This window comes from Soonwooa buanensis, from assembly GCF_900167905.1.
GTDB classification, from domain to species: domain Bacteria; phylum Bacteroidota; class Bacteroidia; order Flavobacteriales; family Weeksellaceae; genus Soonwooa; species Soonwooa buanensis.
Window position 1 is genome coordinate 57,672 of record NZ_FUYZ01000006.1, and the last position, 57,671, is coordinate 115,342.

General features: G+C 33.9%; 54 protein-coding genes, 1 other RNA gene and 1 pseudogene (2 of these 56 cut by a window edge). 41 read left to right on the forward strand and 15 right to left on the reverse strand.

Annotated features, from left to right (window positions below; translation table 11 throughout):
- The 19 genes from B5X62_RS09550 to B5X62_RS09645 form a co-directional block, all read left to right on the forward strand.
- Window positions 1–881 carry the 3' portion of a hypothetical protein gene (locus B5X62_RS09550; protein WP_079667207.1) on the forward strand. 460 nt of this gene lie to the left of the window's left edge, so 881 of the gene's 1,341 nt are visible here — the last part of the coding sequence; the start codon falls outside the window, past its left edge; its stop codon occupies window positions 879–881.
- Between the two features lie 1,086 nt (window positions 882–1,967).
- On the forward strand, window positions 1,968–3,209 hold the full coding sequence (locus B5X62_RS09560; protein ID WP_079667209.1) for a tyrosine-type recombinase/integrase: 1,242 nt from the start codon (window positions 1,968–1,970) through the stop codon (window positions 3,207–3,209).
- A 15-nt stretch (window positions 3,210–3,224) separates the two neighbouring features.
- The gene (locus tag B5X62_RS09565; RefSeq protein WP_079667210.1) at window positions 3,225–3,959 is read left to right on the forward strand and encodes a hypothetical protein; all 735 of its coding nucleotides are present in this window, start codon (window positions 3,225–3,227) and stop codon (window positions 3,957–3,959) included.
- Window positions 3,960–4,046: 87 nt separating this feature from the next.
- Window positions 4,047–5,297 carry a hypothetical protein gene (locus B5X62_RS09570; protein WP_079667211.1) on the forward strand — a complete coding sequence of 417 codons (1,251 nt, stop codon included), beginning with the start codon at window positions 4,047–4,049 and terminating at the stop codon, window positions 5,295–5,297.
- 208 nt (window positions 5,298–5,505) lie between these two features.
- Window positions 5,506–5,784: a helix-turn-helix domain-containing protein gene (locus B5X62_RS09575; RefSeq protein ID WP_002976362.1), complete on the forward strand. Its 279-nt coding sequence runs from the start codon at window positions 5,506–5,508 to the stop codon at window positions 5,782–5,784.
- Between the two features lie 70 nt (window positions 5,785–5,854).
- The gene (locus tag B5X62_RS09580) at window positions 5,855–7,093 is read left to right on the forward strand and encodes a primase-helicase family protein (RefSeq protein WP_079667212.1); all 1,239 of its coding nucleotides are present in this window, start codon (window positions 5,855–5,857) and stop codon (window positions 7,091–7,093) included.
- A 266-nt stretch (window positions 7,094–7,359) separates the two neighbouring features.
- Window positions 7,360–8,238 carry a toprim domain-containing protein gene (locus B5X62_RS09585; RefSeq protein ID WP_079667213.1) on the forward strand — a complete coding sequence of 293 codons (879 nt, stop codon included), beginning with the start codon at window positions 7,360–7,362 and terminating at the stop codon, window positions 8,236–8,238.
- 146 nt (window positions 8,239–8,384) lie between these two features.
- Entirely contained in the window at window positions 8,385–9,476 is a 1,092-nt protein-coding gene (locus B5X62_RS09590) for a relaxase/mobilization nuclease domain-containing protein (RefSeq protein WP_079667214.1), read from the forward strand.
- A 22-nt stretch (window positions 9,477–9,498) separates the two neighbouring features.
- Window positions 9,499–10,110 carry a hypothetical protein gene (locus tag B5X62_RS09595; protein ID WP_079667215.1) on the forward strand — a complete coding sequence of 204 codons (612 nt, stop codon included), beginning with the start codon at window positions 9,499–9,501 and terminating at the stop codon, window positions 10,108–10,110.
- A gap of 190 nt (window positions 10,111–10,300) precedes the next feature.
- Complete coding sequence (locus B5X62_RS09600) at window positions 10,301–10,627, forward strand: ArsR/SmtB family transcription factor (protein ID WP_002981116.1); 327 nt, start codon at window positions 10,301–10,303, stop codon at window positions 10,625–10,627.
- Between the two features lie 56 nt (window positions 10,628–10,683).
- On the forward strand, window positions 10,684–11,157 hold the full coding sequence (locus tag B5X62_RS09605; protein WP_079667216.1) for a DUF6428 family protein: 474 nt from the start codon (window positions 10,684–10,686) through the stop codon (window positions 11,155–11,157).
- Window positions 11,158–11,167: 10 nt separating this feature from the next.
- Complete coding sequence (locus tag B5X62_RS09610; RefSeq protein WP_079667217.1) at window positions 11,168–11,659, forward strand: GNAT family N-acetyltransferase; 492 nt, start codon at window positions 11,168–11,170, stop codon at window positions 11,657–11,659.
- Between the two features lie 26 nt (window positions 11,660–11,685).
- On the forward strand, window positions 11,686–12,459 hold the full coding sequence (locus B5X62_RS09615; protein WP_079667218.1) for a metallophosphoesterase family protein: 774 nt from the start codon (window positions 11,686–11,688) through the stop codon (window positions 12,457–12,459).
- A gap of 17 nt (window positions 12,460–12,476) precedes the next feature.
- Window positions 12,477–12,854, forward strand: coding sequence for a glycine cleavage system protein GcvH (gene gcvH / locus B5X62_RS09620; protein ID WP_079667219.1), 378 nt, complete (start codon window positions 12,477–12,479; stop codon window positions 12,852–12,854).
- A 3-nt stretch (window positions 12,855–12,857) separates the two neighbouring features.
- The gene (arsB, locus tag B5X62_RS09625) at window positions 12,858–13,895 is read left to right on the forward strand and encodes an ACR3 family arsenite efflux transporter (protein ID WP_079667220.1); all 1,038 of its coding nucleotides are present in this window, start codon (window positions 12,858–12,860) and stop codon (window positions 13,893–13,895) included.
- A gap of 275 nt (window positions 13,896–14,170) precedes the next feature.
- Complete coding sequence (locus B5X62_RS15735; RefSeq protein ID WP_317041903.1) at window positions 14,171–14,536, forward strand: DUF6660 family protein; 366 nt, start codon at window positions 14,171–14,173, stop codon at window positions 14,534–14,536.
- A gap of 159 nt (window positions 14,537–14,695) precedes the next feature.
- The gene (locus tag B5X62_RS09635) at window positions 14,696–19,060 is read left to right on the forward strand and encodes a CusA/CzcA family heavy metal efflux RND transporter (protein WP_079667221.1); all 4,365 of its coding nucleotides are present in this window, start codon (window positions 14,696–14,698) and stop codon (window positions 19,058–19,060) included.
- Between the two features lies 1 nt (window position 19,061).
- Window positions 19,062–20,312 (forward strand): efflux RND transporter periplasmic adaptor subunit, encoded by a 1,251-nt coding sequence (locus tag B5X62_RS09640; RefSeq protein WP_079667222.1) that lies wholly within the window; start codon window positions 19,062–19,064, stop codon window positions 20,310–20,312.
- An 11-nt stretch (window positions 20,313–20,323) separates the two neighbouring features.
- Window positions 20,324–22,378, forward strand: coding sequence for a heavy metal translocating P-type ATPase (locus tag B5X62_RS09645; RefSeq protein WP_079667223.1), 2,055 nt, complete (start codon window positions 20,324–20,326; stop codon window positions 22,376–22,378).
- Window positions 22,379–22,667: 289 nt separating this feature from the next.
- Here the strand turns inward: B5X62_RS09645 and B5X62_RS09650 are convergent, their stop codons facing one another.
- Both B5X62_RS09650 and B5X62_RS09655 read right to left on the reverse strand, forming a co-directional pair.
- Window positions 22,668–23,762 carry a hypothetical protein gene (locus B5X62_RS09650; protein ID WP_079667224.1) on the reverse strand — a complete coding sequence of 365 codons (1,095 nt, stop codon included), beginning with the start codon at window positions 23,760–23,762 and terminating at the stop codon, window positions 22,668–22,670.
- 1 nt (window position 23,763) lies between these two features.
- The gene (locus tag B5X62_RS09655) at window positions 23,764–24,579 is read right to left on the reverse strand and encodes an RNA polymerase sigma factor (RefSeq protein ID WP_079667225.1); all 816 of its coding nucleotides are present in this window, start codon (window positions 24,577–24,579) and stop codon (window positions 23,764–23,766) included.
- 381 nt (window positions 24,580–24,960) lie between these two features.
- Between B5X62_RS09655 and B5X62_RS15760 the strand changes: the two genes are divergently transcribed.
- Window positions 24,961–25,194: a helix-turn-helix domain-containing protein gene (locus B5X62_RS15760; protein ID WP_079667226.1), complete on the forward strand. Its 234-nt coding sequence runs from the start codon at window positions 24,961–24,963 to the stop codon at window positions 25,192–25,194.
- Between the two features lie 293 nt (window positions 25,195–25,487).
- On the opposite strand, the gene B5X62_RS09665 is transcribed toward B5X62_RS15760, so the two are convergent.
- The 6 genes from B5X62_RS09665 to ssrA all read right to left on the reverse strand — a co-directional run bounded on the left by B5X62_RS09665 (window position 25,488) and on the right by ssrA (window position 31,777).
- Window positions 25,488–28,031: a multicopper oxidase domain-containing protein gene (locus tag B5X62_RS09665; RefSeq protein WP_144038349.1), complete on the reverse strand. Its 2,544-nt coding sequence runs from the start codon at window positions 28,029–28,031 to the stop codon at window positions 25,488–25,490.
- Window positions 28,032–28,110: 79 nt separating this feature from the next.
- On the reverse strand, window positions 28,111–28,581 hold the full coding sequence (locus tag B5X62_RS09670) for a heme-binding domain-containing protein (protein ID WP_079667227.1): 471 nt from the start codon (window positions 28,579–28,581) through the stop codon (window positions 28,111–28,113).
- A gap of 1 nt (window position 28,582) precedes the next feature.
- Window positions 28,583–29,245, reverse strand: a complete 663-nt coding sequence (locus B5X62_RS09675; RefSeq protein WP_079667228.1) for a DUF3347 domain-containing protein — start codon at window positions 29,243–29,245, stop codon at window positions 28,583–28,585.
- Between the two features lie 35 nt (window positions 29,246–29,280).
- Complete coding sequence (locus B5X62_RS09680) at window positions 29,281–29,796, reverse strand: DUF305 domain-containing protein (protein ID WP_079667229.1); 516 nt, start codon at window positions 29,794–29,796, stop codon at window positions 29,281–29,283.
- 12 nt (window positions 29,797–29,808) lie between these two features.
- Window positions 29,809–30,693, reverse strand: a complete 885-nt coding sequence (locus B5X62_RS09685; protein WP_079667230.1) for a DUF3347 domain-containing protein — start codon at window positions 30,691–30,693, stop codon at window positions 29,809–29,811.
- Between the two features lie 684 nt (window positions 30,694–31,377).
- Window positions 31,378–31,777: a transfer-messenger RNA gene (gene ssrA, locus B5X62_RS09690) on the reverse strand.
- 420 nt (window positions 31,778–32,197) lie between these two features.
- Between ssrA and B5X62_RS09700 the strand changes: the two genes are divergently transcribed.
- From B5X62_RS09700 to B5X62_RS09710, 3 genes are all read left to right on the forward strand, one after another.
- Window positions 32,198–33,172, forward strand: a complete 975-nt coding sequence (locus B5X62_RS09700) for a ribonucleotide-diphosphate reductase subunit beta (RefSeq protein WP_079667232.1) — start codon at window positions 32,198–32,200, stop codon at window positions 33,170–33,172.
- Between the two features lie 44 nt (window positions 33,173–33,216).
- Complete coding sequence (locus B5X62_RS09705) at window positions 33,217–34,872, forward strand: ribonucleoside-diphosphate reductase subunit alpha (protein ID WP_079667233.1); 1,656 nt, start codon at window positions 33,217–33,219, stop codon at window positions 34,870–34,872.
- A gap of 130 nt (window positions 34,873–35,002) precedes the next feature.
- Entirely contained in the window at window positions 35,003–35,896 is an 894-nt protein-coding gene (locus B5X62_RS09710) for a DUF72 domain-containing protein (RefSeq protein ID WP_079667234.1), read from the forward strand.
- A 55-nt stretch (window positions 35,897–35,951) separates the two neighbouring features.
- On the opposite strand, the gene B5X62_RS09715 is transcribed toward B5X62_RS09710, so the two are convergent.
- Window positions 35,952–37,475, reverse strand: a complete 1,524-nt coding sequence (locus B5X62_RS09715; RefSeq protein ID WP_079667235.1) for a trypsin-like peptidase domain-containing protein — start codon at window positions 37,473–37,475, stop codon at window positions 35,952–35,954.
- Window positions 37,476–37,820: 345 nt separating this feature from the next.
- On the opposite strand from B5X62_RS09715, the gene B5X62_RS09720 reads away from it, so the two are divergent.
- The 4 genes from B5X62_RS09720 (at window position 37,821) to B5X62_RS09735 (ending at window position 40,330) form a co-directional block, all read left to right on the forward strand.
- The gene (locus tag B5X62_RS09720; RefSeq protein ID WP_079667236.1) at window positions 37,821–39,116 is read left to right on the forward strand and encodes a peptidase U32 family protein; all 1,296 of its coding nucleotides are present in this window, start codon (window positions 37,821–37,823) and stop codon (window positions 39,114–39,116) included.
- 11 nt (window positions 39,117–39,127) lie between these two features.
- Entirely contained in the window at window positions 39,128–39,358 is a 231-nt protein-coding gene (locus B5X62_RS09725) for a ferredoxin (RefSeq protein WP_079667237.1), read from the forward strand.
- Complete coding sequence (locus B5X62_RS09730; RefSeq protein ID WP_079667238.1) at window positions 39,358–39,930, forward strand: 5-formyltetrahydrofolate cyclo-ligase; 573 nt, start codon at window positions 39,358–39,360, stop codon at window positions 39,928–39,930. Before B5X62_RS09725 ends, B5X62_RS09730 begins: the two co-directional genes overlap by 1 nt.
- A 178-nt stretch (window positions 39,931–40,108) precedes the next feature.
- Window positions 40,109–40,330, forward strand: coding sequence for a hypothetical protein (locus B5X62_RS09735; protein WP_079667239.1), 222 nt, complete (start codon window positions 40,109–40,111; stop codon window positions 40,328–40,330).
- A gap of 45 nt (window positions 40,331–40,375) precedes the next feature.
- Here B5X62_RS09735 and B5X62_RS09740 read toward each other — a convergent pair whose 3' ends face one another.
- Complete coding sequence (locus B5X62_RS09740) at window positions 40,376–41,029, reverse strand: hypothetical protein (protein WP_245797177.1); 654 nt, start codon at window positions 41,027–41,029, stop codon at window positions 40,376–40,378.
- Window positions 41,019–42,185 (reverse strand): hypothetical protein, encoded by a 1,167-nt coding sequence (locus tag B5X62_RS09745; protein WP_079667240.1) that lies wholly within the window; start codon window positions 42,183–42,185, stop codon window positions 41,019–41,021. Before B5X62_RS09745 ends, B5X62_RS09740 begins: the two co-directional genes overlap by 11 nt.
- Window positions 42,186–42,367: 182 nt before the next feature.
- On the opposite strand from B5X62_RS09745, the gene B5X62_RS09750 reads away from it, so the two are divergent.
- Window positions 42,368–42,619 carry a hypothetical protein gene (locus B5X62_RS09750; RefSeq protein WP_079667241.1) on the forward strand — a complete coding sequence of 84 codons (252 nt, stop codon included), beginning with the start codon at window positions 42,368–42,370 and terminating at the stop codon, window positions 42,617–42,619.
- A 51-nt stretch (window positions 42,620–42,670) separates the two neighbouring features.
- Here the strand turns inward: B5X62_RS09750 and B5X62_RS09755 are convergent, their stop codons facing one another.
- Window positions 42,671–43,441, reverse strand: a complete 771-nt coding sequence (locus B5X62_RS09755) for a TrmH family RNA methyltransferase (protein WP_079667321.1) — start codon at window positions 43,439–43,441, stop codon at window positions 42,671–42,673.
- 243 nt (window positions 43,442–43,684) lie between these two features.
- Here B5X62_RS09755 and lptB point away from each other — a divergent pair.
- The 9 genes and pseudogenes from lptB to B5X62_RS09800 form a co-directional block, all read left to right on the forward strand.
- Window positions 43,685–44,410: pseudogene (gene lptB, locus B5X62_RS09760) on the forward strand (LPS export ABC transporter ATP-binding protein); the annotation flags it as partial.
- Between the two features lie 337 nt (window positions 44,411–44,747).
- Window positions 44,748–45,371 (forward strand): Crp/Fnr family transcriptional regulator, encoded by a 624-nt coding sequence (locus B5X62_RS09765; RefSeq protein ID WP_079667243.1) that lies wholly within the window; start codon window positions 44,748–44,750, stop codon window positions 45,369–45,371.
- A gap of 172 nt (window positions 45,372–45,543) precedes the next feature.
- On the forward strand, window positions 45,544–46,335 hold the full coding sequence (locus tag B5X62_RS09770; protein WP_079667244.1) for a sulfite exporter TauE/SafE family protein: 792 nt from the start codon (window positions 45,544–45,546) through the stop codon (window positions 46,333–46,335).
- Between the two features lie 275 nt (window positions 46,336–46,610).
- Window positions 46,611–48,023 (forward strand): MBL fold metallo-hydrolase, encoded by a 1,413-nt coding sequence (locus B5X62_RS09775; RefSeq protein ID WP_079667245.1) that lies wholly within the window; start codon window positions 46,611–46,613, stop codon window positions 48,021–48,023.
- On the forward strand, window positions 48,020–48,340 hold the full coding sequence (locus B5X62_RS09780) for a rhodanese-like domain-containing protein (RefSeq protein ID WP_079667246.1): 321 nt from the start codon (window positions 48,020–48,022) through the stop codon (window positions 48,338–48,340). Before B5X62_RS09775 ends, B5X62_RS09780 begins: the two co-directional genes overlap by 4 nt.
- 548 nt (window positions 48,341–48,888) lie before the next feature.
- Window positions 48,889–49,533: a methyltransferase domain-containing protein gene (locus B5X62_RS09785; RefSeq protein WP_079667247.1), complete on the forward strand. Its 645-nt coding sequence runs from the start codon at window positions 48,889–48,891 to the stop codon at window positions 49,531–49,533.
- 93 nt (window positions 49,534–49,626) lie between these two features.
- Window positions 49,627–50,190: a YeeE/YedE family protein gene (locus tag B5X62_RS09790; protein WP_079667248.1), complete on the forward strand. Its 564-nt coding sequence runs from the start codon at window positions 49,627–49,629 to the stop codon at window positions 50,188–50,190.
- A 94-nt stretch (window positions 50,191–50,284) separates the two neighbouring features.
- Window positions 50,285–50,704, forward strand: a complete 420-nt coding sequence (locus tag B5X62_RS09795; protein WP_079667249.1) for a DUF6691 family protein — start codon at window positions 50,285–50,287, stop codon at window positions 50,702–50,704.
- 270 nt (window positions 50,705–50,974) lie between these two features.
- A complete protein-coding gene (locus B5X62_RS09800; RefSeq protein WP_079667322.1) occupies window positions 50,975–52,705 on the forward strand; it encodes an ABC transporter ATP-binding protein in 1,731 nt (576 codons plus the stop codon).
- A 185-nt stretch (window positions 52,706–52,890) separates the two neighbouring features.
- Here B5X62_RS09800 and B5X62_RS09805 read toward each other — a convergent pair whose 3' ends face one another.
- The 3 genes from B5X62_RS09805 to B5X62_RS09815 form a co-directional block, all read right to left on the reverse strand.
- Complete coding sequence (locus tag B5X62_RS09805; RefSeq protein ID WP_144038350.1) at window positions 52,891–53,403, reverse strand: hypothetical protein; 513 nt, start codon at window positions 53,401–53,403, stop codon at window positions 52,891–52,893.
- 64 nt (window positions 53,404–53,467) lie between these two features.
- Window positions 53,468–53,962 (reverse strand): RNA polymerase sigma factor, encoded by a 495-nt coding sequence (locus B5X62_RS09810; RefSeq protein ID WP_079667251.1) that lies wholly within the window; start codon window positions 53,960–53,962, stop codon window positions 53,468–53,470.
- 1 nt (window position 53,963) lies between these two features.
- Window positions 53,964–54,893 carry an alpha/beta fold hydrolase gene (locus B5X62_RS09815; protein ID WP_079667252.1) on the reverse strand — a complete coding sequence of 310 codons (930 nt, stop codon included), beginning with the start codon at window positions 54,891–54,893 and terminating at the stop codon, window positions 53,964–53,966.
- 350 nt (window positions 54,894–55,243) lie between these two features.
- On the opposite strand from B5X62_RS09815, the gene B5X62_RS09820 reads away from it, so the two are divergent.
- The 4 genes from B5X62_RS09820 to B5X62_RS09835 form a co-directional block, all read left to right on the forward strand.
- The gene (locus B5X62_RS09820; RefSeq protein WP_144038351.1) at window positions 55,244–55,828 is read left to right on the forward strand and encodes a hypothetical protein; all 585 of its coding nucleotides are present in this window, start codon (window positions 55,244–55,246) and stop codon (window positions 55,826–55,828) included.
- Between the two features lie 115 nt (window positions 55,829–55,943).
- On the forward strand, window positions 55,944–56,522 hold the full coding sequence (locus B5X62_RS09825; protein WP_079667254.1) for a cob(I)yrinic acid a,c-diamide adenosyltransferase: 579 nt from the start codon (window positions 55,944–55,946) through the stop codon (window positions 56,520–56,522).
- A 45-nt stretch (window positions 56,523–56,567) separates the two neighbouring features.
- Entirely contained in the window at window positions 56,568–57,182 is a 615-nt protein-coding gene (locus tag B5X62_RS09830) for a thiamine diphosphokinase (protein ID WP_079667255.1), read from the forward strand.
- Between the two features lie 90 nt (window positions 57,183–57,272).
- Window positions 57,273–57,671 carry the 5' end (the start) of a type III PLP-dependent enzyme domain-containing protein gene (locus tag B5X62_RS09835; RefSeq protein WP_079667256.1) on the forward strand. 993 nt of this gene lie beyond the right edge of the window, so 399 of the gene's 1,392 nt are visible here — the first part of the coding sequence; its start codon is at window positions 57,273–57,275; its stop codon lies off the right edge, out of view.

Below are 57,671 nucleotides of genomic sequence, written 5' to 3' on the forward strand. Positions count from 1 at the left end.
CAAAATCGGAAAAAGGAACAAATAATATAATTTTTAAACATTATTCCAAAGGTCGGCAAATTGATAAAATAAAAAGACTGCCAAATTACGAATTAGGCTACTGTCAAGAAAATCTTATGCGGTGGGAAATCTCGATAGAAAGACTCGCAAAAGTCCCTAGACTAAAAATAAGAGAATTATCAGACTTATTTAGAGATGGTGCAGAAAAGTTAATAAAAGAATTTATGGCTTTGGAATTTGCTAGGGTGTTTGTTTTTGACCACCAAAGTGTTGCCACAAAACAAATCACGAAAAACTCAAAAAACGAACAATATCTCAAAAAATTTAAAACAAAAAATTATTGGTATAAAACAAAGACATTAGACCGAGATAAGAAAAAATACGACAATTTGCCAAAGCGAAAAAACATTAAAAATCTTATAGAAATACAGCTAAAAAAAGAACTTGAAAAGACTGCAATTTCCACCGCATTTTTGAAGCAAAAATCAGACAAAACAGAAAACGTCAAAACCACTACAAACAAAGGCGTTAGAAGAGATTCCGATAGTGAAAACTGTATTGTTTGCCAATCATTGTACTTGGCAAATAACACAAAATCGAAAAAGTGCAAGGTTACAGGTGTTGATATATCTTGCCAAAAAGAAAATAGTCAATTCCTTAACTTGGTCGGATTAAGATTTCTAAAAAAGTATGATTCTAGCAATTACAAGAAACTAGAAAAACAATTTTTAAACCTTAGTAAAGAGTATGTCAACAATGAAGAAAAACTTTACTACTTGGCACACAATATTCGAAATAAACATTTCAACACTATACACAACCGCAGAAGCTATGAACAACGCAATTATCATCCTAACCAACTGCAATTTTCATTTCCTTAATGGATTCAAGAATAATATTTAATCTCGCTTATCGTGACAATTATACTATCAAAGAAGTTCTAACCATTCTAGGCATATCTAGGATAATTGATAAAGAATATAATTTAACACCTAGTTATGTAGATACAGACCTCTCCATGGTATGGGATAATATTAGAGATAAAAAACTACTGTTGGAACTATCAAAGATAAAGACTAGAAAACGCAGAAGATAAAATAATAATCACATTTACTACTAGGAACATTTTCTAAGACGGTTCAGAAAAGTCTCCACCGTAAACGGAAAAGTCTCCACCGTAGAAAGGTGCGCAAATTATTACAATAGTCCTCACAAGGGACTATTTTTGTTTACAGCATTACCAATGCAATACACCTACAATAGTTACAGAGCTACTATAAATAAAGGCGAGTGTCAATACCATAATGGATGCACAACAGCACGCCATGTACATTGAAAATCGAGTTTGGAATTTCAGATTTGTTATGCAGAGATTCAAGGGGCGGTATGTTATTTCTCGAGTATACAGCCAATTTTATTATGACGTACGTTATGGCATACTTAACCTATGGCTATGTAACTAATAACTTTCAATACAAAAAAAGGGTGGTCTTATTATTATATCGGGTAGTTTTTTAAATGAACCTTTATTATTATACATCATTATTAACAAATACAACTAAACGATATAAATGCAACACCACTTCTTTATATGGTACATAATCTAGATACTTCTATAAAAAGCAAAATACTTAGATTGCTTGTTAGGGGATGTACGTCAAATGAGTGTTGAACTATTAATGTTGAGCTAAGAGCGTTACATTATTTAGCTAATTAACTTTAGGTGTAAATTATATAAAAAATGAACTCGCTGACTAACGGCTGACTAGAAATAAAACAACCATCTTGATAATCAGATGGTTGTCTATTTAATTGTGGAGTTGGAGGTTTTCGAACCTATTATATTTTAACATAACTCAAAATATGTAACTTGTCTATTTATCAGTATTTTAACTATATTTGTATAAACTAATATACTTAGTTTTTATGTCTAAATATAGAAGAAGTAGCACCTAAACTGGCACCTGATGAATTATACTTTCAAGCTTAAGCAACCCAATGGTACAAAGGAAACACTGATTTATTTCCGTTCATTTTTCAACAACGAAAATAAGAATTTTATCTATTCTACTGGTGAGAAAATAAAACCAAGCGAATGGGATTTTGAAGGCAGACAACCAAATGACCTAAACGGAAGGACTAAGAAGGCAGAAATTCATCGAAGCGTCAAGATGCAGTTAGATCGATACAGTAGTTTCTTTACAGAGATTGTCAATCGATATAAGAACATTAATGAAGAACTTACAGTCGATATTCTTAAACAAAGATTCGATGAAAAGTTCAAAAAAATTACTGTTAAAAGTGATTTCTTTAGAATTTACCAGGAGTTTTTAGATGAGAAGGAAAATGACTATACTGGGAATTCGATTTCAAACTCAACGCTAAAGCGCTACAAATGCAATAAGAATCTACTCGAAGATTTTGAAAGCAATTATAAAGTTAAGATCACTTTGGGAAAATTTGATGATAAACTTTATAATAAATTTCTAAAGTATTGTATTGAAGAAAAAAAGCATTCTGCAAATACATTACACAGAAATGTTGGTCTGCTCAAAACTTTTCTCCTGTGGGCTCTTAATAAAAAATACACTTACAATAACAATTTTATTACTTTCAAAAAACCTGCGAAATTCACAACGGATGAAATAGCTTTAAATTACGAACAGGTTGAGCTCATCTACAATTATGACTTTAGTGAAAATAAAAGGTTGGAAAAAGTACGTGACCTTTTCGTTTTTGGTTGTACTACAGGAATGAGGTTTGGCAATTATAGTACGATTTCAAGAAGTGATGTTGATGGTAATTTCATACGGGTCATTGATTTAAAAAGTAAATCTAAAAACTTGGCAATTCCTTTAAACAGTATTTCTAAATCAATTCTGGAAAAGTATGATTATAATCTGCCAAGTATTACAAATCAAAAGATGAATGAATATATTAAGGAAGTTTTTAAAAAGTTGGAATTTACTGATGAGATAAAGAAGACTATGAAATATGGTGATGAACTGGTAGATCAAAAAGCGGAATTTTGGACAAGAATTTCCTCACATACTGCAAGAAGAAGTTTCATCACTATAATGAAGAACAAAAGAGTTCCTGATAAAGTAATTATGAGTTACACTGGTCATACTAGTCTGGAAGTCTTTAATGCGTATTACAGACCAAGCGAAGATGATAAGATCAACTATATGAATGAGGTTTTTAAATAATCACTAACTTTAATTATGGATCAAAAAAAACTTTACGGACAATGGAATATTTGGGAAGAATTTGTTGGTTATCCTATGATGATTTATTATTGGTTAAAAGGAGAAAGGATTGAGAAGCTGTTACAAAAGAGAATTGAAAAAGCTCAACAAAATTCCTCTAAAATTATTCTAAACGAAAAATTAAGAAATGAGTTTTTGATTAAATATGAAAAGTTGGAGAACTTTTTTAGTTTCCATTTCAAAGATATTAATGCATCAAGAAATCACAATTTTGAAGAAAAGATTAAATATTGTTTGGATCAATATAAAAAAGAATCTACAAGTCTTATAAGTTCAAGTAATCTGATGAAATTGCAGGGCAATTTTTTAAATGGTGCCGAAACTACACTATTTTTATATTTTGTTTTAGATAGCAAAACAAACAGAGAAATTCGCTTATCAGATATTATGATTGGTGAAAATAGTTCTAAAATTTTCATTGCATTTTTAAAAGAAAAAAAATTCATTGATGAAAATCACAATTTGCTTGTGGATCAGAAATCTTCATTTATAAGAATTCACCGTTTTCTAAAAGACAATCACATTATCAACCCAGATTTTCAAGATACCACAATAATTGAGGCTATGGAAAATGAATATAATACGAATTTTGATAAAGGAACATTTTCTAGAGCAATCACAGTTAAACCCAATGACTTTGAAGAAAATATCTACCAAGAATTATCTAAGTTGCTTAATATAAAGTATTGAATTTTATATGGTTGGTAGAACTGAGTCAATTTTCACTACCAATAATTGCGTATATTTGGACGTTAGCAGAAATATTATACCAACATAATGTATAGAAATTCGTCAAGTAGAATATTTGGAGGAAAGGGTTCAATTGTAGAATATTTTAAATCTCAAACAAATAGTTTAGAAACTGAAATTAACGCCACTAGTGAATCTTACATTCTGAATGTAAGTGAAGAACAATTTACAGACTATTTATTAGAAAAGTACCAAATTGAAAAACCTATTATTCAATTTGAAGATGTTTATGCTGATAATTTTGAAAAAAACATTCCTGCGGAATATTTCCCAATGTCATTCCACATAAGAGATAGAGATTCTTATCCAAGACAAGTTATTCAATTCTTTGTACCGATTGCAGGAAACTCTGAATTATTAAAATATGTACCTGGAATTAACAGAATAACCATAGGTGGAGGAAGTTCTGATTTTGAAGTTGAATTCGATAAATTAAAACTTGAAATAATTGATTTTTACAATGATGCAAAAATCATTAAATCAAAATATGATGAAAATGTTGTTATTACACAACGCAAATTAAGTGAATTACATCAGAATATTGATGAATTTAATAATTCTCTCAAAAGCTGGATTATTGGAGAAATAAAAAAAATAAAAAATAAGTTTTTATCACAAAATGAATTTATGAATTCTTTAGGTGTTCCAATGAAAAAAAGTAAAAATACACCTGAAACATTTTCTGTCCCAAGACCCACATTACGAACAAAAATAAAAGTGAGTAAGCCTGAAGCAAGTACCCAACCTTTTAAACCAGAACCTACTATAGATTTAGATATTTATAATCAAATTTTAAAACTCATCAATGATGTAGGAAAAAATTTTGAAAGAATGCCAAGTGTTTATAAAGGCAAAGGTGAAGAGGATTTAAGAGATCATATACTTATGACTTTAGATCCAAACTTTGAATTTGGTTCTGCTTCTGGTGAAACATTTAATAAAACAGGAAAAACTGATATTCAACTTAGATATGACAGTTCTGTAATATTTATTGCAGAATGTAAATTTTGGACAGGTGAAAAAGGTTATCTTGATACAATAACACAATTAATCAATTACTTAACTTGGAGAGATACAAAAGGTTCAGTAATTATCTTTGTTAAACAAAAAGATTTTACAACTATTTTGTCAAAAGTAGAGACAACTACTTCTAAACATCCTAATTATATAGGATTTGTGTCAAAAAGTGATGAAAATTGGTTTAATTATAGATTTCATATAAATGGTGATAAAAATAGAGAGATTAGATTAGCTATTCAACTTTATCATACTCAATAAATAACACATCGGCTAACATCGGCTTATATTAATTCTAAAAAATTGGAACAATCTTTTTGATCTTTAAATTACTGATGAACGAAATGTTTACTCCAATAATTTACATAAGCAACTATATATCAATTATTAAACTTTATGCAATTGAGTAGAATTGCATTATTAGTTATTCTAATCATACAATTTTGTCTGCAAATAAATTTCATAGATTATGCAGACAACAAATCCATTCCAAACCATTCTCGACGAATTAGGGGAAGTGAAAGACTTACTTTATTCCCTTAAAAAAGAACCTGAAATTGAGTTGAAAAAGAAACTATACTCTATCAAAGAGTGTTCAGAAATTCTTAAACTTGATTATCAAACCGTACGCTCACACATTTTAAAAGGTAACATCAAAGCGGAACAAATCGGAAGATTCTACAGGGTCAATCATTTTGATCTGATGGATGCTTTAAACGAAGTCAAATCGCTTAAGTATAGGAGATAGATAAAGATTTTATTTATCAATCATTCTTATTCAACCGTCCGTATTTCTTACGGAATCAAACCTTTAAAATATGAGCGAAAAAATCCCATACCTAAGAGTAGGCACAACCTATTATAAAAGTATCGAAAAACCATTGATCTCCGGTGACAAGATCTCAATTTTGGTACGTTGGAACCGTGAAACGATAATTAGCGACCACGGAAAAATTTACGTTTCAAAAGTTTCAAAGTATGATGGTTTCTGCTGTATTCCTTCTCATCTTAACTATAAACAAATCATTGACGGATTCTACAATATGTACAATGAGATTCCTTATCAACCAGTCAATGAAAATATAAGCTCTGAAGATTTAGAAAATAAAGTTCCATTCTCACTTAAATTTATGGAGCATATTTTCGGCGAGCAATTAGAGTTAGGTTTAGATTACATAAAGATATTACTTGAATATCCAACACAGATTCTTCCAATTCTCTGTTTGGTAAGTAAAGAAAGATCTACCGGAAAGTCTACTTTTATCAAATGGCTGAAATCCATCTTTGGATTAAATATGACCTACATCAAAGGAGACTCATTCAGCAGTCAGTTCAATTCAGATTGGACTTCAATGCTGATTGTTGCAATTGATGAGGTATTCTTTGATAAAAAAGAAATCACTGAACGCTTAAAATATCTTTCTACTACTGACAAAGACAAAAAGGAGGCAAAGGGAAAAGACCGTGAAGAAGTCGAATTCTTTGGCAAATTTATTCTCTGCTCTAATAACGAAGATAACTTTATTCAGATCGATGAAAATGAGATCCGATTCTGGATCATCAAAGTAAATTCGATTAAAAGCGAAAACACCGAATTTCTTAAAAATCTCAACAAAGAGATTCCTTATTTTCTTCGATATTTAATTCAAAGATCTTACCACAGTCATAAGCAGACAAGAATGTGGTTCACGGATTCAGAGATCAGAACAAAAGCTCTTCAGAAATTGGTTTGGAAAAATAATAACAAACTTGAATCGAAAATCATCGAGCTTTTATATGAGTTTTTCGAAAGTACCGACGACAGCAAGATCCATTGTATTCCTCAGGATATTTTTAATATGCTTGTTAAGATGTTCAGCAAACAATATTGGACAGTAAACGATGTCCGGAAAATCTTGAAAGAAAACTGGAAACTCGAACCTCAAAGTAATTCTTTGGCCTACATCAAATACGATCTCGATTATGGTTTAAGTTTTTTCCAACAGAACAAGACAGGGCGGTATTTTTCAATAGAAAGGAATTTTATTCTTCAAAAATTTGATGAAATGATGAATTAATTGATAATGAAAATAAAATCAATTAGTTACATCTCATCAAAAGCCTCATCAAACTTTTCAACCTTGATTTTTGATGAGAGGATGATGAGAAGAATATTTCCACTTTGATGAGATGATGAGACTTTGATGAGGGTGTAATTTGTTATAAATCAGTTTTTTATAAGTTATTCTCATCAATTCATCAAAAATTAGTCAAATACAAACTCAGTCACTTTCGCTGATAGTACACAAACTATTTATTACTAAAAACATTTAAAACTACAATAATGAACTGCAAACAATTCAACAGCATATCATTGGAAGAAGTCCTCCTTTCTCTCGGACACCTTCCAACGAAACAAAATGAAAAAGAAGCTTGGTATCTCAACCCCTTTGCCAGCGAATCCCAAGCCTCTTTTAAAATTAATAAAATCCTAAACTATTGGTATCTATTTTCAGAAGGAATCGGTGGAACGAATACCGACTTTATGAAGAAATATATGAACGCTTCGGTCAATGAAGTATTAGTATGGGCAGAAAGTCAGAATTTTTCTTCCTTTCAACAGCAAAATATCTCAGATCGGAAAGTAGAAGATCTTCCTGCAAACTATCGGATCATTGAAGTTAAAAAAGTTCAGCATCCTGCACTTTTAGAATATCTGAATCACAGAAAAGTAGATAGCCAAATCGAATTTTTAAAAGAGATTCATTATCGAATGAACGATAAAAATTATTTCGGAATTGGATTTAAAAACGATTCCGGTGGTTACGAAATTCGCAATAAATATTCAAAGATCTGCTTAGGTAGAAAAGATGTTTCTACGATAAAAAACAGCTCAAATTCAATTCGGATTTTTGAAGGCTTTTTTGATTTTATTTCCTTTAAAAGCATAGAAAAATCTTTAGGAAATAAACATTCGGATTATCTAATTCTAAATTCAGTTTCGATGATTTCCAATATCAAAAATTCACTAAAAGATTACGAAAATATTGAGCTTTATTTTGACAATGATGATGCCGGAAATCGTGCCGTCGAAATGATTAAAAACGAAAATGAAATAGCAGAAGATTGTCGGTTTTTGTACTCAGATTTCAAAGACTTGAATGATTGGGTGATCCACAAAAATCCATCAAATGAGAGACAAGTGAAACTTAGGAGAAGGTGAGTAAAATAATCACAGGTGAGATATGGTAGGATGTTAGTGCAAAAAGTACCCAAAGTTTACAATAAGCGTATCCGCTGATTGCAAATTGGGATTTTTGATTTCTTCCTATCGTCAGAAATGTTTGTAAATACATTAAAATTAACACAATGGAAAAAGACTTTTTACAAGAATTTATATATGAAGCCACTAAAGAAAATGAAGCCAAAGGTCAGTATTTAGAAATGAAAACCGTCTCTGAACGAAACCCAAACGTAAAGAAATGGGCATTGACGGGTTACATTTCTCAACCGGACGAAATTGGTAGAAAATTGAAGGATGAAGAATTCGCAGAAATCGCCACCAAAGCTTTAGATAAAATTGGAGTGACAAACAAAAATCAGTACCGATTGGATATTCACAATAGTACAAAACATAAGCATATTCATTTTGTCGTAAACAGGATTGATATTTCGGGAAAGTGCACTGTGAAATCACACGATATCGGAAAGAGATTTGGTGATGCAGTCAGAGAAGTTTGCAAAGAAAGAGGATTGTTGACTGATATAGAAATTGGAATTCAGAAAAAAGCTGAGATGCTGAAAAGCTTGACCGAAGCTATTAGGTCAGAAGATAATTTTGATGATCTGATCTTAGCAATGAAGAAAAAAGGTTTTGAAACTCAATTGTCTTCAAATATCAAAGACGGAATTTCGGGAATGCGAATTCTGATGGAAAAAGACAAAAATTTTCAAACTGAAAGGATCTATAAAGCTGGTTACAAATTATCTGAAATCTCAAATCAACTGAAAATTTCTGAAATAAAATCTGTATTTGAAATGAAAAAAGCAGTTTGGGAAGCACAAAAAAATGCTGACAACTTAAAGGTATTTTGGGAGAATTTACAACAGAAAGGATTTTCTGTGAAAATCCAATACAAAGGAGAATATAAAGCTGGTCAAAAAAATGAAATCAAAGATTTTTGGATAAATAAAATTGGTAGTGGTCAAGAGAAAAATGGATTCTTTTTTCGGAAAAATGTCGGATTCTCACTGTTGGCAATAGATCTTGATCTTGTGGATGCGGTAAAATCATTGAATCAAAATAGTGTATTAAATGACGCAAGCAGTCATTTGAAATCAGAAACAAATGAGAGCTTAATAGAAATTGCAGGTGGATTATTAGGTGACTTCCTTAATCCAACCTATGTTTCTCAGGACGAAGATGAGCTCTGGAAAAAGAAGCGAAAATTAAGACGATAATCAAAAATTTAAAAAAATAAATATGGAAAATGAAAATAAAGAATCTAAAAGTAACGGAATGGAACTTTTAGAAAATGTTATCAAATCAAATAAGGAAAATATGGAACAAAATGTCAAACTTCAGTTTGCCATTGAAGATCATACGACTCTATTGAACGACTTAAAGATCAGCTTGGAAGATGGACAGTCAATCAATAATGAAAGTTTAGTCTTTTTTAAATTAGTGCAAGCCAAAATAACTGAATTAATTGCCAATATTCCTACCCAGACAGAAATGGTTCTTTCAAAAGAAACTAAAGATTATTTGGACAGTTTTGTAAAGGATATAAAATGGAAGAAGAAATTTATTTGGAGCGGAATTGGAGTTTTTGTCTTTGCGGTTTTAGTACTGATCACCGCCATTAATTTCTCAACCAATTGGTACAAAGAAAGTATTAAAGCTAAAAGTGAACTGCGCCAAGATATATTAAATGAAATTGCTAATGAAGGAAAAAAAATCTACAATGAAAATGAGATAAAAATATTAAACGAAAATACACAAGTAATGCAATTGTGGATTAGAAACAATCCCAAAAAAGCAGAAGATTTTCTGAGGTTCAAGGATGGGTATAAAGCTAGTAAGGAAAATCAATAGAAGATTATTACTCAATTGGAGCATTCTTTAAATTGGAAAAGTAAGGTAAAAAAATGGAAAAATACATTTTGTTGGCTGTTTAAATCTTAGTGAATTCTACCTCTAGGTTTCTCTTTATACAATTTATAAAAAAAATATTTTGCGAAATAGATTTTATATCGTAATATTGCGATATATAATTACGGAAATTATGGGAGCTACTAAAACAGAACATTTTACAGACAAACAAAATCAAATTGCAACAATTGCAAAAGCATTAGGACATCCTGCCAGAATAGCGATTATTGAGTATTTGATGAAAGTCAATGAATGCATCTGTGGTGATATCGTGAATGAATTGCCTTTGGCTCAACCCACCGTTTCACAACATTTAAAAGAATTGAAAAACGCAGGAATTATAAAAGGTAACATTTCCGGAAACGCTATCTGCTACTGTATAGACGAAAAGACTATCGAAATTCTAAACACTTATTTTTCCGCAATAGTACAAACTGTTACCAAATCAAAATGCTGTTAAGCATTTTTTTAGCTTGATTTATCGCAATATTGCATTTAAACTATAAAGATTCAATTATGAAATTATCAGAAGTAAAACAAATTTTGCCAACATTAGAAAATGTTGAATTTCAATTAGAAAATGGAGCTTTTGTTCCGGAACATTTTCACGTTACAGAAGTAGGAATGATTACTAAAAACTTCATTGATTGTGGCGGTGTCATCCGTTCAGAGAAAGTTGTGAATTTTCAGCTTTGGAATGCTGACGATTTTGAACATCGTTTGAAGCCAAACAAATTACTAAACATTATCAAGCTTTCTGAGGACAAATTAGGAATTGAGGATTTTGATATTGAAGTTGAATATCAAAGTGATACTATTGGAAAATATGATCTAGAATTCAATGGGAAAACATTTATTCTAAAAAGTAAGACCACTGCTTGTTTAGCACAGGACGCTTGTGGAATCACATCAGAAAAAGAAAAAAAGAATCTAATTGAACTTGGTGTAAATCAAAACAATTCTTGCACGCCAAATTCTGGATGTTGCTAATTCAATTTCTATGGAAACAAAGACAATTACCAAAGACAATTTTCCGGAGTTGGTAGAAATCTATCGACAAGGATTAGCAACTAATATTGCCACTTTTCAAAATGATTTGCCAGTATGGCAAGATTGGGATAAAGGACACCTTGATTTTTGCAGGATCAGCATATATGAAAATAACGAGATGCTTGGTTGGACTGCGTTATCTCCTGTTTCCAGCAGATGTGTTTATTCAGGTGTAGCAGAAGTAAGTGTATATGTAGCAACAATTGCAAGGGGAAAAGGGATTGGAGAAATGTTGTTGAATGAATTGATTAAGGAGAGTGAATTAAATGAAATATGGACATTACAATCTGGGATATTTGCAGAAAACATAGATAGTTTAAAATTACACGAGAAATGTGGTTTTAGAATCGTTGGCTACAGAGAAAAAATTGGAAAGAAGAATGGGGTTTGGAAGGACAATATATTAATGGAGTACAGAAGTAAGATTGTCGGAATCGATTAAAAATAAAAATTATAAAATCAATAAAAATGAAAATTGCATTATTCAGTGACATTCACGCTAATCTTCCTGCATTAGAAGCATTCTTTGCAGATGTTGAAAAAAGAAATCCCGACAGCATTTATTGTTTGGGAGATCTAGTAGGTTATAATATCTGGCCAAACGAAGTGGTCAATGAAATCCGTAAAAGAAAAATACCAACTATTGCAGGCAACTACGATTTTGGAATTGGGAGAATGAGCAATGAATGCGGTTGCGCCTATAAAACGGACGCTGAGAAGGACAACGGGAACATTTCTATTTCTTATACCAATTCATTGATGAAGGATGATGAACGTGCTTACTTGCGTACACTTCCAGCACATATAAAAGTGGAATTTCAATTGAACGAAGACAAACTGAACCTACTTTTAGTACACGGGAGTCCGAGAAAAATAAATGAATATCTTTTCGAAGACCGTGAAGAAAAAAGTATGCTTCGTATTATGGAACAAGCCGATGCCGACATTATGTGTTTCGGACATACACACAAGCCATATCACAGAGTTTTAAATTCGGGTATTGATGGACAAGACCATTTCCGTCACGCAGTGAATATCGGTTCCGTTGGGAAGCCAAAAGATAACGATATAAGAGGTGGTTATGTGATGTTGACAATTAATGAAAACAGTTCTGTTTTGAACAAAGAAAGCATCAGTGTAGAATTTATCCGTTTCGACTATGACTTTGAAAAAGCTGCAAAGGCAGTGGAAGATAGCCCTCTTCCAAACGAGTACGCAGAAAATCTAAGACGTGGCTATTAATCTTTAAAATCTAAAAAATGGAACTTCCAAAAGATTTATATTATTCGAAAGAGCATACTTGGGTTCATATTGAGAACAATAACGCAACTGTCGGTATCACTGCTTACGCACAAAACGAATTAGGAGAAATCGTATATGTTGACTTGCCGAATGTTAATCATCATTTCAAACAAGACGAAGTATTTGGTTCTGTAGAAGCCATTAAAACTGTCAGCGATCTATTTATGCCTCTTTCAGGAAAAATAATTGAAACCAATGAGCAACTTTTAAAAGAGCCAACGCTTGTAAATTCTAATCCATTTGATAATGGCTGGATGGTCAAAATTGCAATTGAAGACCTAAGAGAAACTGAAAATCTATTAACAACGGAACAATACGCTCAACTAAATAATTAGACGATGCAACCAAAATTAAAATTCCTCGACCGCTTTCTTACCCTATGGATCTTTTTAGCAATGCTTCTGGGTATTGGTTTGGGAAATTTCTTTCCTAATATTTCTACTGTCACAAATTCTTTATCTATTGGAACAACTAATATTCCTTTAGCAATAGGTTTAATCTTAATGATGTATCCACCTTTGGCAAAAGTTGATTACACTCTATTACCAATGGCTTTTAAAGACAAAAAAGTAATGTCAGTATCATTATTACTGAATTGGATTATCAGCCCTATTTTAATGTTTGTTTTAGCTATCATTTTTCTGCGAGATGAGCCAGACTATATGATCGGTCTAATTTTGATCGGTTTAGCAAGATGTATAGCTATGGTAATTGTCTGGAACGATTTGGCAAAAGGTAATCGGGAGTACGCCGCTTTGCTAATCGCATTGAACAGTATTTTCCAATTGGTGTTTTATAGTTTTTATGTTTGGCTTTTCATTAATGTATTACCACAAAAGCTTGGTTTAGGAAATTTCAATGTTTCTGTACCAATGAAAGATGTTGCAGAAAGTGTTTTCATTTATTTGGGAATTCCATTTATTGCAGGATTTTTGAGCCGTTATTTTCTAATTAAATTGAAAGGAAAAGATTGGTTCAATAGAAAATTCATTCCGGCTATTTCACCTATTACTTTGTATGCTTTGCTGTTTACCATCGTATTGATGTTCAGTTTGAAGGGAGACAAAATTTTAGAGCTACCAATGGACGTTGTTAAAGTTGCCATCCCATTAGTAATATATTTTGTTCTTACATTCTTCATCAGTTTTTTCATTAGTAAGGCATTGAAAGTACCATACGACAAAAATGCTTCTATCGCTTTTACGGCAACAGGAAACAATTTTGAATTAGCTATTGCTGTTGCTATAGCAGTTTTTGGAATCCATTCTTCGCAAGCATTTGTTGGTGTCATTGGCCCCCTTGTGGAAGTGCCTGTGTTAATTTTATTAGTTAGAGTTAGTTTATGGCTGAAACAAAAGTATTATAAACAGGAATAGTCATTTCAGAATATTTAACGGAGTTATGGAAGTGCTAATATTCTAATAAAATTTCTCAGCTCTTAAAAATATTATATATATCACTATAAATTTATCTTTTATTCGCAATGATCTTTAATAAATAAAAACGGCTCAATCAGTATGGTTGTTCCGTTTCTTTGAAAAGTAGTTGTCTTGGATTATTTTTAATATTCTTTTTTTAATTAGATTTTCTAGTCTTGCCAGCATTTCTTCTTTTCCTTAACCAATCTTTCACATAACGAAGTTTTTCCATTATGTTGAAGCAATATAATAAAATTTTATACTTTTGTAAAGTGAAATTTCTAAGACTCATATTAACAATCTACTTCATTGCATTACTTTTAATGCCTTGCAGTGATGTTAAAGCTCAGTCGGAGGTTCGTGACAATCATCAAATTTCAATGAATGCTGACAATTCTCATTCTAAAGAAAAAGATGATCCGTGTTCTCCTTTTTGCCTATGTAGTTGTTGTCAAATCAAAATTAGCACATTTAACTGCGAAAAGTTATTGCAGATTCCAGTACAGTCTAAGATTTATTTCTCAAAAAAAATTCTTTTTCAAAAGAATAATATTGCCTATCAGGTTTACGACCATATCTGGCAACCTCCCAAAATTTAATTTTTATTGATCAGATGAAAGAAAATCTTTCATCAACTTTTAGAGATACTATGCAATAGGATTGCACGGTTCATCTATTCATATTTGTATTCCTAAATTATATCAATTTCTTAATGATAAGATTAAGGTTGGAAATCAATAAAAATTAAATCAAATTCTGTGTTAGATAAAATCATAAAATTTAGCATCAACAACAAAATCGTCATTGGTATAATGACTTTGTTATTGATTATTTGGGGCGTATGGAGCGCTACCAAATTACCCATAGATGCTGTTCCTGACATCACTAATAATCAGGTTCAAATTATTACCGTTTGTCCAACATTGGCAGGGCAAGAGGTGGAGCAGTTGGTTACATTTCCAATTGAACAAAGCATAGCAAATATTCCAGATATTGAGGAAACCAGAAGTATTTCAAGATTCGGATTGTCTGTTATTACTGTCGTTTTCAAAGAAAATGTTGACGTGTATTTTGCCCGTCAGCTTATTTCCGAAAAACTAAAACAAGCAACAGAAGAAATACCTAAAGGAGTTGGAACACCAGAGCTTGCACCAGTCAGCACAGGTCTAGGTGATGTTTATCAATATATTCTCCATCCAAAAAAAGGTAGCGAGAAAAAATACTCATCCAAGGAACTGCGCACAATGCAGGATTGGATTGTAAGAAGACAACTGAACGGAACACCTGGTGTTGCAGAAGTCAACAGCTTTGGCGGTGAGCTGAAACAATATGAAGTAGCTGTCAACCCTGACCGCCTCAGATCAATGGGAGTCAGCATTACAGAGCTTTTTACTGCATTGGAAAAAAATAATCAGAATACTGGCGGAGCGTACATTGACAAAAAACCAAATGCCTATTTCATCCGTGGAATTGGGGTTGTGACTTCTCTGGAAGATATTAAAAATATCGCCATCGTTAATAAAACGGGCAGTGTTCCAATTTTTATAAAAGATGTTGCAGATGTTAGATTGGGAAGCGCAATCCGTTACGGCGCAATGACATATAATGGTCAGGTAGATGCAGTTGGAGGTATTGTAATGATGTTAAAAGGTGCCAACAGCAACGAAGTAGTTAGCCGTATTAAAGATAAAATTCCCACCATCCAAAAATCTTTGCCAGAAGATGTTCTAATAGAACCTTATCTTGACAGGTCTGATCTAGTAGGACGAGCAATCAATACCGTTGAGAAAAACCTGATTGAAGGAGCGCTCATCGTTATTTTTGTTCTGGTCATATTTCTTGGGAATTTCAGAGCAGGATTAATCGTTGCTTCAGCGATTCCTCTGTCGCTACTTTTCGCACTAGGAATGATGAATGTCTTCGGTGTTAGTGCCAATTTAATGAGCTTAGGGGCAATAGATTTCGGATTAATTGTTGATGGAGCGGTTATCATTGTAGAGGCTACACTTCATCACTTAGGTCTCAGAAAATCTAATCAAAAACTGACACAGTCGGAGATGGATGAGGAAGTTTTCCTGTCCGCATCCAAAATCAGAAACAGCGCAGCATTTGGTGAAATTATTATCTTAATCGTTTACATACCAATCTTAACGTTAGTCGGTGTAGAAGGAAAAATGTTTACACCAATGGCAAAAACGGTTGGGTTTGCAATTTTAGGAGCATTGATTTTATCACTGACATATATCCCGATGATGAGTGCTTTATTTTTATCTAAAACAGTTTCGACCAAAGAAACCTTCTCTGATAAGATGATGAATAAGTTGCAAAGTTTTTATCAGCCATTATTGCGAAAAGCTTTGCAATTGAAATACATCATTGTTTCTGCTACGGTCGTTTTATTTGCTGTTTGTATTGTAATCTTCTCAAGAATGGGAGGTGAGTTTATTCCGCAGTTGCAGGAAGGTGATTTTGCATTTCATTGTATATTACCACAGGGAAGCTCACTTACCCAAAGTGTGGAAACATCAATGCAGGCTTCCAGAATTATCAAACAATTTGATGAAGTAAAGATGGTTGTTGGTAAAACAGGTGCTGCTGAAGTTCCTACCGACCCAATGCCTCCGGAAGCAACTGATTTGATTATCGTTTTAAAACCGCAAAGCGATTGGAAAACCAAAAAATCTTATGATGAACTCGCAGACGAGATTTCAGAAAAGTTAGAACTGATTCCCGGTGTTTTCTTTGAGAAAAACCAGCCGATACAGATGCGATTTAATGAATTGATGACAGGAATCCGGCAAGATGTAGCCGTGAAAATTTTTGGTGAAAATCTGGATTCTCTTGCGATTTATGCTGAAAAAGTGAATAAGGTAGTTCAAACTGTTGATGGTGCAACTGCTCCGCAAATAGAACGAATCAGCGGACTTCCGCAAATCAATGTTGAATATGACCGTACAAGAATGGCCAATTACGGATTGAACATTGAAGATGTCAATAATTCTTTGAGTACAGCTTTCGCAGGAAAGTCAGCCGGTCAAGTTTTTGAGAACGAAAGACGTTTTGATTTAGTAGTTCGCTTAGACAGCATTCACAGAACCAACATTGATGATGTTAATAATTTAATGATTTCCACGAGTTCGGGAAATCAGATTCCGCTTTCTCAGGTTGCCAATATCAGTTACAAACTCGGGCCGTCACAGATAAGTAGAGAAGAGGGTAAACGTAGAATTGTGATTGGTTTTAATGTGAAAAACCGCGATGTGGAAAGTGTTGTGAATGATATTCAGGCAAAATTGGATAGGCAAATCAAGTTGCCTTCGGGATATTACTTCACGTATGGCGGGCAGTTTGAGAATCTTCAGGCAGCCAGTAAACGTCTGATGATTGCTGTTCCCGTTTCTTTACTTCTGATATTTTTCTTGCTATATTTTACATTCCGCTCGTTCAAACAGGCTGCTTTGATTTTTACCGCCATTCCAATGAGTGCGATTGGCGGAATTTTCGCATTATTGATACGAGATATGCCTTTCAGTATCAGTGCTGGAATTGGATTTATAGCTCTGTTTGGAGTTGCAGTTTTGAACGGAATTGTTTTGATTGGAACATTCAACCAACTGGAAAAAGATGGGGAAACTGATATTTTGAAGCGCGTTTTTGAAGGCACTAAAACAAGACTTCGACCAGTCTTAATGACTGCTGCCGTGGCTTCTTTAGGATTTCTTCCGATGGCAATTTCAACCGGAGCTGGAGCAGAAGTTCAGAAACCTTTGGCGACCGTCGTGATTGGAGGATTGATAACGGCGACTTTCCTGACATTATTCGTTTTGCCAATGTTGTACCTAATTTTTAATACAAAATTCAGAAGGAATAATTTTAAAATGAAATCTTTGACAACGATTGTGGTTTTAGGATTTCTATTATTCGGACAAACTTTGAGTGCCCAAAACACTAATGTGCTATCGGTGGAACAGGCAACAGAAATGGCTTTGAGCAATAATTATTCAATCAAGTCAAAAGATTTGGATATTAAAGTTTCTGAAGCTTTGAAACCAACTGCCAACGAAATTCCGAAAATGAATTTCAATGCGCAGTTGGGACAATATAACAGTCCAAAATTTGACCAGTCATTTTCGATTTCTCAGAGTATTCCGTTTCCTACTTTGTTTAAGGCAAGAAAAGAACTTATTGCTCAAGAAATCAAAGGCAAACAAATCAGCCGAGAGATTACCGTCAATGAACTGGCAAAACAGGTGAGAACGTATTTTTATCAGATTGAATATTTGCATTATAATCAGACTAAACTGATGAAACTCGACAGTTTGTATCAGGATTTTATCAGGATTGCAACGGTGAGATTTAATGCTGGTGACATTAAAAAAATAGAAATCAACACGGCAGAAACTCAGAAAGGAGAAATCAATCTTTTGTTAAATCAGAATAAAATCTATCTGAAAAATGTATACAAAAACCTGAAAACTCTGCTTAATACTGATGATGAAATTGAGATTCCGCTCACAAAAAATTATCAGCCACTGAAAGTGGAATATGTTCTGGACAGTATTACAATTGCCAGTCATCCAACGGTTAAAGCTTTTTATCAGGAAATGGAAATTGCCGAGAAGAATAAAAATGTGGAGAAGTCACAAGGTTTGCCGGAGTTCAGTTTGGGTTATACGAACCAGTCGATTATTGGTTTCCATACCGTGAACGGTCAGGAAAAATATTATAATGCGGGAAACCGTTTTAACGTAGCCAATATTGGTATCTCAATTCCTTTGACTTTCGGAGCAACGAAAGCCCGAATTCAGTCTTTGGATTATCAGAAGCAAATCGCTGAATCCAATGCGAAACTTCAGCAAAAACAACTGACTACACAGTTAGAAAATGTTTTAAGACAATATCAGCAGGATGTTCAGCAGTATGAGTATTACGTCATTCAAGCTTTACCAAATGCTGAAAAAATTGTGAAAGCTGGACAACTCGGATATAAAACGGGAGAAATCTCTTACGTCGAATATCTTTTTGCTTTGCAGACCGCAACCAACATTCAGCTGAAATATCTGGAATCCATTCAACAGGTAAACCAGTCTGTTATTACCATTAATTCTTTAATCAATAAATAAAATGAAACAACATATTATTTACACGGCTTTTGCCTTTGTTTTTCTCATAAGCTGCGGAAAGAAAGATTCTAATGAATCTGAAAGCGAATTAAAAACCGAACAAACCGAAGAACACGGCGAGGAATCACCACAAACCATTGCAAGTCTTACAGAAGAACAGATGAAAGCGGTCGGCATTTCTTTGGGGAAAATAGAAATGAAAGAATTGACTTCAACAATTAAAGCAAATGGTGCATTACGGGTTCCCAATAATAACAAAGCAACCATTACCTCAATGTACGGAGGAATTATTAAAACTTTGAATGTACAAATCGGGGATTTTGTAAGAAAAGGGCAGGTGATTGCCTCTATTTCAAATCCGGAATACATTCAGTTACAAGAGCAATATCTAACAGTAAAAAGCAGAATTGCCTTTGCCGAGCAGGAATACAGAAGACAAAAGGAGTTGTTTAATAATGATGCTGGCGCAAAGAAAAATCTTCAAAGTTCTGATGCCGAACTGAAAAGTCTTAGAACTCAGTATTCATCTTTGCAGAGACAACTTCAGATTATGGGGATTAATCCTTCGAATATCAGCAATGGCAATTTGAAATCAGGACTAGTTATCACATCGCCGATCAGTGGAACGGTCAGCAACATTTCTTCGCAGATAGGAAGTTATGTTGATATTTCTTCGCCAGTTGCAGAAGTTATTGATAACGGTTCTTTGCATTTAGATTTACAGGTTTTTGAAAAGGATTTGCCCAAAATGATGGTTGGACAAATCGTTCATTTTAAATTGACCAATAATCCGGAAACTGAATATGATGCAAAAATATATAGCATTGGATCATCCTTTGAAAATGACAGCAAAACGATTTCTGTGCACTGTTCTGTAACGGGAAACAAAGCTGGATTGATCGATGGAATGAACATCACAGGAATAGTAAGTCTCGATAAAAGTACCACACCAGCAGTTCCCAACGATGCTATTGTAGAAGCAGACAGCAAATATTATATTTTTGTCAAAACAGACAAAAAAGCAGAGAGTCATCACGAGGAGGCAAGCGAACAGGAAGAAGAACAGAAAGTACCTGAGAAAGAAATGAAAACAATCAACTTTGAAAAAATAGAAGTGGTAAAAGGTTCTTCTGATATGGGATATACGGCAATTACTTCAGTCAATAAAATTCCAGAAGACGCGCAGGTAGTTGTAAAAGGTGCGTTTTTTGTCAATGCCAAATTGAGTAATTCTGGAGAACACGAACATTAAATAAATAAATTATGTCACATAAAAATATAAATCACGAAAATCATCCTGAGAAAAAGCCAACTGCGCAGGAAGATAAAATATATGAAGACGCAGGTGCTAAAAAAATAATTGAAGGTGATGGATGTTGTACGCCGAAAAAAAGCAAACCTGTAGAACAACATAGCGATGACGATGGTCACGATCACGAGCATAGTAATTCCGAAAAAAGTACATTCCAAATGTTTTTGCCAGCAATTATTTCCTTAATTGTCTTATTTTCAGGTATTGCGATGGATTATTTCTTGCCTCAGGAATGGTTCAAAGATTGGGTCAGAATTTTATGGTATGCGGTTGCTTACATTCCAGTGGGTCTTCCGGTTTTGAAAGAAGCATTTGAAAGCATTACAAAAGGTGATGTTTTTTCGGAATTCTTTCTGATGAGTATTGCTACAGTTGGCGCATTTGCCATAGGCGAATATCCCGAAGGTGTTGCGGTAATGCTGTTTTATAGCGTTGGAGAAGTCTTCCAAACTTTGGCCGTTTCCAGAGCTAAAAGTAATATTAAAGCATTATTAGACCAAAGACCAGATGAAGTAACCATTCTTGTAAATGATCAGCCGAAAACAATTCAGGCAGAACAGGCAAAGATTGGTGATGTTATCCAATTGAAGTCGGGTGAAAAATTAGCTTTAGATGGAGAATTAATAAGTGAATCAGCATCATTCAATACTGCTGCTTTAACCGGAGAAAGTAAGCCCGATACAAAAAATAAAGGTGAAGCTGTATTGGCAGGAATGATAAATCTTCAAACCATCGCTCAAGTGAAAGTAACTACTGCTTACGAAGACAGTAAGTTGAGCAAAATTCTTGAATTGGTTCAGAATGCTACGGCTCAAAAAGCACCTACAGAACTTTTTATCCGAAAATTCGCAAGAATATATACACCAATTGTTGTAGGACTAGCAGTATTGATCTGCTTTCTGCCATACTTTTTTGTAGAGAATTATATTTTCAGAGACTGGCTTTACAGAGCCTTGGTCTTTCTGGTTATTTCTTGTCCGTGTGCTTTGGTCATCAGTATTCCTTTGGGTTATTTTGGGGGAATTGGTGCGGCTTCTAAAAATGGTATTTTGTTTAAAGGAAGTAACTTCTTGGATATAATTGCGAATATCCAAAATGTTGTGATGGATAAAACAGGTACAATGACCGAAGGTGTTTTTAAAGTACAGGAAGTAATATTGAAACCAGAATTTAATAAAGACGAAATCCTAAAAATGGTAAATACTTTGGAAAACCAAAGTACGCATCCGGTTGCAACAGCTATTCATAACTATGTAGGTGAAATTGACAGCTCAATTAAATTAGAAAACACAGAAGAAATATCAGGACACGGCTTGAAAGCTAATGTAAACGGAAAACAACTACTGGTAGGGAATTTTAAGTTGATGGATAAATTCAATATCAGTTATGATTTGAATCCAAGCACCATCGTTTATACCATAATCGCCATTGCTTACGATGGTAAATTTGCAGGATACATTACCATTGCCGATAGCATAAAAGAAGACGCACAGCTAACCATTGATAAACTAAAGGAGTTAGGTGTAAATACCACAATGTTAAGTGGCGATAAAAGTACCGTTGTAAAATTTGTTGCAGATAAGTTGGGAATTACAAATTTCTTTGGCGATTTATTGCCGGAAGACAAAGTAAATAAAGTAAAAGAACTTAAAGCAAATAATGAAAGTGTAGCTTTTGTAGGCGATGGTGTTAACGATGCACCAGTAGTAGCATTAAGTGATGTTGGTATAGCAATGGGTGGTTTAGGTAGTGATGCAACTATCGAAACTGCTGATGTAGTCATTCAGGATGATAAACCAAGTAAAATACCGATGGCAATTAATATAGGTAAACAAACCAAAAAAATAGTTTGGCAAAATATCATATTAGCGTTTATTGTTAAAGGAATTGTATTGATTTTGGGAGCTGGCGGATTGGCGACAATGTGGGAAGCTGTATTTGCTGATGTAGGTGTTGCTTTATTAGCTATTCTGAATGCGGTAAGAATTCAGAAGATGAAGTTTTAATATGTCTAGTTTAAATTTATCTGTACTAAAAAATTTATTCACTCTAGATTAATAAAATAGAAAGGTTCAACAATTTGTTGAACCTTTCTTGTGAAATAGTAATTATCTCGTATTACTTATATTTTTTTATTTATTGATAAGTATTTTGGATCTAACCATATCACCCTTTTCTTTCAGCATTCTTATGGATTAAAAAAAGAACCCACGCCGTTGTACATACTACTAGAGTATTTAGTGAGTGTTCAAGACCTCACCCTGCGGGTTTACAAGCACCCTCGTTATTTTTTAGTTATCCAATGATTAATTCGATACCTGCTTTTTCTGCTTTGTATTTTATTTTGCTCTGCAATTCATAATAACTCCAGTTGCGAAGGACGAATTCCTGTTCTTTTGCAATGCCTATCTTATCTTCTTGATTTTTTAGAATGAGTGTGCCTGCCTGTTGTTGGATGCAGAAATCAATCAATTTCCGGCTGTACAAATGTAGCCGATGACTCACATATTTGCTTTCCAAATTTTCTGTTTTATACAATGCCTTTTGTTTTCTCTTGGCTCCATTTCCCGAACGGGCATAGGCGACTCCGTTTTGGATTCTTTTTTGACTTGCTTGAATCGCAAGCCTTCGATATAAAAACTCCTCTTTTGAGCCAATATTGATTCGCACATTGTTGGCTTTTGCTACTATAGGATGCTCCAGAGACAGGGAAGCTTCTGCAATGATATCAGGTTTTAAATGATGCTCTTCTTTTTCGAATTCAAATACTGCAAGCCAATAGATTTTTCCTGCTTTCAGCTGGATCTGCGATGTGCAAAGCTTTATCTCTTCTCTTAAGAGGCGTTCCATTATCAGTCGCTTATCAGAGTAGTCCTTTCCCAAATACGTTTTAACAGGAATTGCAAACATATTGAAGCAAAACGCTTTCTTTCCCTCATCATATTTCATTTTGCTGATGCATTTGATAGGAAGCGGAATTGGAATGTCTTTTTTAAAATTTCTCAGCGATTTTGTTCCTTGCCAGTAATCGGCTTTGTTTTTAGAAAAGGTAGATTGAATAGTATTGTTCAGGCTTCCCAGAATATCGGTAGGGATTTCTCCTTTGAAACGGTCAGAAACCAAGCGTGCCGTTGTATTTGTTTTGGAACGTGTAAATATTCCCATTTCATCTTTTTTTTCATCAGCAAGCTTGTATTGGATTTCTTCGGTTAGGTAAAAGAAATCCTTGATCATTTCCTGAACATACAGATGAGAAACAATTAAATTAGCTGCTCGGAAACAGCGGTTCTGATATCGGTAAAGTTTTTCCCACATTTCTTTTTGTTCATTTGCAGGAAGATCTATCAAAAGCTGAATTCTTCGGGTCAATGTCATCGTGGATTTTTCCATTTCAAAGAGGTATTTCAGAAGTGTTTTGATTTTGCAGATACTGATAGGCGTACATAAATTCCCGATGGACTTCCTTTTCTGGTAATTTGAGTTCTCGGGCAATAACTGCAAATGAAGATTTCTTCTCAAACCTTCTTTTCAAAATATCGAGTTGTTGACTACTGAGTTTTTCTGACTGCTCTTTATTGTCAAAAGCTTTTTCCTGTGGCTGTTCAAAAGAACTTCTATTAAGAATTTTGCGAAGATCATTTATAGCTCTGCTCACCTCATTGCTGATGTCTTTCACACTGCTACCCATTGCTTCTGCGATGGGCTTGTGCTGAAAGCCATATTCCAAGCAAAGTTCAATAAGGTGTTTTCTTTTGGGATCCAAAATGGGTAAAACCTTTTTGACTTCATCGAAATTTTTCTGATCCGATTCGTGACTGAGGAGATTCTCTTTATCAGTTAGGGGATCATAACCCACTAGATAATCTTGATAATTCTCAAAACTTTCAAGAGAAGCCATCAAACGGTTGAATTTATTTCTTGGAGCAGTAACATAAGATATACAATCTCTTTTCATCACAAACCGTAAAAAGCCAAGAATATGATTCGGAGTTTCAATGGTGTTGCGGTGTAGCCACAATTTGAGGAATGTATCCTGAAGAATAGTTTCCACTACAAAATCATCCTCAAGCACTTGCCTTCCAACCCAGAAAAGAAGTCTTTTGTAGCGCAGATGAATATGTTCCAAAGCGGTCGGATTGCCTTTTTTCAGCAGTTCGTACAACTGAAGATTGCTTAGTTTTCGGGAGAAAGAGTCTGTTCTTTTCATAAGCAGCGGATTTAGCTATCTATTACTGGAAGGAACTGCTTAGATCTTTGTATGAAAGCAACAAACTATTCATATCACCACCTCATTACATTTTGTCAAAAAAACAAAAGGCGTGGAACTCAACTTACCGACTGGAGGTACTGGCATACCGAGCAACGATAAGTGAGCCCACGCCGAAGTCGTGGGCACATTTACTTATCAACTCGTTGCTTTTTGAAAAGTGCCAGTTTTCCAATCGAGAATCTAAGCAATAGCTTCTATGTTTTTTTTGAACTATCGCAAAATTACATTACTGTAACTTGTATTGCAAATATAACAAAAATAATTTAATTACGGTCGAACGACCGTAATATTTCAATTACAAAATATTTCTTTTGTTATATGATTGACATAAACGAGAAAATCTGTTCTTATATAACTAAAAATTGGTTAGTTCCTTGGCTTAAAGAAAATAAGTCACAAAACTCGTTTGCTAAAAATCACGATGTTGAAGAAAGTACTATCAGAAAAATTAAAAGTGATATTACATATAGAATTCCCGTTGAAACACTTTATAGGATATGCAAAGCAAGAAAAATTACTCTTGAACAATTTTTTAATCTTATAAATGAGTAAAATACCGACTAGAGTTGGCATTTTTTTATTGTAAAATTCTGGACTAAGTTCTTTCCTGATTTGCATTATCATATCTTTCTTCTTCATCAAATACCAATTTTATACAATTAGAAGTTGATGACAGTGATCGTGAGGGAGTTAAGATATTAGTTGCATTGTATTGCTATTAAAGAAAAGACGATTTTTTTAAACTATATTAATATAAAAACAAGATTCAGCTCTTAGAGCTGGATCTTGTTTTTAAAAATATTAAATGATAATAATACGTTAATTTATAGTACAATTTAAAATAATTAGTAATTGAGAGATAAACCCACACCAAAGCCCATATCACTGTCGTAATGTGTACGAATACCTACATTTTTATTGATAATATATTTGAGTTCGGTCATATATTCCATATCGGTGTTGACCATAAAACCTGCTCTTAATCTTTTTGTTATAGGAATATCTTCGCGCATTAAGGAAAGACGAACAATACCATCGTGATAGACTTCTGCTTGAAAATTAACTAACATCGGCATTGTATACATAAAACCTAAACTTATAGCTCGACGAGTATCTTTCTCGTTTTTCTGTCCGAATAAATTGGTTTCGTGTTCATCCATACCCATTTTACGATACCTCCAGTCAAAACCAATGAATGGCATAAACCACTGCATTTTACCAATGTATCGCCCTAAGTGAGTTTCTACTTCATAACCGTGCATATCGTTATAGCCTAAACGCCATTCTGTACCTAAACTCCATCTTGAGTTCTGAAGCATTGCGTCACCATCATTCCCATTCGTAGCAAAATCATTCTGTGCCATAAAGTGTGGCATATTACTCTCGCGCTGCAACATATTATATGCTTGTTTTTTGTCAGGTAAATTAGGATTTTGATAGTCGTCAACCGCAAAAACTCTGTTCATTCCCGACATCATATGATAAAGGATATGACAGTGGAAAAACCAATCTCCTTCTTCATTCGCTAAAAACTCAATCGTATCAGTTTCCATTGGCATTATATCCAACACATTTTTCAGCGGAGATTTTTCGCCTTTACCGTTAATCACTCTGAAATCGAACCCGTGTAAGTGCATAGGATGTCGCATCATAGAGTTATTATAAATGGTAATACGTAGAATTTCACCCTTTTTGACAGGTATTTTATCAACTTCGGAAAGAATCTTATTATCCATACTCCACACATAGCGGTTCATATTTCCGGTAAGTGTAAATTTTAATTCCTTTACCGGAGCATCTTTTGAAAGCGTAGTATCGTAAGGTGATTCCAACATTGCATAATTCAGGGTCTTAATATCTCCTAAAGCATTTGCGTTGTAACGATTGGGGTCGCTATCCATATTCATATTCATATTGTGTTCGCTATGATCTTGCTTCTGTTTTGCTTCACCAGTAATTTCTGGGTACATCACTACATTCATATCCATTTGGTTCAAGCTCATTTTCATTCCCATATCATCCAGATCACCATTCATCTTCATCATATCGTTCATCATTTTCATTCCTTCAAAATATTTAAGACGAGGAAGCGGAGAAATAAGTTGCTTAATACCGTTTCCTACGAAATAGCTTGCAGACTGTGTTCTGTCTTCAGTGGTAGCTAAAAACTCATAAGCCACACCATCGTCCGGAATCGTAACAACGACATCATAAGTTTCAGAAACTGCAATAATTAAACGATCAACTTCTACAGGCTCTACATCATTGCCATCATTGGCTACTACAGTAATTTTACCACCTGCATATCGCAACCAAAAATACGATGAAGCGCCTCCGTTTGAGACACGTAAACGCACTCTGTCACCTGCTTTTAGCTTTTTGCCATCAACCATTTTTAAGTCGGTAGCGTTATTTCCATTGATTAAAATTTTGTCATAATACACATCGCTAACGTCCATCGCCAACATCCGTTTCCATTCGTTTGTGACCTTAGTTTTGAAATGACCTTCTTTAATAGCTTCGACATAAGACTGAGTTGCATTTTTTTTAATAGCCGCCCAGTCATTGGCATTATGCAACATTCGATTAATGTTGTCCGGATTAAGATTTGTCCATTCGCTTAAAATAATTGGTACAGTTGGTAAATCATCAATTCCTTCTCTAAAAGTTTTATCATCATCACGTTTTTTCATTACAAAACTGCCATACATACCAATCTGCTCTTGCAAACCGGAATGGGAATGATACCAATGCGTTCCGTGTTGAATAATCGGGAAACGATAAGTATAGGTTGCACCGGCCTCAATTGGTTTTTGTGTAAGCCAAGGCACTCCATCTTCTTTGTTAGGTAAAAACACTCCGTGCCAATGCAACGATGTACTCTCTTTTAATTGGTTATGTACAACAATTTCAGCTGTATCGCCTTCTGTGAATGTAAGTGTAGGCATTGGTATTTGACCATTTACGGCAATAGCTCTTTTTTCTTTACCTGCATAGTTTACCAGTGTATCTGTTACATATAAATCGTAACGAACTGTTTTTGGTGGTATTGTCTTTACAATTCTTTTTACGATTTGAGGTTTCCCTTTTGGCATCGACATATTGTTCATTTTGTCCACCTTTTTCGGCTGCTCTTTTGGAGGCATCTGCATTTCATCATTCTTTTTGTTTGATGACTGCATTACCACTTTAGCCTTTTCTTTTATCAGTTTCATACCACACTTTGGGCAGTTGCCTGGTTTTTTAGCGTGAATTTCAGGATGCATCGAGCAAGTATAAGTTGTCTGCTGAACATTTTCTTTTTTACTCATATCCATACCTTTCATATCCTGTGCTTGTGCAAGGGAAAATGCGGAAAGGATGAATATTATTAGTGTTATATTTTTCATTTATTAATTTTTTTATTTAAAAAAAACTTGTATTTATAAAAACCCTGCTTAGTTTTCTTTGTTTATTTTGCGCATTGTTTTAATTTATAGTCGAAAGGCTGTCTGCTGTTTTGTTCATCCAATTTACCATCAATTTTTTTTGCTTCTTTGAAAGCTTCGCATTGCTGTGCATTATTTTATAAGACGCTAAAGGCATTTCATCGTTCTTAATTTGGTTTGCAATTCCTTTCACTTTACTTATTTGCCTTCGGCTACCTAAACTGCCAAACTCACTAAAATTTAATTGCGCCTTTCCATCATCAATATGTCTTTTCATTAACAAAGCCATAGGTTGAATGTTAGCGTACCATTTATCTTTGGTATTATTGCTATGGCAGTCGTAACAGGCGTTTTGTAAAATTCTTTGCACATTTGTCGGAACATAATAAACCTTTGCAAAATCGGTTTGATAAACCTGCCCTTTATTAACATTGAGGGCAGGTTGGTAAAATTGAATAGCAATAAAAATAAACAGCAATGTTGCCAGAATTATCTTTAATACTTTCTTCATTTTATAATTCTTTTTTTAAAGAACCGCAGGTAAGCATTTTACTGCCATAGTAAGGGTTTTTTATTGCCTTGGCTTCGCTAATCCAAATAGTACCTTTGCCATCATTAAACATTGGGCAGAAATCCTGATACAGTTTTTCTGTAGTTCCAAACAAGGTAATAAGGTCGGAAACATCTTTACTCAAAATTGCGAAATGTTCTCTTTGGTGGTCTATCTTTCCTGCATTGTCACCAATATGTTCTGCATTTTCTTTGGCATCTTCAGCTATGTCCATATATTGTTTATGCTTGTTTGCAGGTATGGTTTTCATATCTACCTTACTTAATGTACTAATGAGCTGTTTGCCTGCACTGGATGCTGCTTTATCATTATCTGCAACAAGTGCATTTTTTAATGCCAAATAATCTTTAACAATTGGTGTGATAATAAAGTTTTGCGCTTGCTCCTTTGCAGTATGTTTTTCACCTTCTTGAGAAGGCGTATCTTTTGAAGCAAAAGCTTTTACTGTATCATTTTGTATTGCTGATGACAAATCTTGCGTTTTAGCTATTGCAGTGCTATCATTAGCTTGCTCGTTGTCGTTTTTATTGGAAGACTGATTGCAGGAAACTGTTAATACTGCTAATGTTGCCAATGATATGATGGAGAAAAATATATTTTTCATTGTAATAATATTTAAAGTTATTAAAGAATGATTTTTTACTTATTTGTTTCAAATTCTTTAAGCTTTCGCTTCATAAATTCTATTTCTTCTGCTTGGGTTTTAAGTATGTTTTTTTGCAACTGTATCAGTTCGGGATCGGTAAGGTTTGATTTTTCAGACATTAATACTGCTGCTGCGTGGTGTGGTATCATACCTTTTACAAATTCTTCATCACCAACAAATAACTGCTCTCGAATCCCAAACCACGAAAAGATACCTATCGCAGCAGAAATTATTATAATGCCCCAATTGATTTTCTTATTTTCATACATACCCTTCATTATCCATAATTCTATTATCAACATTACAGAAACCATCAGCAAGGTCATATACAAATTATTAATGTTTGGGATAAGATTATTTAAACCATCAATCATAGCATACATTATAAAATACATAGCTGCAAACATTATAACTGCCATAATTGCGAAGCGTTTGTACATTGCTAAAGAATGTTTACCACTATGTCCTTCATTTATAGAACTATGTTGCATTTTGTGTTCATTTTCCATAATAGAGGAGCTTTATTTGTTGCCAATTGTCTCCTGCACGCTACCACAGGTAAGCATTTTAGAACCATAATAAGGGTTCTTAATTACGTCTTCTTTGCTTAACCAATTTGCTCCTTTACCATTGTTGTACATAGGGCAATGCTGATAATAAACAGGTGTTTCTTGTTTTGACACTTTGGTTAATTCATACATATTTTTAGAAAGTAAGGCAAAAGTTTCTCTTTGTTTTGAAACATCTTTAGCGGTAGAAATTTTTTCTGCATTTGCTGTTAAATCCTTCATTACTTTCATCCAAACGCTATGTTCTTCTGTTGAGAGTTTTGTCATTTCTACAGCTTTTATCGCCTTTAGCAATTCAGCAGCTTTTATAGATGAGATAGCAGGATCGGTTTTTACCAAGGCATCTTTTACTGAAAAATAATTATCGAAAACGGATTTAAGTTGTGGAACATTTTGAATGGTTGCCGTATTTGTAACAGCCATTTCTTTAGGGTCGTGGTTTGCGTGTTCAGCCTTCATATTCATAACAGCATCTTTGTTTGTGGCAACTGGCTTAAGCTCCCTATTATACTGGCAACAGCCTGATAATTTTGAATAAACGTCGTCTGGAGCTAAAAATTTCTCACTGTCATAACCAGCTAAGGCAATGCGTTTCAATATTTCGTCCTGATTTGTTTTTTTACTATCATAGCTGAGTGTAGCCATTTTCGTATCCTTATTCCATTCTACAGTGGATACATTTTTTAAATTTCCTGCTTTTTCGATGTTTGCTTTACACATTTCACAGTTACCATATACTTTTACGGTTTCTGTTTTTGAATTTTTGATTTGGGCAAAAATGTTTATGGTTGATAGTAATACGGTGATTACCATCAATATTTTTGATATTGATTTCATTTTGAAATTTTTAAATTATTAGGAATACAAAAATTTTACGAAAACTAATTTAGTTTTCGACAAGACATAATTATGGCTTGAAAGAAATAATTTTAGCCTATTTTAGGTGGTTGCCAAATGGAAGAAAAGCCTGAAGAATGGTAGGCTTGTTTGAAATGGAATTTTTGTTGTTTAATTTCAACAAACTGATTTTCGTTCTCTATATAAAACGGTATAGGTAAACTCAATGAAGATGAAAAAGTGCTACATCTACAAGAACTATGCTTACATTTTCCACTACAATCATTATGGTTTTTATCTCTTTTGCAAGATTTTGCTTTACAGCAATCCTTTATTTCTGCTTTATGGAACTGACTTTTTGAAACTGACTTTAAGTCTGTCTTTGTTGTTTTTTTTGAGCAAGCATAAGTAGTACTCGGTATAAGCAAAAAGCCCAAACAGATTAAAATTACAAAGCTAATATGTTTACTCAAAGTTTTCAACGCTACAAAATTATAAATAATTTCTATCGAAAATTATATTCGACTAATTTATTTTTTAATTATAATATTAAAGTTACGTTTGTTAGCACTATTTAGAATTGAAAATTCATCATCTAGCAATCCTAAAGGAAAAAAATAAACTAGCACCTACAATAGCACCTTTTAAAATAAAACCCTGTAAATCAATTATTTACAGAGTTTTAAGTGGAGTTGGAGGGATTCGAACCCTCGTCCAAACAAGCAATACATAAGCTTTCTACATGCTTATTTTGCTATTGGTTTTCGAACATAGGCAGAGAGCAAACACCCAACCTACATCTTATCTTCTAAGATTTTCGTGTTTTAGCCGAAGCTTCCAAAACCTTATTTCCGCATTCCTATGCCCCAGAATCCAACGTCGCAGAACAGAACATTGGTGAGACATCTTGCTTCCCTACTATCTTCGGGAAAGCGCTCAGAACCTACTAAACTTCGGATTAAGCTGCAAGAGCGAACTCTTCGTTGCCAGTTAAAATTTTGTAGCAAGGGATTAAAGAGATCGCGCTACGGTTCTCTGCATGCTTACTTACACATTGGTCTTGCTGTCGAAACCAGTCAACCCCAAGTGTGTCTACAAAGATACGAATTTTATCTAGTCTTTCTTTTCTAAATTTTAGTGTCTCTAGTTTTTAAAAACATTTTAATCAGTGTTTGTTTTTAAATAACTGATAATCAGTAGTTAATTTTATTTTGTTTAATTGTGAAAAGCATCATTGTGGATAAATCTAGTTTAGAATTTTGCTAACCTATTGCTAATCAAAGCTTGGCGAATTCTGTGGAAAACTTTTTAAAACATTAACATTAATTTTCGACTTTTCGGGGCTTTTGGATTTTCTTTTTAGACTTTCTATTTCTATTTTTGTAAGACCGATTTGTTTCAAAATCATATTTTCTAAATTCTTGAAATTGAAACAAATAAATATTTCTAAGGAAAATAAATCACTGCTAGAAAGCATAAAACGCGAATAAAAAGTTAAAGAATTATGGGCATTTTTGATAAAAGAGTTAGTTACAAACCATTTGAGTATCCAGAGATTTTGCAATTTGTAGAAGCGATTAACAAGTCTTTTTGGGTTCATTCTGAAGTAGATTTTACCGCAGATATCCAAGATTTCCATTCTCAATTGGCGCCACATGAAAAAATTGCGGTTAAACATGCGCTTTTAGCAATTGCTCAAATCGAAGTTTCGGTTAAAACTTTTTGGGGAAATCTTTACAACCATTTACCGAAGCCAGAATTTAATGGTTTGGGAGCAACTTTTGCGGAGTGTGAATTCCGTCACTCGGAAGCTTATTCTAGATTGTTGGAAGTTCTTGGTTATAACGAAGAGTTTAACAGTGTTGTAGAAATTCCTGCGGTTAAGAAAAGAATTGACTTTTTGTCAAATGTTCTTAAACATGCTAATTCTACAACGCCGAAAGAATATGTTTCTTCTTTATTATTGTTTTCGATTTTAATTGAAAACGTGTCTTTGTTCTCTCAGTTTGCGATTATTTTGTCGTTTACAAGATTCAAAGGATTCATGAAGAATGTATCTAACATTATTGCTTGGACTTCTGTTGATGAGCAAATCCACGCTAATGCTGGTATTTATTTAATCAACAAAATCAGAGAAGAGCAACCTAATCTTTTGACGGATTCTGACATCGAAGACATTTATACTTTGGTTGATGAATCTATCGCGTTAGAAGCAGAAATTCTTGATTGGATTTTCGAACAAGGCGAATTGGATAACTTTTCAAAAGAAGATCTTCTTAACTTTATGAAATACCGTGTTGACGATTCTCTTAAAAAAATCGGTATGAAAACACGTTATGATGTTTCTCCAGAGCAATACAGACCAATGGTTTGGTTCGAGGAGGAAGTATTCGCAAACTCTATGGACGATTTCTTTGCAAAAAGACCTGTAGATTATACTAAGCATGACAAGTCGATTACTGCAAACGATTTGTTTTAATTTAAATTAACGTCACTTTGGTGATTCTCAATATATAACGTATGATGGACGAAAATATCGATATCTGGTGGCTCAACGAAGAGTCCGAGCAAATGCTTAACAGAGGTTATCTTCTAAAAGGTGAAACTGTAGACGGCGCAATTGATCGTATTACAACTGCTGCGGCAAAAAGACTTTTCAAACCAGAATTACAACCAGCTTTCAAAGAGATGATTGTAAAAGGTTGGATTAGTTTTTCTTCGCCAGTTTGGGCAAATATGGGAACACAAAGAGGATTGCCGATTTCGTGTTTTAATGTTCATATTCCAGATAGTATCGAAGGAATTACGCACAAAATGGGTGAAGTCATTATGCAAACCAAAATTGGTGGTGGTACATCGGGTTATTTTGGAGAATTGCGTAATCGTGGTACTGCTGTTACAGACAACGGAAAATCTTCGGGTGCGGTTTCGTTCATGAAACTGTTTGACACCGCGATGGATGTTGTATCACAAGGTGGTGTGAGACGTGGTGCTTTTGCTGCTTATCTAGACATCGACCACGGAGATATTGAAGAGTTTTTATCAATCAAAGATATCGGAAGTCCTATCCAAAACTTGTTTACAGGTGTTTGCGTTCCAGATTATTGGATGCAAGACATGGTAGATGGTGATATGGAAAAACGTAAAATCTGGGCGCGCGTGCTAGAAAGCCGCCAACAAAAAGGTTTACCATATATTTTCTTTACGGATAATGTTAACAGAAATAAACCTCAAGTTTACAAAGATGCGGGATTAATGGTTAATGCAAGTAATCTTTGTTCGGAGATTATGTTGCCATCGACAACCAACGAGTCGTTTATCTGTTGTCTTTCTTCAATGAACCTTGAGTTGTTCGACGAGTGGAAAGATACCAACGCTGTTAAATTGGCGATTTATTTCCTAGACGCTGTATTGTCGGAGTTTATCGAAAAAACTGAAGGCAACTATTATTTGACTTCAGCACGTAATTTCGCAATGCGTCACCGAGCTTTAGGTTTGGGTGTTTTGGGTTACCATTCTTATTTACAAAAGAATATGATTCCGTTTGAAAGTTTCGAAGCGACACAATTTAACGCAAGAGCTTTCAGACATATTAAAGAGCAGGCAGAGCAAGCTTCTAGAGAGTTGGCTAACATCTATGGTGAACCAGAAATGTTAAAAGGTTACGGACTTCGTAATACAACTTTGATGGCGATTGCACCGACAACTTCTAGTTCTGCAATTTTGGGGCAAACTTCGCCAGGTATTGAGCCTTTCGCTTCTAACTATTACAAAGCTGGTTTGGCAAAAGGAAACTTTATGCGTAAGAATAAATATCTTGCTAAACTATTAGAAGAAAAGGGTCTTGATAACGAAGAAACTTGGAGAAATGTGATGTTAAATCACGGTTCTGTGCAACATCTTGATGGTTTGACGGATGATGAAAAAGCAGTTTTCAAAACATTTAGAGAGATTTCTCCAATGGAAATTGTATCACAAGCTGCTCAAAGACAACAATATATCGATCAAGCGCAGTCACTTAACTTACAGATTCCGTCTACAATGCCGGTTAAAGATGTTAATTATGTGATGATTGAAGCTTGGAAAAAAGGCGTAAAAACCCTATATTACCAAAGAAGTTCGTCGGTGTCAAAAGAATTGATGGTGAACTTTGTAAGTTGTTCTTCTTGTGAAGCATAACAAAATGACTTTATAATAATTGATACTTAAAAAGACCGTAGATTTTCTGCGGTCTTTTTTTGGATTAAACATTTACAAAAGATGTCAGTTTTTTTCTAACTTTAAACTTTGAATTAAAAATTTAATCACAATGAAATTCGGACAAGTTGAAGATCCTTCAAAAATAGATTTTACGCTACCTCAAGATAATTCGCATACGAAGACTATTTTAAAACTAAATAAAAAAGGCTTGCAAGATATATCAATTGGTTGTGCAAAATGGAATAAAACCGACCTTAAAGGCTTTTATCCAAAAGGTACAAAAGATGAATTGAGTTATTATGCGACGCAATTTAATTCCATTGAGTTGAATGCAACGTTTTACGGGATGCCTTCTCCTGATCAGGTTTTAACTTGGAAAGATAAAACGCCCGATGATTTTAAATTTTTTCCTAAAATTACCAATACGGTTTCGCATTTTCGAAGATTATTAAATATTGATGATGTTGTGACACAATTTGCAACTTCGGTTCTTAATTTCGGAGATAAATTAGGAATGGTTTTCTTACAGTTACACGATAATTTTAAGCCTAAAGATTATGAACGTTTAGAAAAGTTTATCCAAAATTGGCCAAAAGAAGTGCCTTTAGCAGTCGAACTTCGTAACACCGAATGGTTTGTAGATGAAGAGGTTTTTGATAAAACTTGTAAATTGTTTGAAGATAATAATGTGACTAATATTATTGTTGATACTGCTGGACGTCGTGATATGTTACACATGCGATTGACGACGCCAACAGCTTTTATTAGATATGTTGGTGCTAATGCTGAGAACGATTATCAAAGATTGGATGATTGGTTGGATCGATTGACAACTTGGAAGGAAGAAGGTTTAGAAAACTTGTATTTCTTCGTTCATCAAAACATTGAAAAAGCATCGCCACTTTTGTCTGCACATTTTATTAAAAAACTAAATGAAGCTTGGGGAAAAGAAATTCATATTCCACAAATGGGAAGTGATCCATCCAGATTGACATTGTTTTAAAACTAAAAAAGCAGCTCTTATTCGAGCTGCTTTTCTTTTGAATTTTGTTTATTGATTAAGGCATTTTAAAACCTCTAGTTGTCATTCTTCCGTATTCGTCAACGTATTTAACTTGTACATTTCCCGAATATCCATCAAGGATTTTTTCAACATCTTTTTGGCTGTTAACAGGTTTACCATTAACTTCGATAATGATGTAGTTGTCAACGATTCCGATTTTGTCCATTTCGCCACCTTCGGTCACATTTCTAGCAATAACGCCGCTGTTAAGTCCATAGTTTGTTTTAATTCTATCACTTAATGGCTCGAACTCACTACCGATTTTTTCAGTAACCGTTAAGTCAGCTTTACTTCTTGCAGATGTATTACCTTTTTGATCTTTAAGCGTTACGTTAGCTGTATTTGTTTTTCCGTTTCTGGTATAAGTCACCAAAACTCTGTCACCAGGCCTTTTGCTACCAATCACGAAAGATAAATCTGCGTAGCTATTGATGTCTGTGTTATCAATTTTAGTGATGACATCTCCGATTCTTATTCCTGCATCACCAGCGCCACTATTATCGCTAACTTCTCGCACATAAACGCCATTTCCAGTTTTTAAATTGGCTTTTTTCTCTTGGTTGTAAGCCATCACTTGGTTGTCGTTTGATAGGTCAAGTGTTCCAACACCTAAGAAACCTCTTTGTACCAAACCAAACTTCTTAATGTCCTCAACAATTTTTCTTGCTAAGTTAGAAGGAACTGCAAAACCATAACCTTCATAATATCCAGTGTTTGAAGAGATAGCTGTATTAATACCAATAAGGTCGCCACTTACGTTAACCAAAGCGCCACCACTGTTACCTGGATTAATCGCAGCATCCGTTTGGATAAAGCTTTCAATTGGTGTTCTAGATTGTTGACTTAAAAGGTCGATGCTTCTTCCTTTAGCAGAGATAATACCCGCTGTAACTGTAGAATTAAGACCTAAGGGGTTACCAACTGCCAAAACCCATTGTCCAACTTCAACCGCATCTGAGTTTGCGAAATTAAGATAAGGAAGACCTTTTTCTTCAATTTTTAAAAGCGCGATATCTGTATTTGGATCGGTACCAACTAGATTAGCGATGTAAGTTTTTTTATTACTAAGTACAACTTCTAGTTTGCTAGCTCCTGCTACTACGTGATTGTTAGAAATGATGTAACCATCAGGAGAGATAATTACGCCAGAACCTAAACCAGAAGGCATATTTTTAGGTGGTTGTTGACGTTGCTGCGGTTGTTGTCTTCCTCCTCCAAAAGGATTCCCGAAGAAGAAATCAAACAAGTCGCTATCTGGCGCTCTTTGCGCAGATCTATCAGAATAATTTTTTATGGTAACAACTGCGGGAACAGTCATCTTAGAAGCTTTTACAAAGTCATCCCCGACTGCGCCAGTATTAAGACCAGCAAAGCTTGCATTGTTACTCGATTTTGTAAAGTATGAAAAATCTTCACCAGAATTATGTGGATCAAAATATTTAATAGCTCCAAAAGTAGTTGCGCCTGATAAAACCCCAACTACAGCCAACGGCATTAGTTTTTTAAATGTATTCTTCATTTTATATTTCCTTTAGTTTTTGATTTTAATCTTTAAACAAATTTAATGCTAAATAAGTATAAACTAAAAACTTAGTGTTACAGATTTAACGAAGTTTAACCATTATTAAATATAAATTAATAAATATTTTTAGATTTTAAGAGTTTTTTAGCGGTTTTAAAGGCTTTTTAAGACTTGAAACACGGTTTTTATTTTTGTTAAATGTGAAAATTTGTCAATGATTTTTTAAAAGCTGACAAAACTTCTCATAGAGGATATAATTTTATGTTAATAAAACTATCAATTGGCTTTAATTTTAAACAAGAATAAATTAATTACCTTTGCAAAAAATTTAGTTATAATAAAATGACAAAGACAGGAAGAATAGAACTAATGTCTCCCGCAGGAGATTTTACTTCGTTACAAGCGGCGATTGACAATGGTGCAGATTCTGTTTACTTTGGTGTAGAGCAGCTTAACATGCGTGCCCGTGCTACCATGAACTTTACACTTGACGATCTTCCTGAGATTGCAAGACGTTGTGAAGAGAAAGGTGTAAGAACGTATTTGACGCTTAACACGATTATATATGACCATGATTTATCGATTATAAAAACCCTTTTGGATAAGGCGAAAGCTGCTAATCTTACAGCGGTTATTGCGATGGATCAAGCGGTTATTGCTTATGCAAGACAAATCGGTATGGAAATTCATATCTCGACGCAGATTAATATTACCAATATCGAAACCGTGAAATTCTATGCACTTTTTGCTGATACAATGGTAATGAGTCGCGAGTTGAGTATTTCTCAGATCAAAAAAATTGCGACACAAATTGAAAAAGAACAAGTTAAAGGACCTTCTGGTAATTTAGTAGAAGTTGAAATTTTCGGTCATGGTGCGCTTTGTATGGCAGTTTCGGGTAAATGTTATTTGAGTCTTCACTCTAACAATTCGTCAGCTAATAGAGGTGCTTGTAAGCAAAATTGTCGTAAAAAATATACCGTTATCGATCAAGAAACTGGTTTCGAAATCGAACTGGATAACGAATATATGATGTCGCCAAAAGATCTTTGTACAATTGGTTTCTTAGATCAAATTGAAGATGCTGGCGTTAAAGTTTTGAAAATTGAAGGTCGTGGTCGTGCGCCAGAATATGTGGCGATGGTGACAAAATGTTATCGTGAAGCGATTGACAGTATCGCAGACGGGACTTTCTCTCAAGAAAAAGTAAAAGGTTGGATGGAGCGTCTAGAAACTGTATATAACAGAGGTTTTTGGGCAGGTTATTATCTTGGTCAAGAATTGGGGGAGTGGTCTGATAATTCTGGATCTAGCGCTACGCAAAAGAAAGTCTATATCGGAAAAGGTCGTCATTTCTATCCAAAATCAGAAATTGCAGAATTCTTAATCGAAGCTTATGATTTGGCGGAAGGAGATACTGTTTTAATCCAAGGTCCAACAACTGGTTCGCAAGAAATGGTGATTAAAGGTCTAATGGTGGATGGTAAAGAAGGTGCTACAAAAGCAACAAAGGCTGATGTTATTACTTTCAAAACTGATTTTCGTGTGCGTCCATCAGACAAACTTTATAAAGTTGTGAAGGTTGAAGAGCCAGGAACACAACAAAATAATGTAGAAGAAGGCGCTTATTCGCATTAATATTAGGATTGATGGTTATTGTTACATTGCAAAGAGACAAATGTATTGGTTGTAATTATTGTGCGGAATTTGCACCAGAATTTTTTAGAATGTCTAAAAAAGATGGCAAATCTGTATTATTAAAATCAATTGAAAAGAAAGGTTTTTTTACCATTAAAACGCCTTTTCCTGATGCTTTTGAGTCGTGTGATAAAGCTGCAAAAGCTTGTCCTGTTAATATTATTTCGGTTAAAGAGATATAATGGAAACTATTTTTGAAACAAAAGAAGTTTTAAGAAAAAGATATTTAGATAAAAGAATGACCTTGTCACAAGACGAGGTTTTTCTGTTTTCTGAGCAGATTTTTGAAATGTTTTTAAAAGAATTTAATTTAAAACCGAATTCAAAAATTCATTGTTTTTTGCCGATAACGTCTAAGAACGAAGTTAATACGCAGTTTTTCTTTGATTATTGTTTTAAAAATAGCATTCAGATTTTTGTTCCGAAAGTTGTAGGTGATGACCTAATTTCTATTGAAGTAACACCTGATACTGAATTTTCTATTAGTAAATGGAATATAAAAGAACCAAAAACTAATGTTGGTAGCACTATCAAAGAATTTGATTTTTGTTTGACACCTTTGTTGTACTGCGATCCAAAAGGTAATAGAGTAGGATATGGGAAAGGTTTTTATGATCGATTCTTTAGCGAAAATGTTGTTGATAATAAAATTGGATTAAGTTTTTATAAACCAAATTCTTTAGTTGTAGATGTTTTGTATTCAGATATTAGGTTAGATTTTTTAATAATCCCTAATCAGGTTTTTGTATTTTAGTATGTGTAATTTTATGTAAATAAGTGATTTATAGTATTGTAAATTTGTAAATTGAATTACAAGAACTATACAACTGAATTATTTTATTTGTATTATTTGCTGGTATATATTTGTAATGTCTTAAAGATAAGGCGAAACACAAATTTTACATATATTAATTATTTAAAAACATTTTATTATGAAAAAAGTATTTGGAACATTAGCGATCATTTCATTAGCAGTAGTGTCTTGTAAAAAAGCTGAAACTGTTGATACAAACGTTGTTGACTCAGCTGCAGCTAAAGTAGATTCGTTATCTAAAGAGGTTGACACGGCAGTAGCTAAAGTAGACTCTGCAACTGCTAAAGTAGACTCTGCTAAAGCAGAAGTTAAAGAAGCTGTTGATGCAGTTAAAAAATAATCTAAATAAGATTTAAACAATTAAGCCTCCATTCGGAGGCTTTTTTTATTTCTTTTTGATTGATTTTTCTGCTTTGCTCTGCGATTTTTGTTCTTTTGATGTAGCTTGAGTGCTTTCAGTTTGCACGGATATCGAGTCTTTTTTCTTGTTTAGATCGGTGTAAAAATTTTTGAAATAAAACTTAAACTCATTATTGTCTTTCGCTGGCATAGATTTCAAGACATATTCAGCATTTCTATCATAACTTCCAATAAAAGCTTTTTTGCTATTATAATATTCAACATTAAATTTAGCAACATCGAAGGTGTCTTTTTCAGTAATTTTTCTTTCGATGTTTAAATTATTGATACTTGCGTAGCGAACTTTGAGGCTGTCAAGGTCCTTAAATAAAGGTTTTAGTTGAGTAGAATCCGTTTTTAAAAAATAACTTTGCATTTGTGCATAGATTACAGAGTCTATTTCGGTATCCTTATTTCCAGAAATATAAAGCGTGGAAAGATCCAATAGATCTTGTATTTTCTGCTTAGTTATTATGTTTATAGCTTGTGCGCTATCCATTTTTGCCGATGGAATCGTGTTGCGATTATTCTTGTATTTAACATCGTTGATGTTCGATTCGCCTTCGTATTTTTTGTTACACGAAATAATACTAATGCTTACAAAAATTGCTATAAATATGGATAGTATTTTACTTCTCATTGGTTGAAATTTTAAAACGGATAAGTACTATTTTGCCATTTTTCATCTGTGTATCAATCACATTTAGGTTTTCTAAAGCGGTGGTTGGTAACGTAACGAGGCTAATGTATTTTTGTTTATCAAGTCGCTCAACAGCGTAAGTCTCGTTGTCATAGACTTGCGTTATTTGTGCATCATCGCTAATCAATTGGTTTAGCTGTTCTCTTTTCTTTTTAAAATCTTTTATAGATCTAGAATAATAGTAAAGTAGAATCGCATAATCATTAGGTTTTAGCTCAATGTTTTCTTTTTCAGGTGCTGTTTCTAAGTTCCTTTTGATGGTATCAGTTTTATAAAAAGGGGAAGAAACAATCATAGTTAAAGTTTTGCTCTGTGTTGTGTATTTGAAAGGAGCGTTCGGTTTAATTCTTATAAGGATTGGAGATTCATTCTCTTTAAGGATTTTTACATCTAGTTCATCCTTTATTAATGTATTTCGGTCAGAGTCAATGAAGCTGTATGTATATTCTTTATATAACCATTGATCTCGAAATATTAAGAATAAAATCGAAAGACTTAACACAGATGTTATGATGTACCAAATGTTTTTCTTGAAAAAATTTCTTTTCTGAACATTGGATAGGGTTTCAATTTGTTGATTATCAGTATTGTTTATTTGTAAAACTTCTTTTTTTGTCGATTTTTCTAAATCATTTCTATCTTGAACTTGTAGATTATTATCGACTTTTTCAACTTCAAGATTATTTGGAATAACATCAATCGTTGCTTGCTTATCCATTGTTGAATTTTCAACAACTTTTACTGTTTTTTCAGTAGGTGTAATTTCTAGTTCTGGTTCATCTACTTCAGTAGTTGGTAAAGCAATTGGTTTGAGCTTTTTATAATTAAACCAAGATTCGTAACCTGCATAATTTGATAATAAATTAAGCATGTCAATTCTTGGTAATTTGCTTACTGGCGAGGTTTTGAAATAAGTGTAAAAAGACTTTTCGCTAATGTTTCCTTTAGCGTATTTTCTTAAGTCTTCTTGAAAATATATGATGTCAATACCTTTCCACTTAGTAATATCATTGTGGGAAGGTGTATGATTGTCTAAATACTTGGCCTGAACCTCTTTTTTTAGCTGTTCAAAGTATAAAATTTCTAAATTGTCCAAATGCTGAAAAATTTATAATTAACTGTTTTACAGATGCTTTTAATTGTAAAACTATTTTACAAAGATATTACAATTAATTTTCTAACACAAATTTTTTTGCTGCCATACCTTTGTCCTGTTCAAATTGATAGAACAGAAAAGAATTCATTTAAAATAACAAACAAAATTAAATTTAATTTATTATGAAAAAGTCATTATTTGTAGCTGCTATCGCTGCTGTTGCTCTTGTAGCTTGTAAAAAAACTGAAAACGTAGATGCTGCTAACACAGATTCAGCTGCTGCTGTAGTTGATACTGCTGCTGCTACTGTTGATTCAGCTTCAGCTACTGTTGATTCAGCTGCTGCTAAAGTTGACTCTGCTGCTGCAACTGTTAAAGATGCTGCTAAAGAAGTTAAAGATGCTGCTAAAGAAGTAAAAGAAGCTACAAAATAATTAAAAATTATTTGTAAAAAAAGAACCGTTTCGATTTCGAAACGGTTTTTTTTATTTCATTTTTTGACGAAGTGCTTCATAACAAATTATCGCAACAGCATTGCTCAAATTCAAAGAGTCAATACTTCCAGCCATCGGTATCAACGTGTTTTTTCCTTTTTCCTTCCAAAAGTCACTAAGTCCAGAATGTTCAGTCCCAAAAAGAATAGCACTTTTCTGTTTTAGATTACGCGAGTCTAGAGATTGCGCATCGTCAGACATAAAAGTCGTGTAGATTTCAAAAGCATTTCTTTTCAAAAAGTCGAAAGCGTCTTCATTACTTACCGCAAAAAAGTTCATCCCAAAAAGGCAACCGACGCTACTTCTGATTACATTCGGGTTATAAAAATCAACTTTTGGATCGGTCACAATCAAAGCATCGATCCCAAAAGCTTCACAACTTCTCAATATTGCGCCAAGATTTCCAGGCTTTTCGATACTTTCCAAAATGATAATTGTAGAATTTTCTTTCAGTTTCAGAGAAGCCAAATTCAGTTCCTTATTCTTATAGACGCCAATTATTCCTTCCGTCGTTCCACGATATGCAATTTTTTCGTACACCGCTTTACTTACAAAATTCACATTTTCTGTAGGTGTTTTGCCTACAAAAATATCTGGCGCAACATAAAATTCCACCGCTTCGTAGCCAAAATGTAGTGCACGTTCATTTTCTTGTTGACCTTCCACCAAAAAAACTTCGGCTTTTTTTCGGTCACTATTTTTGCTTAGCCAACGACTAATTTTCTTTATTTTTTCGTTCTGGAAACTTTCAATGATTTGCATTTCTGCTATTTTTCCACAAATTACGTTATTATTTTGTGCTATTTCCAAATTTCAAATCTTAGTTTTCATCTATTTTGTAATTAGGAGCTAATCCCGCTTTCACTACTCGCTATCCCAAAGCCAAGCTTTTTCCTCGCTATTTGGGATGAGCTCAAACATGCCGTTCAATCGGGGCTAGAAAATCTGCGAAGAAGTAAAATCCTAAAACTTATTTAGATTCAAAAAATAATTATCTTTGTCACTATGATTTTACGAGGAGAAAATTTAATTAAAGAATACGGACCAAAGAAAGTTGTGAAAGGCGTTTCTGTGCAGGTTCAACAAGGTGAAATTGTCGGTTTGTTAGGTCCTAACGGTGCCGGAAAAACCACTTCTTTCTACATGATTGTAGGTTTGGTGAAGCCTACTTCTGGTAAAATTTTCCTCGATAAACAAGAAATTACCAACGATGCGATGTATCGTCGTGCCCAAAAAGGTATCGGATATTTGGCGCAAGAAGCTTCTATTTTCAGAAAATTGTCTGTGGAAGATAATTTGATGGGCGTTTTGCAGTTGACGAATCTTTCTAAGAAGCAACAACAAATGAAATGTGACGAGTTGATAGAAGAATTTTCTCTTCATCACGTTCGCAAAAACAGAGGTGATTTGCTTTCTGGTGGAGAGCGCCGTAGAACGGAAATCGCAAGATGTTTGGCAACAAGTCCCAACTTTATTCTTCTCGATGAGCCATTTGCTGGAGTTGACCCAATTGCGGTGGAAGATATTCAGAAAATTGTTCGAAGTTTGGTGGACAAAAATATCGGGATTTTAATTACCGACCACAATGTTCAACAGACTTTAGCGATTACACACAAAACTTATATTATGTTCGAAGGAAGAATCCTGAAAGAAGGTCTTCCAGAGGATTTAGCGAACGACCCGCAAGTTCGTGAAGCTTATTTGGGTGAGAATTTCGTGTATCAAGATATTCTGAATAAATCAACGAAAAAGCATTATGTTTATAATATTTGGGCGGGCGATTTCGATTCAAAAAATGAATTCCAAGCATATGTAGATGAGTTTTATCCTGCAACTAAAGATTTAAAACTGCTTTACGGTTTCGAAGATATTAGTTTTGCATCTTTAGCAAATTCCGAAATTGAATTTATTTTCTCGGATATTGTCGATAAAAATGCGCATAATTCTTTCGTTCTTCAAAAAACTGAATTGAAGTCCAATCAAAGTTATGAAGAAGTTGCCCGAAGCGCAGAACAGCTTTCTAACACGAGATTAAAATACCTTACAACTTTTGATAGCCAACAATAAAATGGATAGTCCAGAATTAAAACAAGAGTTTCAATCCACGCCAGAACTCCTTGAAAAGCTTTATAAATACAGCGTTAGCAAAGAATATCAAGCTGGAGATGTAATTGTGGATGAAAATTCGAGTATTCGTGCAATTCCTATTGTTACAAAAGGCGCAATGAAGGTCGTTCGTACAGAAGAAGACGGCCGCGAAATTCTGTTGTATTACATAAAAGCTGGCGAATCTTGCATCATGTCTTTTTTGGGCGGAATGCACAATGAAACCAGCAAGGTGAAAGCTGAAATCGAGGAAGATGCGGAGATACTTTTCCTTCCTGTTACCAAGGTTTCAGAGTTTATAAAAGAACATCCTGAGTGGCTCGATTATATCTTCAAATTGTATCATAAAAGATTTGAGGAATTGTTGGGCATCATCAACGAAATTGCTTTTAAAAAAGTAGATGAACGCTTACTAAATCTTCTCGAAAAGAAGGCCGAACTCACGCAATCCAACACTTTAAATGTTACCCACGAACAGCTTGCCAACGAACTAGGAACCGCTCGTGTTGTAGTTTCCCGACTTCTAAAACAACTTGAAGAAAACGGCGAAGTTCAACTTGGTCGCAATAAAATTACTTTACTTTAAAAATTAGAGGTTAAAAATTAGAGGTTAGAAATTAGAGGTTAGAAGTTAGTCTTGATTTAAGTAATCTTTTAATCATTTAATCATTTAATTTTTACCAGCGCAGCGCTTTGTAACAAAAGTAGCTGTACAATTTCTCCGATTATCCCAATTTTGCATCATCACAAGATAGAAAATGGAGATAGCAGGATTTTTAGCATCAATTTTAATAGGAATTTCACTCGGATTAATCGGCGGTGGCGGAAGTATTTTAACCGTTCCCGTTTTGGTGTATTTATTCCAAGTGGATGCCGTTTTGGCGACGACATATTCACTTTTTGTGGTTGGTGCAACAAGTTTGGTGGGTTCAACCAGTTATTTCAAAAATAATTTAATCGATTTAAAAACTGTCATTACTTTCGGTTTGCCGTCTATTGTTGGTGTTTATTTGTCAAGACATTTTATTCTTCCTCAAATTCCAAATACATTATTCGAAATTGAAGATTTTCACGTTTCGAAAAGTATGTTCCTGATGTTGGTTTTCGCGATTTTAATGCTTATTGCGTCTTTTAAAATGATAAAAAAAGATAAGTGTGAAATTTCGCCAACTAATCAAAAATACAATTATCCATTAGTGATTTTTCAAGGATTAATGGTTGGTGTAATTACTGGATTTGTAGGAGCTGGTGGTGGATTTTTAATTATTCCAGCTTTGGTTGGATTATTAAAAACGCCCATGAAAAAAGCAATTGGAACTTCTTTATTAATTATTGCAGTCAATTCCGCATTCGGTTTTCTAACCTCGTATGAGCATTTTGGAGAAATAAATTGGATGTTTTTAATGACAATTTCTGGATTAGCAATTCTCGGAATTTTAATTGGTGCGCGACTATCCAAAAATATTGATGGGAAAAAACTGAAACCCACTTTCGGATGGTTTGTTCTGGTGATGGGAATTTTTGTAATTGTAAAAGAAATGTTTTTGTAATGAATTATGAATTATGAATTATGAATTATGAATTATGAATTATGAATTATGAATTATGAATTATGAATTATGAATTATCAGAATTTAAGCAACATTTCGTCACTTCGAGTAGCGCAGCGTATCGAGAAGTTAATTGAATTATGAATTATTTTTCTTAAAAAACCATTAGCCATCAACCATCAACCAACAACCAACAACCATCAATACCCTATGTAACAAAAGTAGCGGTGTAAGATTTTAAATAGTAAGAACTTTGTACAACTAAATTAAAGAATATGAAAATAGAACAAATTTATACAGGATGTCTAGCGCAGGGCGCTTATTATATAGTTTCCAACGGCGAGGCGGCGATAATTGACCCACTTCGTGAAACCCAACCTTATATCGAAAGATTGCAAAAAGATAATGTGACTTTAAAATACATTTTCGAAACGCATTTTCATGCAGATTTCGTTAGCGGTCACGTTGATTTAAGCAAAAAAACAGACGCGAAAATTGTGTACGGACCAACTGCAAATCCAGATTTTGACGCAATTATTGCTGAAGACGGACAAATTTTTGAAATCGGGAACATCAAGATTAAAGTTCTTCACACGCCAGGTCACACCATGGAAAGTAGCACTTATCTTTTAATTGATGAAAACGACAAAGAAACGGCGATTTTCTCTGGAGATACCTTGTTTTTGGGTGATGTTGGTCGCCCAGATTTAGCTCAAAAAGCAGCAAATATGACGCAGGAAGATTTGGCAGGTTTGCTTTATGATTCTTTGCAAAACAAAATTATGCCTTTGTCGGATGATATTACGGTGTATCCAGCTCATGGTGCAGGTTCCGCTTGTGGCAAGAATATGCAAAAAGAAACGGTTGACACTTTAGGAAATCAAAAAAAGACCAATTATGCATTAAATCAACCTAATAAAGAAGCTTTCATTAAAGCAGTGACAGATGGTTTGTTGCCTCCGCCAGCATATTTTGGGATGAATGTGGCGATGAACAAAAAAGGTTACGAAAACTTTGATGAGGTTTTAAATAACGGTTTAAAAGCTTTGTCAGCCGAAGAATTTGAAGAAATTGCAGAGAATTCTGAAGCTTTGATTTTAGATACTCGTTCTGCGGCAGATTTTGCAAAGGGATTTATTCCGCAGTCGATAAATATTGGTCTGAATGGCGATTTTGCGCCTTGGGTTGGTGCTTTGGTGAGAGATGTTCGACAACCGATTTTGTTAGTAACCGATAAAGGAAATGAAGAAGAAGCAGTTACCAGATTGAGTCGTGTTGGTTTTGACCATATTTTAGGGCATCTTGAAAATGGTTTTGAAACTTGGAAAAATTCAGGAAAAGAAATCGATACCGTGAACAGAATTTCGGCCGAACAATTTAGTTCAGAATATTTTGAAGATATTAAAATTTTGGACGTTCGTAAAGAAAGCGAGTTCGAAGCAGAACACGTGCAAAATGCTTACAGCAGACCTTTGGCGTATATTAATGATTGGATAAATAATGTAGATTCTAGCGAACCTTTTTACATTCATTGTGCGGGAGGTTACAGAAGTATGATGGCTGCAAGTATTCTTCAAGCACGTGGTTATCGTAATTTTTCGGAAGTTGATGGAGGTTTTAGTGCCATTTCAAAAACGGATATTCCAAAAACAGATTTTGTTTGTCCATCTAAAAAAATGCAATTATGATTATTGATTTTCTAAAAAAGATTTTCGGTTCCGAAGATTCAGAAAAACTGATGGAAGCTATCACGAATGGAGCGACTTTAATCGATGTTCGTTCCAAAGGAGAATTTGCTTCGGGAAGTATAAAAAATGCGGTGAATATTCCGTTAAATGAAATTTCAAATCAAAAAAACAAGTTGAAAAATAAAGAAAATATTGTGGTTTTTTGCAGAAGTGGAATGAGAAGTAAACAAGCGCAATCTATTTTAAAACAAGCTGGATTTGAGAACGTTTTTAATGGAGGTTCTTTGCAAAATATGAAAAAATTAACGACGAATTGATTTTTTGAAACATCGATATATCAGAGAACACTATCACAGCTTTATCGTCAGTTCGCGTAAATTTTGAGAAAATCTTATCGAGAACTTTTTGAAAGAGATTTCTCGATACGCTTCGCTACTCGAAATGACGAAATGATTAATTTCACTTTAAATAAAAAAGAATCAAAGAACGCAAAGGAAAATAATAAGTTGATGTAAAAATGAGATAGACAAAGGCGTAAAACTTATTGAAGTAAGAGAAAAGTTTTGTTTTCCGATGATAAACGAAGTGGCTTAGTTTTACTTTAAGAACAAACCGAAGATTCAAATCTTTGTTTTACTTTGCGTTTAGTTATTTAAATTTTGAAGTATTCCGTCAGTTCGAGTAGATTTTGAAAAAATCGTATCGAGAACTTTTTTGAAAGAGATTTTTTGATACGCTTCGCTACTCGAAATGACCTTAATGCTAAAAGAAATCTGATGAAAATATAGATTTATCTTTAATTATTATACATCAACTTTAAATTTGAAATAAATTCCTTCCTTGCGACAAATTTTAAACTATAAAAATGAATACAGAAGAAAATAAAAATCAAGATCTAAAATGTTGCGTAACGCAATGCGACCTTCCTTTAGACAAAAAATATTGGGACACACGTTGGGAAAATCAAGAAACGGCTTGGGATGTTGGCTACGCATCACCTGTAATAACTGATTATATGGATAAAATTGAGGATAAAAATATTTCGATTTTAATTCCTGGTTGTGGCAATGCTTACGAAGCCGAATATCTTTTAAAGAATGGTTTTCAAAATATTACTCTCATCGATATTGCGCCTAAAGCAGTCGAAATTTTGCAAAGTAAATTCAGGAATGATCCTCAAATAAAAGTGATTTTAGGTGATTTTTTTGAACATCAAGGACAATATGATTTGATGTTGGAACAGACTTTTTTCTGCGCAATTCCGCCATCAATGAGAGAAAACTATGCGAAAAAATCTGCTGAACTTTTGCAGCCAAATGGTAAAATTGTAGGCGTTATGTTTGATACGGTTTTCGAACATCAAGGACCTCCGTTTGGTGGTTGTCCCTGCGAATACAAACCCATTTTTGAACCTTATTTCAAAATCAAAAAAATGGAAGAATGTTACAATTCAATTCCTCCAAGAAAAGGCAGTGAAATCTTTGTTGAGCTAGAAGTTATAAAAAAATAGAATCAAGAATCATGAACCAAGAGCCAAGAAGTGATATGAAAAAAATATCTCAAATCTTGATTCTTGGTTCTAGCATCTAAAATCTTAAAAAAAATGTTAGAACTTATAAAAAATCCGTGGCCATGGTATGTTGCGGGACCTTTAATCGGACTTACAGTCCCAATGTTGCTTATTTTAGCGAACAAAACTTTTGGAATTTCGTCGTCGTTAAGACATATTTGTGCGTCTTGTGCGCCATCGAATATTCCGTTTTTTAAATACAATTGGAAAAGCGAAATCTGGAATTTAGTTTTCGTTTTCGGAATTTTAATCGGCGGTTTTATTGCTTTTAATTTTCTTTCAAATGGGCAACCAGTCGATGTTAACCCAAATCTAAAAACAGAATTAGCAGGTTACGGAATTACAGATTTCTCAAGTTTAATTCCATCTGATTTCATGAACTGGGAAACTTTATTTTCATTAAAAGGCTTCTTTTTATTCGTCGTTGGCGGATTTTTAGTCGGCTTCGGAACGCGTTACGCAGGCGGTTGTACAAGCGGACATTCCATCATGGGATTATCAAATCTTCAGTGGCCATCTTTGGTTGCAACCATTTGCTTTATGTTAGGCGGCTTCATCGTTGCTAATTTCGTAATGCCATGGATTTTATCATTGTAAAGAGCCTAGAATCAAGAGCCTAGAATCAAGATTTAAGGATGTGAAACCTTAAGCTTAAAACTCAAAACTTGCAATTCAAATCAAAATTTAAAAAATGAAAACATTAGATTATATAAAATTTTTAATAGCCGGAATATTCTTCGGAATCGTCATCACAAAAGCCGAACTCATCAGTTGGTTTAGAATTCAGGAAATGTTCCGTTTGCAATCTTTCCACATGTACGGCGTTATCGGAAGTGCCGTTGTGACGGCAATGTTGTCGGTTTGGTTAATCAAAAAATTCAAAATCAAATCTTTGGATGGCGAACCTATAAAAATCGCAGACAAAAAATTCAACAAAGGTCAAATTTATGGCGGATTAATCTTCGGATTTGGCTGGGCGATTACAGGCGCTTGTCCAGGACCATTGTTTGCGCAAATCGGAACTGGCGCTTTGGTCGTAACGGTGACGCTACTTTCAGCCATTTTGGGAACTTGGGTTTACGGTAAATTCCGTGAAAAATTGCCGCATTAGAGATGCGAGGTTCGGGATACGAGTTGCGATATTCGAGATATGTGAAACGTGATAGAGGTTTATCTTAATATTACAAGTTTAAAATATGATTAACTTTAAACCTTAAACCTTAAACCTTAAACCTTAAAACCCGAAACTCGTCCCATCTAACTCATATTTTTCCTACATTTATGGTTCGCAAATTGAAATATGAAAAATCCTTTCAACCGAACCATCACAATTTTTGGAATATTTAAGCAGCTTCAACCTTTCATTAAGCCTTATCGTTTGATGATTTTTTGGACGCTGCTTCTTACTTTGTTAGGCGCTTTGGCGGCGCAAGTCAACCCAATTGTCCTGAAATATACCGTTGATGAGGTGCAAAAATTGATAGATTTGCCGCATCCGATGAAAGAAGGTATTCATGTTTTGGTCGTTATTTCGATTATTCTTTTGGTGAAGGAAATTGCGAATATCTTTATCAATTTTGGACAGAAATTTTATGGCGAAAAAATTAGAATTAATGTCAGTTCAGAGCTAGCGCAGCGCGCAATTGATAAAATTCTGACTTACAAAGTTTCTTATTTCAATGATGAAAACCATGAATCTGGAAAACTTCAAACCCGTATCGATAGAGGGATTGAAAGTTTAACAAAGCTTGTGCAAAACTTTTTTATCGATATTTTACCACTTTTCACAACATCGATTATTGCGTTAATCGTGATGTACATGCAGAATGTGTATGTCGGTTTGGTTTCCACGATTATTGTTCCTATTTATTTTTGGGTAAGCAATTTACAAGCTAAAAAGCTTTCGGGAGTCCGACGAACATTGAGAAATCAGCGTGAAGAAAAAACTTCTGGGTTACTCAATCTCATCAATTCAATTTTGGTGATTAAAAGTTTTGTTCGAGAAAAATTTGAAGGGAAAAAACAATACGATCTCCAGATGCAATTGATGGAAAGTCAGTTGTACACGCGTAAAACGAACTTTTTCTATGATGGATTAAAAACTTTTATCGAGCAAATTGGCGTTGTTTTAATCATACTTTTAACGGTTTATTTGGTGCTCGATCAGCAGATGACGATTGGTGCAATTATGTTGCATATTATGTTGTTCAACAACGTTTCTTCGCCTATTCGTCAGCTTCACAGGATTTATGATGATATGAATGATGCGATGATTTATGCTGAAGGTTATTTTGATATTTTGAATGCTGATGATGAGGAAGAACCAAGCGGAAAATTTATTGAAAAAGAAATAAAAGGGACTTTTGAACTTCAAAACGTAAATTTCTCTTATCCCAACGGAACACAAGCGCTCTTTGATGTCAATATGTTAATTGAACATGGTAAAACCACAGCATTGGTCGGACTTTCAGGCGCAGGAAAATCAACGGTGATTAATTTGCTGTGTAAATTTTATCTTCCAGATTCTGGCGAAATTTTGTTGGATAATGTAGATTTAAACGATTACGACAATACGTTTTTGAGGGATGATATTGGTTTGGTGCTTCAAAAAAATCACATTTTTAAAGGAAGTATTGAAGATAATATTCGATACGGCGACATGAACGCTAGTTTTGAAGAAGTAGAAGCAGCTGCGAAAAAAGCTTATTTACACGAACAAGTTTTAGATTTGCCATTGGCTTATCAGCATGATGCAACGCAACTTTCTGGTGGTCAACAACAACGAATTGCAATTGCAAGATTGTTCTTAAAAAATCCACCTATTATTTTCTTAGACGAACCAACAGCAAGTTTGGATGCAATTGCAACGGAACAAATTAAAAACTCGTTGGATGCCATTAAAAAAGGACGAACGGTGGTGATTATTTCTCATTCGTTGTCACAAATTATCGATTCGGATACGATTTATGTGATGAAAAAAGGTCGAGTGGTAGAACATGGAAACCACGATGAATTATATCATTTAGACGGAACTTATAAAGAAATTTTTGATGCTTCCGCCCGAAGTTTGAACCTTGATTTGTTGGTGAAAACTTATAAAGATGAGGAATAGTTAATTTGAAAATTTGGAAGTTGGTTAATTTGATAATTTATATGAATGTAAGTGGTTCTTCAAAAAAAATATCGAGAAGCTTATAAAGATTCTCGATATTATTAATTTTGAAATTTATGATTTTTAATTGAGAATTAATTTCGTCAATTTTTATTAAATTAAAATTTAAACATTTAACATTTACTTTATTTAAACTGGTTTTCCAAATTCTGAAGTTCAGAAATAATAGAATTGATGCGATTTTCCGTTTTTCTTAATTGACGTTTTCCTAAATAGAAATAAGCGAACAAAATCCATCCAAAAGTTAAGGCATAAGCGATAATTTTAAACTGTAAACTACCATCTTGCAGCACTTCAACCATATAAAGTCCTAACGCAGCACTTAACAAAATAAAATACAAAGGTATATTCCAACGGACTAATTTTTTTCTGTATTCATTATAGTTTTGCCATTGTTGAAGATATTTAGAAGGCTCTGCATTTTCATCAATTTCTTTTATTTTTTTTGCATTTACAAAAGAAACGATAGCTTGCAAAAGGCAGATGAGAGCAACTGCAAACATGGCAAAATAAAGCGTCACACTCGGATGTCGAAAATCTATAAAATATGCCAATCCTAAAATATAGATTGCTGTTAAGCTTAGCAAAATGCTTCCAATTCTTTCTTTACGAATCATTTTTTGCTGGCTGTTTGTCATTTTAGAAAAATCAAACTTTAGTTCTGGAGCGGGCTCCGAGTTCGATTTCCAAAGCTGTTGTATATCATTGAAGTCTTGCATTTTCTTTAAAAATTTCGGTAAGTTCTTTTTTTATTCTATGAATTTTCACACGCAGATTATTTTCGGTAATTCCTGTAATCTCTGCAATTTCTTCGTAAGCTTTTTCCTCCAAAACCAAAGAAATAATAATTCTGTCGGCTTCCTTTAGTTGGTGAATACTTTTGTGAAGAATCTGGATGTCTTGTTGACGGTCATCGCTCGGTTCGTCTGCAATATTGGGGAGTTTTGCGTCAGAAATTCTTTCCGTTCGCTTTTGCTTTTCGAGACTCATTAGGCATTTATTTACGGCAATTCTGTAAATCCAAGTGCTCAATTTTGCATCATTTCTGAACTGTTCCAGATTTTGCCAAACCGCTATGAAAGTCTCTTGCAGAACATCTTTCGCCTTGTCGGTATCACCTGTGTAACTCAAGCAAAGTTTCCTAATTCCTGGCGCAAACTCCTTATATATTTCGTTGAAATATTCTTGTGAGGGCATCTTAATTTTTTAAGAATTTATCCAAATTATCGTAAAACCATTGCGGATTATCGTACATGATGAAATGTTTAGCGTCCGCAATTTGTAAAGTTAAGTTTTTTACATTTTTATATTGTTCAGAAAGCATTGTTCTAGATTGTTCAAGCGTTCCATAATTACTTCCTAACACCAAAACTGGACAAATAATTTTTGTTAAATCACCTCGCAAATCGGTGGTCATCATTTCGTAAAAAGCCGTTCCTAAGGTTGTTCTATCGCTTTTCATTTCCCAAGAAGCAACTAATTTTGCTTTTTCAGGATTGGTAACCAAAGCAGCAGCACCTTTTTCAGAAAACGCTTTTAGTTGCTCGTCCGTCATCGACGTAAATTGTTTAACAGACGCATCTTTATTGATGAATTGCTTTGCTTGTTCCTCTGTAATTGCTGGATTTTGCAACGCTGGATAAAACGGAACGCCATCTACAATAATCACTTTTTTGAAAAGTTGAGGTTCCGTACTTGCAATTGAAGCACTTAGAAATCCACCTAAACTATGTCCCATAATAATTGGATTTTTCAGATGTTTTTCTTTGGTGTACGTGATAATTTCGTCACGCATTTTAGGAAGAAAATCACCAGCAACTGGTTTTACACCTGCAAAACCAGGAAGTGTAAGAATATGACATTCGTAGTTGTTTTTCAAATGTTCGGCAGTTTCGTTCCACACGTCACCACTCGAACTAAAGCCCGGAATCATAATAATCGGCGTTCCTTTTCCCACAATTTTTACATCAAAATCGTATTTCGATTGCGCGCTCAACATCGAGATAGAGCCAAGCAAAATTCCCATTGTGAAAATTCCTTTAAAAATATTTAGTTTTTGAGATTTAAAGATTTTCAAAATCAATATTGCACCAATAATTGTCCAAAAAGCTGTATGTAAAGTTTCCATTTTCTTAAATTTTAAATTATAAACTCAGTTTTAGAATATTCTGATTATAAGATTAGGAAGTCTTCCAATTATTACAAAAAAAATGAAAATAATTTGTAATTAACTGATTATTAATATTGTTTTTTTTTTTTTTTTTTTTTTTTATTTGGGTGTGCCCGCTTGCCGTTTTGGCGCTCGCTTCGCTCGCGCTCCCACAGCTTGCGGTCGGTCTACGCCTGCAATCTTTTACCTCCACTTCGTGTCGGCAAAAGGATTTCCGGCTCCGCCCTCACACGGGATTTCGCGTTCATTTTTTATAGGAAATCTTGGCAAGTTAATTGTTGAATGTAGATTTCAAAATTTTAAAAAGAATGAAAAAATATATTGCAATTGCTTCAATATTGGCTTTAACATTGATTTCGTGTAACAAAGTTGAAGAGAAAATCAACGAAAGCATCGATCAAGCCACCGAAACGGTCAAGCAAAAAGCCCAAGAGCAAGTAAAAGAAACGATGGATAAAGCTGTGAATGAAACGATAAATTCGCTTACAAATTCGCAAGACGTAAGTTTTCAAGAGGTTTTTCCAAACGCAAAAACGGATATTGTTTCCGAGTTTAAAGGCAAGAAAATGAAATTTCCGAACGGAAGTCCAGCTTATTTCTTAAAATACAAAGCCGACAAAACTGAATTATTGCAATTAATGGCCGCTCAACCAACAACGGACGAAACAAAATCGGATAAAGAAGCAAAGAAAATCGATGGTCAAAAGTTCATTGACCAACTAAGTTTCTTTGAGAAATTTATTCCAGAAGGCGTTTTGGATACTAATTTTTTAAATGAAATTAAGACCGACAAATCAATAGAATTCTACAGAATAAAGCGTTTTCCAAACAAATCAACCATTATTGTTAATCCAAAAACAAACGTGATTTACCAATTTGTAGAAGTTTCCTAAGAATTTAAGATGTTTTTATTATAATAAAACATAGATTTAATTTTCATCAAAATAAATTATTTGAAGCTTAAAAATGCGATAAAAAACCGTATTTTTAGGCTTTAATTCTATAAATATGACATTCAAAGTATATACAAAAACGGGTGACAAAGGCGAAACTGGTTTGTACGGCGGAACAAGAATTTCTAAGGCGAGCTCGCGTGTAGAATCTTACGGAAACATCGATGAACTCAACGCTTTTATTGGAGTTGCAAAATCTTATGTTACAGATTCTAGAGTTTTAGAACAATTGAAGAAAATTCAATTTGATTTGTTTACAGTTGGTTCCGAAGCAGCTACTCCAATTGATAAATTGTTTTTAGCAAACGGGAAAGCTCGATTACCATTGGTGATTTCTGAAAAAGAAATTGAAGAATTAGAAAATTGGATTGATGCTTTTGAGGAGGAATTGGAACCGCTTCAATATTTTATTTTACCTGGAGGCGGAAAAGCGGCGACACATTTTCACGTAGCAAGAACGGTTTGCAGAAGAGCCGAAAGAAGTATGGTTTTCTTGAATGAATCCGAAGAAGTTCGGCCAGAATTGATAAAATACTTGAATCGTCTTTCGGATTATCTTTTTGTATTATCCAGATATATTTCAAAAATCGAAAACGAGCCAGAAGAATATTGGAATCCAAATGACAGAACTTAGTTTAGATTCATAAATGAAAATTCTGAAGTTAAATTACATTATCGAATGAAGAAAGCATTGCTTTATATAAATGGTGAGCCAACGAAAAATTTAGTTGATTTTTCACAATATGATTTGGTGGCGTGTACAGACGGAGCATTAAACTATCTTTTAAAATTTGATTCCGAAATTGTTTCAAAATTAGATTTTATTTCTGGAGATTTTGACTCGCATGAACGATTAGATTTGGTTGACAAAAAATTTATAGAAACGCCCGACCAAAACAAAACCGATTTCCAAAAAGCTTTAGAAATTATCCTTGAAAAAGGAATTGAAATTGTTGATGTTTACGGTGGAAGCGGCGGCGAAATGGATCATTTTTTAGGAAATTTAAGCGTTGCCGATTTTATGAAATCCAAAATGAAAATTCAGTTTTTTGATGAGTTTTCAAGCTATTATTTTATTCCGAAAAATTTTGAAATTTCTAGTGTTCAAGGCAAGATGATTTCACTTTTTCCGTTTCCAAAAGCCGAAAGTATTACGACAAAAGGATTGAAGTGGCCACTTTACAAAGAAAACTTAAAAATAGGAGAACGCATCGGGACGCGTAATATTGCTGAAAATGATGTGGTTACGATAAAATATGAAAAAGGAAATCTCCTAATTTTTGTTGGACATTAAGTTTATCATAAAAAATATTAAAAGGTGCATTTGGCATCTTTTTTTATTTAATTTTGTACTTCTATAATTTGTAAAATCAGGATTTAAGAAATGAAAATAAAATATTCGGAGTTAATTGATCAGACCCTTTATTTTCCTACACAAGAATTCAATGTTGAGGAGAATAAGTTGACCTTTCACGATATTCCTTTGATGGAGGTTGTCGAAAAGTACGGAACCCCTTTAAAACTCAATTATCTTCCGAAAATTTCTCAAAATATCCAACGTGCAAAAGCTTGGTTCAAAGAAGCTTTTGAAAAACACGATTATCAAAAAAACTATCGCTATTGTTATTGTACAAAGTCGAGTCATTTTGCATTTGTGATTGAGGAAGCAATCAAGAATGATATTTCTATCGAGACTTCTTCTGCGTTTGACATGGATATTGTCAAAAGTCTGCATGACAAAGGGAAGTTTGACAAAAGTATCGAAGTGATTTGTAATGGTTTT

What these genes read in the sequence shown, in the direction of transcription:
- B5X62_RS09585 (WP_079667213.1), top strand. Translation starts at nt 7,360, where the DNA reads ATGAACTGCAAACAATTCAACAGCATATCATTGGAAGAAGTCCTCCTT.
- B5X62_RS09770 (WP_079667244.1), top strand. Translation starts at nt 45,544, where the DNA reads ATGGAGATAGCAGGATTTTTAGCATCAATTTTAATAGGAATTTCACTC.
- B5X62_RS09815 (WP_079667252.1), bottom strand. Translation starts at nt 54,893, where the DNA reads ATGGAAACTTTACATACAGCTTTTTGGACAATTATTGGTGCAATATTG.
- B5X62_RS09645 (WP_079667223.1), top strand. Translation starts at nt 20,324, where the DNA reads ATGTCACATAAAAATATAAATCACGAAAATCATCCTGAGAAAAAGCCA.
- B5X62_RS09640 (WP_079667222.1), top strand. Translation starts at nt 19,062, where the DNA reads ATGAAACAACATATTATTTACACGGCTTTTGCCTTTGTTTTTCTCATA.
- B5X62_RS09830 (WP_079667255.1), top strand. Translation starts at nt 56,568, where the DNA reads ATGAAGAAAGCATTGCTTTATATAAATGGTGAGCCAACGAAAAATTTA.
- B5X62_RS09605 (WP_079667216.1), top strand. Translation starts at nt 10,684, where the DNA reads ATGAAATTATCAGAAGTAAAACAAATTTTGCCAACATTAGAAAATGTT.
- B5X62_RS09730 (WP_079667238.1), top strand. Translation starts at nt 39,358, where the DNA reads ATGGAAACTATTTTTGAAACAAAAGAAGTTTTAAGAAAAAGATATTTA.
- B5X62_RS09715 (WP_079667235.1), bottom strand. Translation starts at nt 37,475, where the DNA reads ATGAAGAATACATTTAAAAAACTAATGCCGTTGGCTGTAGTTGGGGTT.
- B5X62_RS09820 (WP_144038351.1), top strand. Translation starts at nt 55,244, where the DNA reads ATGAAAAAATATATTGCAATTGCTTCAATATTGGCTTTAACATTGATT.
- B5X62_RS09650 (WP_079667224.1), bottom strand. Translation starts at nt 23,762, where the DNA reads ATGGAAAAATCCACGATGACATTGACCCGAAGAATTCAGCTTTTGATA.
- B5X62_RS09735 (WP_079667239.1), top strand. Translation starts at nt 40,109, where the DNA reads ATGAAAAAAGTATTTGGAACATTAGCGATCATTTCATTAGCAGTAGTG.
- gcvH (WP_079667219.1), top strand. Translation starts at nt 12,477, where the DNA reads ATGGAACTTCCAAAAGATTTATATTATTCGAAAGAGCATACTTGGGTT.
- B5X62_RS09565 (WP_079667210.1), top strand. Translation starts at nt 3,225, where the DNA reads ATGGATCAAAAAAAACTTTACGGACAATGGAATATTTGGGAAGAATTT.
- B5X62_RS15735 (WP_317041903.1), top strand. Translation starts at nt 14,171, where the DNA reads ATGTTGAAGCAATATAATAAAATTTTATACTTTTGTAAAGTGAAATTT.
- B5X62_RS09795 (WP_079667249.1), top strand. Translation starts at nt 50,285, where the DNA reads ATGAAAACATTAGATTATATAAAATTTTTAATAGCCGGAATATTCTTC.
- B5X62_RS09665 (WP_144038349.1), bottom strand. Translation starts at nt 28,031, where the DNA reads ATGAAAAATATAACACTAATAATATTCATCCTTTCCGCATTTTCCCTT.
- B5X62_RS09790 (WP_079667248.1), top strand. Translation starts at nt 49,627, where the DNA reads ATGTTAGAACTTATAAAAAATCCGTGGCCATGGTATGTTGCGGGACCT.
- B5X62_RS09725 (WP_079667237.1), top strand. Translation starts at nt 39,128, where the DNA reads ATGGTTATTGTTACATTGCAAAGAGACAAATGTATTGGTTGTAATTAT.
- B5X62_RS09570 (WP_079667211.1), top strand. Translation starts at nt 4,047, where the DNA reads ATGTATAGAAATTCGTCAAGTAGAATATTTGGAGGAAAGGGTTCAATT.
- B5X62_RS09705 (WP_079667233.1), top strand. Translation starts at nt 33,217, where the DNA reads ATGGACGAAAATATCGATATCTGGTGGCTCAACGAAGAGTCCGAGCAA.
- B5X62_RS09610 (WP_079667217.1), top strand. Translation starts at nt 11,168, where the DNA reads ATGGAAACAAAGACAATTACCAAAGACAATTTTCCGGAGTTGGTAGAA.
- B5X62_RS09805 (WP_144038350.1), bottom strand. Translation starts at nt 53,403, where the DNA reads ATGACAAACAGCCAGCAAAAAATGATTCGTAAAGAAAGAATTGGAAGC.
- B5X62_RS09755 (WP_079667321.1), bottom strand. Translation starts at nt 43,441, where the DNA reads ATGCAAATCATTGAAAGTTTCCAGAACGAAAAAATAAAGAAAATTAGT.
- B5X62_RS09785 (WP_079667247.1), top strand. Translation starts at nt 48,889, where the DNA reads ATGAATACAGAAGAAAATAAAAATCAAGATCTAAAATGTTGCGTAACG.
- B5X62_RS09775 (WP_079667245.1), top strand. Translation starts at nt 46,611, where the DNA reads ATGAAAATAGAACAAATTTATACAGGATGTCTAGCGCAGGGCGCTTAT.
- B5X62_RS09655 (WP_079667225.1), bottom strand. Translation starts at nt 24,579, where the DNA reads ATGAAAAGAACAGACTCTTTCTCCCGAAAACTAAGCAATCTTCAGTTG.
- B5X62_RS09685 (WP_079667230.1), bottom strand. Translation starts at nt 30,693, where the DNA reads ATGAAATCAATATCAAAAATATTGATGGTAATCACCGTATTACTATCA.
- B5X62_RS09780 (WP_079667246.1), top strand. Translation starts at nt 48,020, where the DNA reads ATGATTATTGATTTTCTAAAAAAGATTTTCGGTTCCGAAGATTCAGAA.
- B5X62_RS09720 (WP_079667236.1), top strand. Translation starts at nt 37,821, where the DNA reads ATGACAAAGACAGGAAGAATAGAACTAATGTCTCCCGCAGGAGATTTT.
- B5X62_RS09600 (WP_002981116.1), top strand. Translation starts at nt 10,301, where the DNA reads ATGGGAGCTACTAAAACAGAACATTTTACAGACAAACAAAATCAAATT.
- arsB (WP_079667220.1), top strand. Translation starts at nt 12,858, where the DNA reads ATGCAACCAAAATTAAAATTCCTCGACCGCTTTCTTACCCTATGGATC.
- B5X62_RS15760 (WP_079667226.1), top strand. Translation starts at nt 24,961, where the DNA reads ATGATTGACATAAACGAGAAAATCTGTTCTTATATAACTAAAAATTGG.
- B5X62_RS09675 (WP_079667228.1), bottom strand. Translation starts at nt 29,245, where the DNA reads ATGAAAAATATATTTTTCTCCATCATATCATTGGCAACATTAGCAGTA.
- B5X62_RS09700 (WP_079667232.1), top strand. Translation starts at nt 32,198, where the DNA reads ATGGGCATTTTTGATAAAAGAGTTAGTTACAAACCATTTGAGTATCCA.
- B5X62_RS09560 (WP_079667209.1), top strand. Translation starts at nt 1,968, where the DNA reads ATGAATTATACTTTCAAGCTTAAGCAACCCAATGGTACAAAGGAAACA.
- B5X62_RS09615 (WP_079667218.1), top strand. Translation starts at nt 11,686, where the DNA reads ATGAAAATTGCATTATTCAGTGACATTCACGCTAATCTTCCTGCATTA.
- B5X62_RS09710 (WP_079667234.1), top strand. Translation starts at nt 35,003, where the DNA reads ATGAAATTCGGACAAGTTGAAGATCCTTCAAAAATAGATTTTACGCTA.
- B5X62_RS09750 (WP_079667241.1), top strand. Translation starts at nt 42,368, where the DNA reads ATGAAAAAGTCATTATTTGTAGCTGCTATCGCTGCTGTTGCTCTTGTA.
- B5X62_RS09800 (WP_079667322.1), top strand. Translation starts at nt 50,975, where the DNA reads ATGATTTTTTGGACGCTGCTTCTTACTTTGTTAGGCGCTTTGGCGGCG.
- B5X62_RS09740 (WP_245797177.1), bottom strand. Translation starts at nt 41,029, where the DNA reads ATGAGAAGTAAAATACTATCCATATTTATAGCAATTTTTGTAAGCATT.
- B5X62_RS09590 (WP_079667214.1), top strand. Translation starts at nt 8,385, where the DNA reads ATGGAAAAAGACTTTTTACAAGAATTTATATATGAAGCCACTAAAGAA.
- B5X62_RS09825 (WP_079667254.1), top strand. Translation starts at nt 55,944, where the DNA reads ATGACATTCAAAGTATATACAAAAACGGGTGACAAAGGCGAAACTGGT.
- B5X62_RS09595 (WP_079667215.1), top strand. Translation starts at nt 9,499, where the DNA reads ATGGAAAATGAAAATAAAGAATCTAAAAGTAACGGAATGGAACTTTTA.
- B5X62_RS09670 (WP_079667227.1), bottom strand. Translation starts at nt 28,581, where the DNA reads ATGAAGAAAGTATTAAAGATAATTCTGGCAACATTGCTGTTTATTTTT.
- B5X62_RS09810 (WP_079667251.1), bottom strand. Translation starts at nt 53,962, where the DNA reads ATGCCCTCACAAGAATATTTCAACGAAATATATAAGGAGTTTGCGCCA.
- B5X62_RS09580 (WP_079667212.1), top strand. Translation starts at nt 5,855, where the DNA reads ATGAGCGAAAAAATCCCATACCTAAGAGTAGGCACAACCTATTATAAA.
- B5X62_RS09765 (WP_079667243.1), top strand. Translation starts at nt 44,748, where the DNA reads ATGGATAGTCCAGAATTAAAACAAGAGTTTCAATCCACGCCAGAACTC.
- B5X62_RS09680 (WP_079667229.1), bottom strand. Translation starts at nt 29,796, where the DNA reads ATGGAAAATGAACACAAAATGCAACATAGTTCTATAAATGAAGGACAT.
- B5X62_RS09575 (WP_002976362.1), top strand. Translation starts at nt 5,506, where the DNA reads ATGCAGACAACAAATCCATTCCAAACCATTCTCGACGAATTAGGGGAA.